A 57671-nucleotide genomic window follows, 5' to 3' on the forward strand; every position below is an offset into this window, starting at 1 on the left:
TGTTCTCAACCAATTTATCCTTATTTTTGAAAAAAGGCTCAGATTATAAAATCCAAGCCTAACTTTTTAACTTACACACTTTGTGGGATAGTGTCGTATCACTTTTTAAGGGCATTTTTATGGAAATCAAAATACAATTTATAAGCTTTAAATCACATTTCAAAATGTTATGATGGGAATATCTTGATCAGGATAATTGTTAAACTTATTAATTATTTTGTTTAAATAATCATTCGTCTCTATATAATTTTTATCTCTAACCCCACTGAATTCATAACTGAAGCTATCACCCAAATCATTTTTGAAGTTGATAGGATGAGCGGCTGGATCTTTAATAAAATCACTGATGTTTTTAATCAGTTTTTCTTTTTTAATGTTTTCTTTGTTTTCTTTGATGGGGAGTAAATTATCTAACTTTTTAATTTCGATCATTTCAAACTTATAATCACCATCCAATGATTCTGCTTTAATGACCAGACCCGGCAAACCTGCAAAAACATAAGGACCATCATGTATAGGAATATCGGCGGTGTATAGAATATTCCATTTTCTCTTTCCAAATTCTGTAAAAGCTTCTGTAGCAGCATAACCTTTATAAATGCCATACTTTTTAAGCTGACTATATTTAGTTTTTTTCTCTTTATACCAGTAATTTAATTGGTTAAAATTTCCCCCTATCTTATAGTGATCTTTTGAAAAATCTTTGAATACTTTAATTCTTAAAAAAGAGCTTTTAATCGAAGATACTCCCTTGTAATCCAATTTACTTACTAAGGAGTCAACTTTTTCTTTGTTCAGATTATAAAAAATGCTTTTATGACTAATTATTCTTAAAGCCATGTACTCTTTTACTATTGAATCTTTTTCTTTTGTAGGTTTAAATTGAACCTCATATATAATCTGATAATCTTGAGCAGTTAAATAGGGACATAATGATAAAAAAAGAAATAAGAAAAATATAACCTTTCGTATTATATATTTATTGATCATTGAATTTTTCATTTAAAACTTTTTCGTAATAATCTTTCTTAGGATCATTAATATGATTAAGATACCGATATTTCTCAAGAAAATAAAACTTTTGACAGCTTCTTGGAAGATATTGATTGATGCTATCTGAATCAGTAGGTTCGACAATAGGATATATTGGAAATTGAGCAGGTACTGCATCTTTATTTTTTACTAATATCACCATGACATTATATGGAAAAACCCCATTACAGCTATATTGCGTAATATCTGAGTCAATATATTTTTTATAATAGTAAGTGATAACTTGACTGGTGAAATTTTTATCCTTTAGGCTAATAATGGCAGAAAATACGGTATAAAGCCAATTGTACTTTATATGATTTTTAATTTTCTTTGTTAAATCACTGTCTTCAGAAGAAGAAACGATACTTGATAAATTCACTTTCTTTAAAACGTCTGCAAGAAATAATTCTGAAGTGATTTTTAGCGACCCCAAATTTTTCTTTTCACTTGCCTTTAAATAATCCTTCATTTTCCCAAAGGTGTCAACATTCAATTTTTCATTGAGATATTCATTGACGTTCGCCTGATCTCCTGTATAAGTAATTTTATTATCCTTTTGTACAGTGATGATTAATTTTTCATTAGGCTCAAGGTATAGAGTCAATAATCTATCAAGATCTTGTGTTCCATTAATTGAAACTCTGTTTACTACGTTTGAAAATTCTCTTTTATTTCCTCCTTTTATAATCACTTCTTCTTTACTATTTTTTATCGTAATCGATTCAGTTTGATTATTAATAATAGTGAGTTTTTGGGATGATAAGGCTGAATAATAGAGTAAGAGGATAAAAACTATCCTCTTACCTAAAAATGACTGTTTCATTTTGTGGGGTGTAAATTAAGAAATCTTAATTGTTTCTATATTCATCGCATTTATTAAAGCAATCAACAGCGTTATCAGCGATTATATCTATTGCTGGTTTTCCAGATCCAGATGGACTACAATGGCAGTTAGCCTGAGGACCTGACCCTCCAAAAATGCTTTTTAATTGATCTTTTGAAATTTCTTTTAAATTTTTCATGAGTATAATAGTTTAAATTAAGGCGTAAATATATAAATATAATTCATACAGTTGGGATTTTTATTTAAAAATTAAAAATTATTTACTTTTTGCCTCTACTATTTAAAAAATAATCAATTTTATCAATCAAAAGTTGATCATTCGGAGATTTATCCCAATCCAGATGCCCTCCATTGAATTCATAACTTTCATGGTTTACTTTATTTTGGGTGAAAACAGAATCCAGTTTTCGCTTTTGGGATAAAGGTATAATCTGGTCTCTGTTTCCATAATACGAAAGTGTAGGAGCGGAAGCAGAATCTACCCAACTGACCGGACTCGCAAATGAGGTTTTAGATCTACCGGAAACGATAGCCTTGGGATCCACCAGATAGTTTTTGACAAAGGAGTAATCCATATACTTTTCAAAACCGGGATCAGACAGATCAGAAGGTCCCACAATATTCACCACAGCTTTTACCCTTTTTTGAGCATCAGAATGATAAGCATACAGCATCGATAAATGACCGCCGGCACTATTGCCCAAGAGAATAAACCTGGGATTGTATCGAAGTTTTTTGTCTAAATAATTAACAACATTTTGAATGTCATCTGTCTGATTCGGAATACCCGGGCGGGTCGATGTTGCCAGTCTGTAATTGATATTTGCAAAAATATAATCCGGAAATCTCTGCATCATCGAAAGCGTAAAGAAAGTAAGCTGGGATTTATCTCCACCACGCCAGCCTCCACCATGAATAATAATAAAAGCGTCTCTCTTGTCTGATTGTTCCTGATGAGGTACATAAAGATCCATCACCTGTTCGGGATCATTTCCGTAATGAATATTCTCTTCTTTCTGAAAACTGATGTCTTTACCCAACGTAACTTTTTTTTCCTTGCAACCCGTCCAAAGAAAGCATAAAGAAAGACAGAAGATGATGATCGAAAGACTTTTATTCATGATTCTAAAGATAGAAAAACCCACCGGAAATACCGGCGGGTTTACCACAAAAATAATTGAATATGAAGAATGATAATCTCTTTATCTTGTTCTGCTTTTGATGGCATCTGATGCCCCTTCGATGTCTCTTACTTTTTTCACTTTCTGATTTCCGAAGTTATAGACCATACTGAACGTCATCCCACGTCTGAACTGATCGTTTTTCACGTAATTATAGTTTCCTGACGACTGATAATCTTCAATTTCTACAATATTGGTTTTCAAAACGTCTGTTACATTAAGAGAAAAAGTCCAGTCGTTCCAGTTTTTTTTGATGCTCAGATCCAGGCTCATCAGATTTTTCAGCATTCCCAGCTCGATCTGTTGTTTGTCCACATAGAAATAATTAACGCCCAGGAACCATGTTTTCTTTTTGTCTAAACGGATGGTGTTGTTCGTTTGAATCACCATACTCGTCGATTTTGTCTTATTGATATACGTGTCAAAAACCTGTCCTGTAGTTGGGTCCGTATTCAATGTTCCGTTATTGATATTGTGCTGAACCCCAATATTAAAATTCGTGGTTAAATACTGCTTGAAAAATGTCTTTTGCATTCCAAGCATCGCAGACATTTCCTGCTTGTCCCCAAAATTGGTTCTGATATAAGCCAGCTGTCTGTAGGCTACGCCATCTCTGATAATCTCCCTCTGCAAAGGAACCTGCGTAATGATATCTTTAAAATAAGAGTGATTTAAAATTAAGAAGTATGAGCTTTTAAGCATATACGTCAATTCCTGGTTGTATGTAGAGGATGACTTTACAAATGGATTGTTCTGAGTATAATTATCCTGAGTAAGGATATTTTTTACCGGATTTAATTCCCAGAAGCTTGGTCTTCGCATTCTGCTTGAAAAAGCGTATGAAATATTATTCTTATCATTAATCGAATAATTAAAGCTCAGATAAGGCAATAGATTGTTATAGTTTCTTTCAATTTCCTGGTACTGTGCTACCGTATTCTGAGGATTGTCAGAAGTTCCTAAACTCTTTGTGATTTCATATCTTGCGCCTACTTTTCCTGAAAGTTGATCGGAAAATTTCTTTTCAAGCGTTAAATACACCCCATAAATACTTTCATCATAGATAAAGTGATTGAAATCGGTTTTTGTAGCGATAAGTACTCCGCTTCCGTTATAGGAATAACTGTAATTTTTGGTGTCATTATCTGTTTTCGTTTTATTGAAGTTCCCACCCAGAGAAACGGTAAAATCATTTTTAAACTTCTGAATATAATCTACTGTCCCTGAAAAGTTATTGATGACCTGCGGAATGTCCTGGGTAATTTGTTGACGTAATAATGAAAAATCAGTGAAAGTTTCCGGAACTACAGAAACTAAAGTTCTGTTATCGGAAAACTGAAACCTTCTGTAGTTCAGATAAGCCGCATTCACATTTAATTTACTTCCCAGAGAGTCTGTTTTTAATTCATAGTTTAAATTCAGGGAATTGTTGTAATAGTGCGCGTCTTCTCTATTTTGAGATTTGTTTTGTTCAGTTGATTTTAAACTTCCGTCCGTATTGTAATTTCTTAATGTATTCAGTAAGTCTACCGTTGAATCATTACTTTTATTATACCATGAATTCCAGGTAAGTGCTAAATTGCTGTTATCCGTTAACTGATAATCGAAATTCAAATACCCTCCAAGATTTTTATTCGGGTCATTAATGTCACCTACAGATTCATTGGAAATTAAATTGGTTCCGTTTCGCAAAACATAAGATTGAGCCTGGATGTTTTCTCCTGCAAAAATATTACCGCTGATTCCCAGTTTATCCTTTCTGTAGTTCAGAGAAAGTGAAGCACTTGATCCATTGTATTTGTTCTGCATATTACTCATCCTCATGTTGCCGTTCAGTCCGTCACTCATCTTTTTCTTCATCACGATATTGATGATTCCGTCTGAAGACTCCACCTGATATTCACTACCCGGAATAGTGATGACTTCAATTTTCTGAATATTTTCTGCTGGTGTACTTTTTAAAAGCTGTACCAAAGATTCCGCATCCATATTGGTTTTTCTTCCATTGATGTAGATCAGGGCATTGTTCTTTCCTGCAATCTTTAGTGTTTTGTCATCCGTTGAAGAAAGAAGCGGAGTCTGTTTCAAAAGATCAAAAGTGGTATTTCCTTTGGCAACCGGAGAGGCGGCAACATCATAGACAAAACGGTCGCTTTTTTTTTTGAAAACCTGCTTCGTAAGCGTGATTCCCTCGATGGCATTTGCTTTTACCGTATCGGATTTTTTTTCCTGGGCAAAAACTGCGATTCCTGATATAGCTGCTGCTAGTATAATTATCTTTTTCATGATTATTCTTATTTAAGTGTCGTTGTGAAACGGAAGGAGTTGTGGGTGTTTTTATTTTTTTATGGTAGACTTAAGTCCTTGATTTTATTGCATCGTTGGCAGATTTAATTTCTCTTGCCTTTTTCAGTTTCTGGTTTCCGAAATTGTAGGTGACCCCGATATTCAGAAGTCTTGGATATTCGAAGTTGACTATATTATTGTAGCTTCCGTTAGGCTGTACTCCTTGTATGCTGTTGTAATTCTGATTGAATACATCATATATTTCTGCTATAAAAGTCCAGTTACCCATGATTTTCTTTAAGCTCACATCAAAGCTCTGTCTTACGCCCAATGTTCCGCTTTCAATTTTTACTTTACTGCCATAATAGTAATTCACTCCCAGGAACCAGTCTTTATTGGAAGAAAGACGGATATTATTATTAAGATTACCGGAAATATTAAAGTTTTTGAAATTGATTACATAAGGGTCAATAACTTCTGTTTGTCCCGGAACCGAAACCGAAGTAGGATCTTCCGATACTGTTCCGCTGTAGATGTTGTATCCCAAATTCACAGAATAGTTCGTGGTCCAGATTTCTTTAAACCATGACTTGTTCATTCCTAAGGTAAGACCAAACTGCTTGTTGTTGCCATAATTGGTTCTGATATATCTTAAGAATTTTGTAGTGGCAATTACCGTATTTCCGTTTTCATCCTTCTTAGGCCCGGTTACACTTCCCTGAAGGGGGATCTGGTTTGAAGCATCTTCTACATAATTGAAACTCAGATTAGCAAAAAATGCATTCTTATACATATAACTGATTTCCTGATTGTAAAATTTGGATGCCAGTACAAAAGGATTATTCTGTGTGTAATTGTTCGGCGTGAAGTAAGTTCTTGATGGATTCAGTTCCCAGAATCTCGGTCTTCTGATTCTGCTGGAGAAACTGTAGGTAAGATTGTGATCTGAATTAATAGCGTAATTTAAATTAAGATACGGAAGGAGATTGTTATAGTTTCTGTCAAAACTTGTCTTTCCAAGAATCTCACCGCTGCTTTTGGTAATCTCATAACGAGTTCCCACTTTTCCTGAAAATTTGTCACTTAGTTTTCTTTCATACGTAATATACGCACCCAGAATTCTTTCTTTATAAATGAAGTGATTGGTCTGATTGACGTCATTTACAATTGTACCGTTCTCAATTTTATCCTGTCGGGTATCATTATCCGTATTCGTATGGTTGTAGCTTACTCCCATCAGCCAGGTGTTACCTTTAGCGGTCTTCTTCAGATAGTCGATATTTGCAGCATAATTGTTAATGATTTGTGGAACCGACTGTTGCAAGGCGCTGTACTTATTCTTAGGATCAGTATTTAAAGGGAAACTTTCATTCGTGCTCATTTTATCCCTGTTGAACCATAAATAAGAAACATTAGAGGTAAGTTTACTTCCGATGGAGTCCGTTTTTATTTCATAATTTAAATTGAAAGAATGATTTCGCGTTTGGGCATTCTCATTGTTTACCGTTCTGTTGATAAGCGCTCCATTTTCCCAGTTTGTCACATCCAAAATTGAGTTGAAGCTTTTATTGTATCTCATGTTATAGGTCAATCCTAAACTTTGATTCTTATTAATCTCATAATCAATATTCACGCTTCCTCCCACATTTTTGTTTGGATCAGAATTGTATCCGAAAGACTCATTTCTGAAAGTAGCATCTCCGTTGGATAAAGTATATCTTTCTCTGTCTGTCCAGCTTCCGGTATTGAAATTGGAGTTCACAGACCACTTGTGTTTTCTGAAATTGAATGAAGCTCCCGCAGAAGGATTATTGTAGTAAGCCTGTTCATTGTTCATTTTAAGGGTTCCGTTGTACCCGTCATTTTTCTTCTTTTTCATCACAATATTGATCACTCCTTCATTGGACTCTACCTGGAATTCACTTCCCGGCGTTGTGATCACTTCAATTTTCTGGATATCTTCTGATGGAGTTCCCTTCAGCATTTCAATCAATGCTTCCGCATCCATATTTGTTTTTTTGTTGTTGATGTAGATGACCACGTCAGATTTTCCCATGATCTTCAAGGATTTTCCATCGATGCTGGAGATCATCGGGGTCTGTTTCAAAAGATTGAACGTATTCGTTCCCTTGGCAATAGGAGAAGAAGCTACGTCATAGATGAAACGGTCACTTTGCTTTTTGAAAACCTGCTTTCTGATATTGACAGCTTCAATGTTTTTTATTTTCAGACTGTCTTTTGTCTGCTGGGCAGCTGCCAGTCCGCTGAAAAATAAGGAGGCAATTAGAATCTGAGTTTTCATGATCATTATTTTTTAGTTGTTAATAGCTTGTATGGATGATTATTTAACATTGCAAAGATATATAATAAAAACAGTATCATGCAATACAAAGTACTTAAAATATTTTTAACATGAATTTAACTAATTGATTTTCAGGTATTAAAATTTTGAATTAAAAATTTAATCTCTTTTGACTTTCTACCTATTTAGACAATTGAACAAACTTAAATATTACATTCAACGAAGAAATTTCTGAAACTATTAAAAAAAGACTAACTTTATTTAAACTACAAATCATGAAATTGCTACTCAAATTCTGCGTTGTCATCGCATTCCTTTGCTTCGCAAAAATGAGTTCACAAAATATGGGCAACTATTCTGTGACCAGGATTACTCAGGATGAAGGACTCTCACAGGGCTCTAATTATTTCTGGTTTGAAGACCGTAAAGGTTTTGTATGGCTTACCTGCAATGATGCCCTCAACCGATACGACGGCTCTTCCGTTAAAGTATATAATCTCAAATATTTTTTCAAAAACTGCCCGGCACTACAACAGGGTTATGGTTTTGCAGAAGATGGAAATCACTTGTACATCGGAAGTACAAGAGGTTTGTATAGCTATAATTATCAGTTGGATGAGTTTACCTTAATTGACGTTTATAAACCCTTTTCCAAAAATAAAACAGCTATTCCAATTGGTTTTACAGAGGGTAAGATCTGGATCTTTAATGAAGCCTATCAATTGGTAAGTTTTGATGTCACGACTAAAAAGGTCAGACTCGAAGCCCAAATTCCGATCCCTCACTTAAAGTCAGTGCACATCTACGACAGCGACGGAAATGTATTTTATTTCAGAATGCCTTTTTTGGATAAAAACCGCAACCTGTGCTTTATTGGAACAAAAGAAGTAGTCACCTACAATCTGGATTCTAAACAAATATCTTTTCCTTGTCGTCAATTCTCCTTAGATCCTTCCATGACCCTTCAGTCTGCAGCCTACGATAAAAAAAATGATGCTCTTTATCTTGGAACGACGGATCATGGAATAGTAATTTTCAAAGACCATTATCAGCATATAGAGCATCATCAGAAATCCTTTAAAAGAATTGGCGGAATTACCGTTAATGATCATAAAGTCGTTTTTAAAAGTGGCAGTTCACTTTTTATTTTTGACAAACAGTTCCGGAAAAACACTGTTTTTCTTACAGGTTATGAGAGAGTTTTCAATTTTCAGTTCGATAAAATTGGAAGGCTTTGGATCTGTGATGATGGACAGGGAGAGGTTGTTATGGATTTTCGGGGAGCAATGCTCAAAAATACTACAGATAGCACAGATCCTTTGATGCAGACTTTTAAACAACAGGGGGTTTCGGATTTTGCCGAACTGCCCGACAAGAAAATCCTGATCAATTCATCTTCTGTTTTTGATCCTGTCCACTTTTCTGTTACCAAATTTGCAGCAGAAAGAAACAGCTATTATACCAATTCAAGAGGAAAAAGTTACAGCAATCCATATACTGGCGAAGTTTGGATGTTTGAGAATGGAGTAAGAGGCAATCAATCAAAAATTACAGTTTTTAATCAAAATTTAAAATTTAAAACCAGTTATTCTTTTAATCATATCGTGATGGGCAGGCTCCAGCATATGGTTGATTTTCCAGATTTACCGTCCTTATTTTCTTTTTCCACAGGTCTGTATCTTTTAAATAGAACAACTGGGAAATTTGAAAAAATCAAGAGCATTCCTGACCAGAATCCTTTTTATATAAATGTTTTGAGTGATAACAGAATTGCAGTAAGTTATCTGAACCGGGACATGATGCTGATACAAATGGAAGGGGAGAAGAAATATAAAACGATCGAAAAAATTCTTCCGAAAGTACAGAGTTTCTATGTACAGGAGGATGTGAAAAAAAAACAGTATTGGGTAGGAACCAATCAGGGAGTTTATCTTTTGGATCAGGATTTTAAGCCCATAAAAATATTTGACAGCAATAACAACCTGGCCGGAACCTACATCTATGGAATTCTGCTGGATGACTTTGGAAAACTCTGGTGCAGCCATCAAAGAGGTTTGTCAAGTATCGATACAGAAACCCATCTGATCTCCAATTATGATAAAGAAGACGGAATTCAGTACTGGGATTTCAATAACCGTAGTTTTCTTAAAACGTCAGACGGAATGCTGTATTTCGGAGGCGTAAAAGGATTTAATTATTTCAAACCGCCTTTGAAACTCAGTTCATTCTATAAACCTGAGATCTATTTCGATGAAATTCTGATTAATAATAAAAGATATGCCGCCCAAAAAGGAATTAATTTTTTGAACGAAGTTCATCTTAAATATGATGAAAACAACATTTCCATCAAAGCATTGATCAAAGATCTGGAACATGGATCGCAGAGAAATATGATGTACAGGATCAAAAATATTGATCAGGGCTGGAAGAAGCTCTCAAAAAAAGCGCCGCTTAACCTGAACAGCTTAGGCCCTGGAAAATATGAAATAGAATTCGGGATCACGGATAAATTTACAGGTAAAGTTTTCTCTCAAAAATTGATAACGCTCCATGTTGCCAAGGTTTTTTACCAGACTTTTGTGTTTTGGATTATTCTGGGAAGCTTATTTTCCGGTGGCCTCATTGTAGTGGTAAGCCGGTGGGAATTCATCAAGCAGAAAAATGAATTTAAGGGAAAAATGGCCCTGGAATCCCAGAGAAATAAAATTACGGCGGATTTGCATGACGATATTGGTTCCACCTTAAGCAGCCTGCAGATCAATTCTATGGTTGCCGGACAACTGATTGAGAAACAAAGAATGGAAGAAGCCCAGAAAGTCCTAAGAAATATTGAAGATCAATCCCGGAAACTTTCCGAAAATATGAGTGATATCGTCTGGAGCCTTCAACCCAATAATGATTCTCTGATGACACTCTCTACCCGAATAAGAAATATTGTCAGTGAAATTCTCGGAAATACAACTGTTAATTATACAATAGATATTGATGAAACCATTGATGCCGAAATTCTGGACTTCAGTATCAAGAAAAATATTATTCTCATTGCCAAAGAAGCCCTGAATAATATGGTAAAATACAGCAATGCTGCTGAAGTTTTTATTAATCTTAAAAAAAATGTACACCATTATATTCTTGAGATCAAAGATGACGGGATTGGTTTTGATCAATTAAACCTGAAAGGGAATGGCATCGGAAATATGAAAAAAAGAACCCTGGAGATGAATGGTATTTTTGAATTGGAATCACAAAACGGAACCACCATCAAAATTCTTATCCCTAAATTTAGGGATTGATGAAAGCTTAGCAAGACGATAACTTTGAATACCTCTAGCAGTACCCACCATGATTAAGATATTTGCCTACGACGACAGTCAGGAACGCCTGAACAGTATGAGAATTCTGATTGAACTTTCAGAGAATATGAAATATATCGGAGAAGCCCTGAATTGCGAACATGTAGAAGCAGAAATGGAAGCCTATCAGCCGGATGTGGTTCTGATGGATATCAATATGCCGGTGGTAGATGGAATTGCGGGTTTAAAAATCATTAAATCCAAATTTCCACAGATTAATGTTTTGGTGCAAACCGCTTTTGACGATAGTGAGAAGGTATTTCGTTCTATTTCCAGTGGGGCAAGCGGTTATATTTTAAAAAGTGATAATCCCAGAAGAATTCTTCAGGCGATCGAAGAGATCTACGAAGGAGGGGCCTTTATGAATCCTGCAATCGCTAAACGCGTCCTGGAATATTTTCAGCCCACAGCAGAGCAAAAACTTTTAACACAAAAAGAACAGGAAGTCCTGAAGTTGCTTTCAAACGGACTGAGTTACAAAATGATTGCAGACAAACTAGAGATAAGCTATTCTACAGTCAATACCCATATCAAGCATATTTATAATAAACTTCATGTTTCATCTTTAGGAGAGGCCGTCTCATGGTATTTTAAAAATATAAGGGAGTAAAACCCGGTATTCATCTTTTTCTATGTCCCTATAATTAGGGATTTTTTTATGTTTTGTTTTAAATGAATTTTGAGAAATAATTCTAAAAACAAAATATTATGAAAACAAATTTTACTTTGATGAGAAGAGCAACAGTCTTTGTATGGCTCTTGTTTTTTATCGCAGCTGGCGCGCAGGAAGCCAGACCGGGACAGCCTATCAAAGGGGTCATCGTGAAAGGGGGCAAAAACCCAGGCGGAAATCTTTTGATCTCAGCTGGTGGGGGAGGACTGTTTCCCGGAAATACATATGGTCTGGACAGCCACGTTGGAAACGGATTCAATGGAAATATTAATCTTTACATTCCTCTTTTTACGCTGAATTCTTCAGAAACCAATTATGCTTCACTTGGGCTGAATGGGGGTGCCGGATTTTTCGGAATGAAAAAAGACTATAATCCAGAAGGTCCTGTTTATAATATTGCTGGACAACCTGCGCCACCATCACTGAAAACAGAGATAGGGAATGGAAGTAGACAAAATGGCTTTATAGGGGAGGCCGGAATTCAGTCTAATTTTTCCTTCAGTAAATTCACCGTATCACCCATTGTTAATTTAGCGTATATCAGCTCCAAGGAAAGTCAGTTTACCGCTGTTCAGACTTCAAGTGTTAATGGACAGACCCGCAGTTTTGAAACCTCCAAAAGAGTCATTTCCAAGACAGATGGTTTGGGCATTATTCCAAAATTGAGACTTTCTTATTTTCCCGGAAGAATCGGTTTTTTTGTGGAAGGAAGCTATTGGGCAGGCCCAAATGTAAAAAGCGCCACAACGATCTTTAAACCCAGCGGTACTCCGAATAGTGAAGGATTTTACAGCATTGATCAAGTGATGGCGGGGAAATATGAAACCGTAGAAACAAAAAATAAATTGAATGCTTTGGGGTTCAATGTCGGGGTGGTTTTCAGTATTCTTTCGAAAAAAGAATATGCTCCTAAAAATACCGACATTGTCAATGAGTCTCAAGCCAAAACAAATAACAGTTGTGTGTGTCTGAGTTCACCCACTGCCTCTGTACAGTTTCCTAATGTAAGCGGTCCGTCAATTAATCCAGGAGGTACTTTGACGATCCCATACAATCCTGCAAATTCCACTAAATTTTTAAGAGTTGAAGCATCACCGCATCCATATAATTCATTGAATACAGGTACCTGGGCTTCTATCATAACCATTCTTACCAATGGAGTTCTGAGTACGTTAAGTCCAGCAGGAAATCCATTTACCCATACCGGCGGTCAGAATCCTTCCGGAAGGTTAATTCCATTTTCAAGTCTGAATGTAGGAATAAATACGATTTGTATTAATGTGAAATGCCCATATTCAGGGACTACCTGTTCCATAGGCTGTTTTACTGTGATGGTAGAAGGTCCTCCTGCAACATCTTCAGGAAATATTACCACAACGCCAGTCTGCTGTACCAAGTTTGTTGTTGTGCCGGGTAATCCTCATAAAGAAGTTCTCACCGGGCAGGTGAAATTTAAAATGACAGGAACGGTAGTCAATGCAAAATTAAAAATAGTATCAGCAGGAGTGGTGAGTTATGAGAATTTTGTACAGAATGGCTTTACAGCTTGTTATACAATGCCGGTTGATATTTCAATAGTCAGCAATACCAATCTTCCGGTTACTTCATCCACTGTTAATGGTTTGCCGGTTTATAGGTACTCAGTCAAATTCGGTTGTAGAGAATTAGGCCCCAAATTACCAGTTCAAGTAATACCAGGCATCAAAATACCACAATAATTTACTAAAATCATGATGGAAAAAGTGAGACCGTAGTGTCTCGCTTTTTTTATTGCTCACGGTCTTTTCTAGCTAAAGACTTATCGATCCAGATCGTTGCAAAAGGGAAAAATGCGGAGATTAAAGCGAAGACGCTGTCTTCATCATCCCATGTGTATATTTTTCTTATAGAAGGTAGAAACAGCAGGTAAAGCGTAAAAAAGAATCCGTGAATACTGCCAATAGTACTGATGTAGACGATCGGAAAAACACCTTCAGGATCAATGCGTATCCAGGTCATCGCTGTGAATAGAAAAAACCATGAGATCGCTTCAGCTAAACAGATTTGCTTAAACCATTTAATCATTTTTTCCTCCGGATATTTTGAGAAATATTTTTCGATAAATTCCATGTCGTCAGGTATAGGGTAAGAGTTAAAGTCGAGAACTGATATCAACTTCTGATATCTAACATCTAGCTTCTTATTGGCAAAATTACTTATAAAAACTACTTCCGTCCAAATATTCAAAAACTTCCGGTGGAAGCATGGGACGTACATTTTTTCCTTCTTTGATCATTTTTCTGATCTCTGTAGCAGAAAGCTCAATAACCGGAGCTTTGACCATGGAAATATTTTCATGCTGCAGGTATTCCGAATCTTTCTTTTCTCCTTCAAAAACCCTCGGATAGACAATGATATGGTGGTTTTTGATCAGAAGTTCAGCGTTTTTCCATTTATGAAGACTGTTCAGGTTATCTTCACCCATAATCAGACTGAAAGAGTAATCAGGGTATTTTTCATGAAGGTAGGTGAGGGTATCGATCGTATAACTGGGCTTAGGAAGAGAAAACTCTACATTCGAGGCTCTCATTTTAGGATAGCCGGTGATGGCAAGCTGCACCATGTCCAGTCTGTTATGATCTTTCAGAAGTGATTTTTTATCTTTAAAAGGGTTCTGCGGGCTTACGACAAACCATAATTCATCCATGTCAGAATGTTCCAGAATGTAATTAGCAAGAATTAAATGTCCGATATGTATCGGATTGAAAGAACCGAAAAATAAGCCGATTTTTTTCATTGATTAGTAGGGCTTAGGTTTAAGGGATTAGTAATTAGGGCTGGATTGCAAGTTTGTCATAATAGCATTCAGCATATTTTATATTTCAGATGTTTTTCTGATTGACTTTTCAAATTCCTCAGGAGATCAATAATTTAAATTTTTTGCAATCATGTGTTGAGATTCCATTTTGGCGCAACTTCCTCTTGCAAACTTTAAAAACTGTAGATCATCTAAGGTGGATCTTCTTGAATTCCCTTCAGCAATATTGGATGAAATAGATATTGAAGAACGGCGAATCTGGCTGGTAAGTGAATAAAGCTCTTCTTTTGGGAAACTCTTAGTACAGGTATATATTTCAGTAACAAAATCTACTGATTTTTGCCAGACTAATAATTCCTTATAATTTTCCATAGCATTTATCCCTGTTACCTAATCCCTGAACTTTACATCCTTGATATTAAGATAATGAGTTACGTTTCCTTTCCAGTGGTTTTCCTCTAACGTGAAAGCAAGATCAAATTTTTTATTCTTAAAATCTTCTGCATGCTGTCCCAATTTGAAACCTACACATTCTATGTTTCTGCCAGTAGATTCCTGTTTGATATAAAACTTCAGGTGATTGTTGTCTTTCCCCATCGTTTTTACATAACCCGACAGTTTCTGATCAGTCAGAGTAAGGATGGGCTTCATATTATGAGGTCCGAAGGGTGCCAGTTTTCTGTGGAAATTAATAAATTCCCTGTTGATCTCATCGACTTTAATCTCAGAGTCAATCGTGACAGAAGGTTCCTGCTGATGTTCCTGAATCTTTTCGGAAACTATTTTTTCAAATTTAATCTTAAAGGCTTCAAATTTATCTTTTTCCATGGAAAGTCCCGCAGCAGCGTGATGCCCTCCGAACTTCAGGAAATACTCAGAACACATATCAAGCGCTTCATGTACGTCAAAATCAGAGACAGATCTGGCAGAAGCCACCATTTCTCCATTATTACCGTCTGTAAAGACCAACGTGGGTTTATAATACGTTTCGATAAGCCTGGAAGCTACAATTCCAATCACTCCTTTATTCCATTCAGGATGATAAACAATAGTAGAATGTTTGGATTGCTGTTGGGATTCGATGATCTGATTCAAAGCAGATAGGGTGGAATTCATATCCAGCTCACGCCTTTCATCATTAAGATCCATAATGTCACTTACGATCTGGTTAGCGTGTTTCAGGTTATCAGAAACCATAAGTTCTACAGCTGCTTTTCCCTGGGAAATTCTTCCTGCAGCATTGATCTTTGGAGCAATTTCAAAAACAATATTTGAAATTTCAAAGTGAGACAGCTTATCCTCAGGAATCAGTAATCTTAATCCCAGATTTCTTGTTTTTCTGAGAACTTTTAATCCCATTTTAGCAAATACCCTGTTCTCACCAGTCATAGAAACAATATCCGCTGCAATAGAAATCGCCAGAAGGTCGGTAAGCTCAAATAATTCAGCTTCCGGAATTTTATAGATCGTATTCAGGCCCTGACAAAGCTTAAAGCCTACACCACATCCTGAAAGTTCTTTAAATGGATATCTGCAGTCTACTCTTTTCGGATCCAAAACAGCGGCTGCATTAGGAATCTCTTCACCCGGAAGGTGGTGATCACAGATGATAAAATCAATACCCTTATCCTGTGCATATTGTACCATGTCAATAGCTTTGATACCACAATCTAAAGCGATGATCAGTGAAAAACCATTTTCTTTGGCAAAATCAATTCCTTCGGTAGAAATTCCATATCCTTCAGAATTCCTGTCAGGGATATAATAATCTAAATATTTTTTCTCAACAATTTTGCTGAGGTAAAGGTACATCAGAGCTACAGCTGTAGTTCCGTCTACATCGTAATCTCCGTATACCAGTATTTTTTCACCATTTTCAATTGCAGTGGCAATACGCTCTACAGCTTTCTGCATATCTGCCATTAAAAATGGACTGTGAATATCGTTAAGGTTGGGTTTGAAGAATTCTCTGGCCTTTTGATAATTGTCAATTCCCCTTAAAACGAGGAGTTTAGATTCAAAAGTACCAAAACCAAGTGACGAACTTAATCTGTCCACAACTTCCTCATCGGGTTCGGGCTTGTAAATCCATTTCTGACTCATTTCACAAAAATAAGGAAAAAAAACAGCATTTTGAAATAGTTAAGGATGAACTTGACTCCGTGAATGTTAAAAAAAAATATCTATCTTCGCGGTCCAAATTAAAAATGATTATGAAAAAAATAACGATTTGCCTTTTATTCTTAGGGGCAATGAATGCTGTAACGGCACAGAAAATCAATCTTGGAAAAGCGGTTGGTGTTGTTTCGAAAGGAGCAAAAGCCTTTACTTTTACCAATGAAGATGCAGTGAAGCTTTCAAAAGAATCTGTTGACTGGATGGACAAAAACAATCAGGTGGCAGGTCCCAAAGATCCTTATACTGTCAGATTGAACAAACTTTTTGCAAAACACAAATCTCAGGACGGACTTGCTTTAAACTATAAAGTCTACAAAGTAAAAGATATCAATGCTTTTGCTTGCGCAGACGGAAGTGTTCGTGTATTTTCTTCATTAATGGATATCATGACGGACGATGAGCTATTGGCAGTAATCGGACATGAGATCGGTCACGTGAAAAATCAGGATACTAAAGATGCGATTAAATCTGCTTACTTAAAAGCAGCGGCGCTGGATGCGGCATCATCTGCATCAGGTACCGTAGCGGCGTTAAATGATAGTCAGGTAGGAAAAATGGCCAATGAATTTCTGGATGCTTCCCACAGCAAAAAGCAGGAGTCTGAAGCGGATACTTATTCCTACGACTTTATGAAAGCTAATAATTATAATGTAGTAGGAGCTTATTCTGCATTCAAAAAATTGGCATTGCTTTCGGAAGGAAGTACACAGACAGGTTTTCAAAAAATGTTCAACTCTCACCCTGACAGTGAAAAAAGAGCACAGGCTATTAAGAAAAGAGCTGAAAAAGATGGTTTATGGAAAGATCCGGGAACGATTGCTATTCCAACGACTAAGCTTACAAAATAAATTGAATCTTATTTAAAACAAAAATTCCTCAAAGTTAACTTTGAGGAATTTTTTTATCGTGAATTATAATGATATCTCAGTCAATTAAGAATACATTTTTTCTCTCAGTTCTTTAACTTTTTTATCGGCAAGATATTCATCGTAAGTCATTTCTCTGTCAATAATTCCTGAAGGAGTAAGCTCGATGATTCTGTTACAGACCGTCTGAAGCATTTCGTGGTCATGAGACGAAAGCAAAAGATTTCCTTTGAAGTTTGACAATGAGTTGTTCAAAGTCGTGATACTTTCAAGATCCAGGTGGTTGGTTGGCTCATCTAATAATAGAATGTTTGCTTTCTGAAGCATCATTCTGCTGAACATACATCTCATTTTTTCACCTCCCGAAAGCACTTTACAAGATTTTAAAGCTTCATCACCGGAGAAAAGCATTCTTCCCAAGAATCCTCTTACAAATTCCTCGTGGCGCTCTTCATCGTTTTTAGTGAATTGTCTCAACCAGTCTACGAGGCTTAAATCTTCCTGGAAGAAACTGGTGTTATCCAAAGGCATGTGAGATTGGTTGGTGGTAACTCCCCAAGCCACTGTTCCCTTATCTGCCTGAACATTTCCTGCAAGAATTTCGAAAAATTCAGTGATAGCCAATGAGTTTTTAGAAAGAACAGCAACTTTATCTCCTTTCTTAAGGTTTAAGTCAATGTTTGAGAATAATAGTTCTCCGTCTTTGGTTTTTTCAAGACCTTTTACATCTAAGATCTGGTCTCCAGCTTCTCTTTCCATTTCGAAAATGATAGCAGGGTATCTTCTTGACGAAGGCTTGATGTCATCGATGTTCAATTTATCGATCATTTTCTTTCTCGCAGTAGCCTGTTTTGCTTTGGCAACGTTGGAGCTGAATCTAGCGATGAAGTCCTGAAGTTCTTTCTTCTTTTCTTCTGCTTTTTTATTAGCCTGAGCTCTTTGTCTTGTGGCCAGCTGAGAAGCCTGATACCAGAAAGTATAGTTACCTGTATAAAGGTTAAGTTTCGCATAATCCAAATCTCCGATGTGTGTACAAACGGTATCCAGGAAGTGACGGTCGTGAGAAACTACAATGACTGTATTTTCATAATCTGCAAGGAAGTTTTCCAGCCAGGCAATCGTATCGATGTCAAGGTCATTCGTAGGCTCATCCAGAATCAATACATCAGGATTTCCAAATAAAGCCTGTGCCAATAGAACTTTTACTTTGTCCTGGTTTTCAAGCTCACTCATCATCTGCCAGTGCATACCATCTTTGATACCAACGTTAGAAAGCATCGTTTGTGCATCAGATTCTGAGTTCCATCCTCCCATTTCGTCATAAATAACACCCAGTTCCCCTGCTTTTATACCATCTTCATCAGAGAAATCTTCTTTCGCATAAAGCGCATCCATTTCCTCCTTTATTTCAAATAATTTTTTATTTCCTCTCAATACAGTTTCAAGAACAGTAAATTGATCATACGCAAAGTGATCCTGCTCCAAAACTGACATCCTTTTTCCTGGTTCCAAAGATACATGCCCTGTAGTCGGATCCTGCTTTCCCGTTAGTATTTTAAGGAATGTAGATTTCCCCGCACCGTTTGCTCCGATAATCCCGTAGCAGTTTCCTTTGGTAAACATAATATTTACCTCGTCAAAAAGAACTCTTTTCCCGAATTGTAAAGATAAGTTAGATACTGTTAACATATAGTTTTGTAAATTTGGCGCAAAATTACGAAAAGAATTTGGGTATTTCGTAATAATGTAAAAGTCAAGTTTTTAAATATGAGGTATTTTTTCTATATTTCATTGATGAAATAAATAGATGGAGTCCTGAATGGACAACTCAATGAAGGATTGGTTGAGCCCAATTAAATATAATCACACGCATTTTTAAAATGAAAATCGAAAAAACAGTCAGTATATTAAATAGAAAAGCCCGTTTTGAATATGAAATCCTTGAAGAATTTGAAGCGGGGATGGTTTTAACGGGAACTGAAATAAAATCTTTACGGTCATCTAAAGCCTCCATCACAGAATCCTTCTGTCAGTTTATTGATGGGGAGTTATACATTATTAATATGATGATTGATGAGTATAAATTAGGAACTTTTTACAATCACAAAACAAAAAGGGAACGGAAATTGCTGTTGCACAAAAAAGAATTAGTAAAACTTGAAAAAAAGTTAAAGGATGCTGGTAACACAATTATACCTCTTAAATTATATATCACAGACAAGGGTAAAGCAAAAGTGCTGATATCCCTTGCCAGAGGGAAAAAACTCTTTGATAAAAGGGAAGCGATAAAAGATAGAGAAAATAAACGTAACCTGGATAGAATATTAAAGAAAAGTTAAAAATCATTCAAAAAACTTTGTTTTTAAAGAAAAATTATATTTATTTTGCATTATCAATTATTTAATCATTTAATTCTATGAAAAATCTAAAATTAGGAATTTCAGCATTGGCGCTTACGGTTGCTTCTACTGTGTTCGCTCAGACTACCAACAATCCGTGGTTAATCGGGGTTGGTGCTCACGCGGAAAACCACAAGGCACAGAGTAACAACTTTAGTAATACGTTCTCTGCTAATAATTTAACGAAGACAATGTTCAATGTGAACAACTTCTCTATTACACCTCCATTATCTAAATTAACAGTTGCTAGAAACATCGGTAAAGGTTTAGTTATCGACTGGCAGACTTCCGTAGGTAATGTTGACAATCAGAGATTTAACATGGGGAAAGAATTTTTCCTAATGACAGGTCTTGGTTTCCAAGCTAAAGCAGCTGGTCTTTTATGGAATGAAGAATCTTGGTTCGATCCATATTTAAGAGTTGGTGCTAACTACTTGAGACATGATTATACTGCACTTACTTTCCCAAGAACTGATTTCAGAGGAGATACAGTTTATAACGGAGACGGTGGTAATGAAAATGGTAAAGCTAATCACTTTACAGTTTCTACAGGTGCTGGTGCTAACTTCTGGGTAACTAAGAACTTCGGTCTTGGTGTTCAGGGTGACTATGTATCAACTCCAGGTGATAAATCAAATGTTGCTAACTTCTGGCAAGCTTCTGCATCGATCTTATTCAGATTCGGTAACAGAGATAGAGATAAGGATGGTATCCTAGATAAAGATGACCTTTGTCCAGATACTCCAGGTCTACCAGAATTCCAGGGATGTCCTGATACTGACGGTGACGGAGTTCCAGATAAAGACGATCAATGTCCAGAAGTAGCTGGTCCAGTTGAAAACAACGGTTGTCCTTGGCCAGATACAGATGGTGATGGTGTTATCGATAAAGATGATGCTTGTCCTACAGTTGCAGGTCCTGCAGAAAACAACGGTTGTCCTTGGCCAGATACAGACGGTGACGGAATCTTAGATAAAGATGACGCTTGTCCTACAGTTCCAGGTCTTCCAGAATACAACGGATGTCCTAAGCCAAAAGAAGTAATCGGTGTTGAAGCTACTGGTGCTCTTAAAGGTATCTTGTTTGACTTTAACAAAGCTACAATCAGACCTGAATCTAGCACTAAGTTAGATGAAGCTGCTAAAATTATTAAGCAATCTTCTGATGGTACTTTCTTAGTAACTGGTCACACAGATAAGAAAGGTGCTGATGCTTACAACTTGAAACTTTCTAGACAAAGAGCTGCTTCAGTAGTAGGTGCTCTAGAAGCTAGAGGTGTTAATGCAAACCAATTGAAATCTGTAGGAGTTGGAGAAAGAGATGCTACTATCTCTGAGAAAGCTTCTGATGCAGAAAGAATGGTTGACAGAAAAGTAGTTGTTGAAGCTGTTAATGGTGCTGCTTGGGATGCACTTCAGAAATCTGATCTAGACGTTGTAGAGAAGAAAACTGTAGTGAAGAAAGCTAAAAAAGCTCCAGCTAAGAAAAAAGCTGCTGCTAAAAAGAAAAAATAATTAATTTTTCTAAATAATAAATACCTCCAATTTTTTGGGGGTATTTTTTTTTTGTTGACTTTTAGTTAATTTTGTTGAAAATTTAAAAATCTAAAATGGGAAGAGCATTTGAATATAGAAAAGCTTCTAAAATGGCCAGATGGGATAAAATGGCCAAAACTTTCTCTAAAATCGGTAAAGACATTGCACTGGCAGTAAAAGCCGGAGGAACAGATCCTGAAGCCAACCCGGCTTTAAGAAGATGCATCCAGAATGCTAAGGGTGCCAATATGCCTAAGGATAATGTAGAAAGAGCCATCAAAAAAGCAGGTGGAGCTGATGCAGAAAACTATGAAGAAATTACCTATGAAGGATATGGCCAGGGCGGAGTAGCATTCTTCGTAGAATGTACAACCAATAACCCAACAAGAACTGTAGCTAACGTAAGAGCGATCTTCAATAAATTTGACGGTAACTTGGGTAAAAATGGAGAACTTGCATTTATCTTCGACAGAAAAGGAATTTTTACCTTAGATTTATCTCAAATAAAAATGGATTGGGATGATTTTGAAATGGAAATGATTGACGGAGGTGCAGAAGATGTGGAAAAAGATGAAGAAGAAGTAATGATTACAACTGCTTTCGAAGATTTCGGTTCACTATCGCATAAATTAGATGAATTAGGAATTGAAGCAAAAAGCGCAGAACTTCAGAGAATTCCAAATAATATCAAAGAAGTAAATGGCGACCAGTTCAAAGCTAATATGAAAATGCTGGAACGTTTTGAAGATGACGATGATGTACAGAACGTTTATCATAATATGGAGATCACAGAAGAATTGATGAACTCGCTGTAAAAATAATATAGCATTCATATACAGTTAACTTTCAATTAGTTTCTTTGTATAAAACTATGAAAAGAAACGTTGAGTTAGTTGTCATATCGGATGTTCATCTGGGAACTTATGGATGTAAGGCTAAAGAGCTGTTACGGTATCTCAATTCTATCCAGCCAAAAACATTAGTTTTGAACGGTGATATTATTGATATCTGGCAGTTTAAAAAGTCTTACTTCCCTAAACCTCATTTGAAAGTGATCAAAAAGATCCTTTCATTAGCCACCAAAAATACACAGGTTTACTATATTACTGGAAACCATGATGAAATGTTCCGTAAGTTTACAGATTTTGAATTAGGAAAACTTAAAGTTTGCAATAAAATCTGTCTTGATATCGATCAAAAGAAAACATGGATATTTCACGGAGATGTTTTCGATGCCTCTGTTCAGCATTCAAAATGGATCGCTAAGTTGGGCGGAAAAGGATATGATCTTTTGATTGTCATCAATAACGTTGTCAATTGGTTTCTGGAGAAAATGGGAAAAGAAAAATATTCATTTTCTAAGAAGATCAAAAACAATGTAAAGAAAGCAGTGAAGTATATCGGGGATTTTGAACTGACTGCTTCTGAACTAGCGATAGATAATCATTATGATTACGTAGTTTGCGGCCATATCCACCAGCCTCAGATCCGTGAGGTCATTACCAAAAAAGGCGCCTGTACTTATCTGAATTCCGGAGACTGGATTGAAAACCTTTCAGCGTTGGAATATCATGATGAAGAATGGAAAATATTCTATTATGACGATCACAAAGATTTGCTTAAAGACGACGAAGTAGAAGAGATCCAGGACATGGACAATTCTGAACTTCTGAAAATAGTCACTAATTTTTCTTAAATGAAAGTTTTGTATGCATTTCAAGGAACAGGAAACGGACATGTGGCCAGAGCACAGGAGATTATTCCTATTCTCAAAAAATATGCTTCAGTTGATACCTTGATCAGTGGTCATCAGTCACAATTGAAGGCTGATTTTGACATTAATTTCCAACATAGAGGCATTTCTCTTCTTTACAACAAAACGGGCGGTTTATCCTACCGAAAAACGTTTACTGAAAATAAATTTCTGGAAGCTGTAAAAACAGTAAGAGAACTCGAACTTTCAAAATACGATCTCATCATTAATGATTATGAACCTTTAACTGGATGGGCTGGTAAGTTGAAAAAACTTCCCATGATCGAGCTGAGCCATCAGGCTTCCATGAGTTTTGCTGAAACCCCCAAACCGGAAAAGAAAGACTTTTTAGGGGAACTGATTCTTAAATACTATGTTCCCAGCGAAAGAAAGATTGGTTTTCACTTTGAAAATTATCATCCGCAGATTAAGAAACCCGTGATCAGAAGGAAAATCAGAAACCTTAATCCGAATAAAAAGGGATATTATCTCGTTTATCTTCCAAGTTTTGCAGATGAGAATATCCTCAAAGTCTTGAAACAGATACCTGTTCAATGGAAAGTATTTTCGAAGTACAGTAAAGTACAGCTTAAAATAAAAAATGTAGAAGTTTTTCCAATCGATGAGATTCAATACCTGAAGTACTTTGAAAGTTGTGACGGTATATTATGCAATGCAGGTTTTGAAACACCGGCAGAAGCATTGTTTATGGATAAAAAGCTATTTGTCATTCCCATTCACAATCAATATGAACAGGAATGCAATGCGTGTGCTTTAGATCTCATGGGGATTCCAAATTCTAAAGTATTAAAACCTCAGGAAATTATGGAATGGGTAGCTTCAGATCATCACTTAAAAGTAGATTATCCGGACGATATTGAAGAAATTCTGGTGAATGAAGTCTTAGTTCTTTAGAAATACATCATCTACATCACTCATTCTGGTCATAACAGCTCGTGCGTAAGAACAGTGAGGATATACTTTCCAGTTATTTTCTCTGGCAAATTTTATGGCTTCCTCAACCAAATATTTCCCCATTCCCCGGCCTTCAAATTCAGGATGAACCAGTACAAAAGAAATAATAAATTTATCTTCTTCAGGAAAAATGGTATAGGTTAATCTTCCCACCTCTTTTATTTCATTGTTCAGTGTAATGAAACCACCGTTTCCTGATTTGTTGTTTTCAAATTTCATAATTCAAAGATTTGCGATTAAACATACAAAAATTGCACCGATGAGTAATTGTATGAGCGTAATAAGTGAATAGTGAATTTTCTTCATATTCAACTTTAAAAATATTAATTGTGGAATGATTATCCTTTATTGGATAAATTGATCATTCCCTTGCGAAGCAAAATTGACCATTCACATTAATTATCCTTCCCCGTATAATAGTTATAGTCCTTAATCACCACATTGATAAACTGTCTCTCCGTCATTTTCTTTGGATCAATATCCAGTTTTAAAATACTTTTAATCTTATCGGAAAGTTTGCTGATGATCTGTCTGTCGTCTACTTTAAGGGCTTTGGTGTAATTATCTTTGATGATCCTCATATCATTATCGCTTAAAGCAATGACCTGTGGAAAGGAGGGAACGTAGTCATTATTGATATTTTCCAGAATGGTGTGAGAGATATTGATATTATTTTTTAGAGAAATTACGGCTGTACCCGAAGCCATATCTCCCAAACGCTGATTATTTTTAGACACAATCATAGAAATAATACCTACGACGCCGGCTGCCGAAGTGTCAATGAGCCTGAACATCCATCGGATCAGATAATCTCCGAAACTGGCTTGGTAACCGTCAATTTTTACAACCCGGATTTTCATGAGCTTTTTCCCGGGAGTCTGTCCTTCCATCAAACTTTCCAGAACTACGGGATAAATATAAACAGGGAATGTAAGAACAATGTAAACAGCCATAATAGACCATTGATCAAGTCCGGTCAATAAATACCCAAGATCAAAAATGTTAAAGAAAAGATAGAAAACAATGAGAACATAAGCGACCTTTATCAGAAGATCGATAATGAAGGCAAGCATTCTTTCCCCGACACTCGCAATATTAAAGTTAATATTTACATTTTGTGAGGTATTTATCGCAATTTGAGACATAATTTTTATTATTTTAGCCTTACAATTATGAGAGAAGTTTATTTCATTAAACAAAATAAAGAAAAATGGTTGGGAATTGAACAGGTTATTCAAGGGAAAGTAAAAAAAAATCCTGATGACCTGTCTTCGTTGTATATCAACCTGATCAATGACCTTTCATTTGCGCAGACCTATTATCCCAAAAGCAATACCACGGTATACCTGAATCATTTGTCTTCGCAGATATTTCAGAAGATTTATAAGACCAAAAGAGTAGAGGAGAACAGGCTGATCTACTTCTTTAAAACGGAAGTTCCCCTGCTGGTCTATCAGTACAGGAGATATCTTATGTATGCGTTTCTGTTTTTCATCCTTTTTACTTCAATAGGAGTGCTATCGGGAGCTTATGATAAAGACTTTGCGAATATCATTCTGGGAGAAAATTATGTTAATGAAACGATAGAAAATATTAAAAAAGGAAATGCAGTTGGTGTTTACCAGAGTGGATCTACCTGGGGCAGTACCATAGGGATCATTTTTAATAATATCGGAGTAGGAGCCAAACTGTATATTTATGGAATTACGGCAGGGGTGGGGACTTTATTTGCCCTTCTTTCCAACAGCGTTATGCTGGGTTCTTTCCAATATTTTTTCTATGATTATGGAGCCTTGAAAGACAGTGCAAGAGGAATCTGGCTTCATGGTGTTTTTGAGATCTTTGCAATGGTTGTGGAGGCTATGTGTGGACTTATTCTGGGAGCGAGTATTCTGTTTCCGAGAACATTTTCAAGATTTAATTCTTTTAAAACCGGTTTTAAAGATTCTTTTAAAATCTTTCTCAGCACCATTCCTTTTACCATTTGTGCCGGAATTATTGAAGGTTATGTAACAAGACATGCTTTGAGAATGCCACTGGTAGTCAACTTAGCGATAATCATCAGTTCACTGACCATTATAGGATTTTATTATTTCATTTATCCTTCAGTGGTTCATAAAAAAACGAATAATCACAACCATGATGCAGTTTTATAAAAAAAGAGAATTTGGAGCTTTCATCACTGATAGTTTTAATTTCTTTAAACTTTACGGGAAAAACTATTTTAAAAATTATATTCTGATCAACGGATTACTGTTAATCTTAACAATTGCCGTTGTGATCTTTGGATTTAAAGAGATCTTCGGACAGCTTGTCGGCTCCAATATGAGCGGGGAAAGCTACTATTTTGAAAGATATTTTGAAGATAACTCAGGAATGCTCATTGTAGCGGGAATTTTGGTTTTTGTCCTTTTTATCCTTCTGGCAATCGTCAATTATCTGTATCCTGTTTTTTATATGAAAAGGATCGCTGAAGGTGCTCAAAAGATCAAGACAGATGAAATCTTAGGAGATTTTAAAAGAAATGCTGGAAGAATTTTTAAGATGGGTATCGGAATGCTGTTTATTGTATTTCCGGTGACCATGATCATCGTAGGATTTTCTTATGTGCTGCTGCTGATCATTATCGGTTTTTTCCTGATACTGCTTGTATACCCTACAGCATTTAATGTTTCTGCATTTTTGATGTACGATTATTTTAATACCAAAAGAGGCTTTATGGAAAGCCTGAGTTATTCCATAAGATCCCAGTTTTCTTACCCGAACGGAAATGAGAAATCTCCGTACTGGAAATACTGGGGAGCATCCATCATCATGTTTGTTATTTTGTATGTGGTGAGTTTGGTATTTACAATGGTTCCAATGGTTTTTGTGTACGGATCGGTCCTTACTTCAACGCCTGACGGAAATTTTGAAGAGAATCCTTTTGCCGGAACTGCAGGAATTATTTTCTTTGTATTCTATGGGATTTCAATGCTAGCGTCGTTATTCCTTTCCAATCTTATGTTTATCAATGCAGGTCTGATGTATTACGACAGCAGAACAGATCTTCATCAGAAAGCTGAATTTGAAGAAATAGAAACTATCGGTATCAATGAATAAATTACTTCTTTTTCTGTTGATCTTTTTCTCCATTGGTCCTGTTCGTGCACAGGATAACGATGGAGATGGTACAGTAGAAGATTATATTGTAGATTCTTTGGGGACCGGACATTACCGGAATATGCTCCGTGCAGATTCTGTACTGATTCTGCAACCTGTTTCAGAAAATACAGCCTATCCTAAAAAGTTCAAAGAAAATATTAAGTCCAGGTATAAAGGAAACGAATTTGATTATTCGGTATCCAAGCCGAGAGAATCTTTCCTGCAGAAATTAATGAGGAGAATAGACAAGATCCTTCAGAGTATTTTTGGGGAAACAGTCTTTACCAATTCGGCCAAAATTACAACGATCCTTATCCGCTTGTTTGCCATTATTCTTGTAGGATTTCTTCTTTATTTTATTATTAAATATCTAATGGGCAAAGACGGAAATCTCTTCTTCGGAAAGAAAAATAAAAAAATAAATATCAATGCGGAAGAGCTTCATGAAAATATCCATGAGATCAATTTTCCTGAAAGCATTGCGAAATTTGAGCGAGAAGGAGATTACCGTTCAGCCGTGCGCTACCAGTTCCTCTTTATCCTTAAAAAACTAAGTGATAAAAAACAGATCAACTGGAATCCTGAGAAAACAAATAAAGACTATGCTGCAGAATTGAAAGACTTAGGCCTTAAGGAAGAATTTGCGCGACTTTCCTATATTTTCGACTATGTTTGGTACGGCGAGTTCAGTATTGACGAACAGGGTTATCAGAAATTTAAAAATCAGTATCAGTCATTTAAACTGTAATTAAACCATTTACCATGAAAAAAACCTTCAAAATATATGCTGTGATATTCATCGTTGTGATGGTTATTCTGGCGTTGCTTGAAGTCAATAAAAAAGAAACAACAAACTGGCGGAAGAATTTTAATATTCATGAAAAATCTCCTTTCGGTCTGTTTGTGTTTAATAATGAAGCGAAAGATCTGTTTAAAAATAATCTGAAAAAAATAGAACAGACCCCTTACGACTATTACGCTCAGCACAAAAAGGGAGTACACAATATCATCGTCATTGAAAAAGAGCTGGACAAAGAATCCTGGAAGAAAATTCTGGATGAGGTGTCAAACGGTTCAGATGCCATGATTTTGGTAAGCCATGCTCCTAAAGATATTTCAGACAGTATCGGATACCATAGCTCGGATATTTCTTTTGAAGAGGAAAATGTGCTAAAACTGACGGATAAAAAATATCAGAATGATTTTATTAAATTAGATAAATTTCCTTCTGGCAGAGGATTTTCATACATTAAGCCTAAAGTGGAAGTACTGGGAAAAACAGTAGAGAAAAATAATTCAGATCAGGCTAATTTTATCAAAATTCGGTTTGGAAAAGGGAAGATCTATGCCCATAGTGAACCTCTTTTTCTTACCAACTATTACCTCCTAAAACCGGGCAATATCAAATATGCACAGGATGTTTTTTCCTATCTTCAGGATAGAGAAACAATCTGGTTTGTAGAAAATGACACCAAAGTTTCGCGCTTCTTTATGAGATTTGTCCTCTCCAATCCGGCACTGAAATATGCCTGGTGGTTGTTTTTAGGAGGTCTTATATTGTTTATTTTTTTTAATGCTAAAAGAAAACAGCGTATAGTTCCTGTTTTAGAGCCACTGAGAAATACCTCGGTAGATTTTGTGAAAAGTATAGGAAATCTTTATCTTCAGGAAGGAGACTTTCATGATATGATGGCCAAAAAAGCCCAATATTTCCTGAATAAAGTAAGAATGGATCTTTTAATCGATACTCAAAATCTCGATGCTGAATTTGCTAAAAAACTTCAGCTAAAGACAGGAAAAAATATTGAAATGATCAATGAAGCTATAGTTCTGATCATAAAAGGACAGGATCCCTATGCCCACGTGATGAAAGAAGACCTCACAAGATTGAATAAGCTTCTTGATGAGATTTTGAAATAATTGAGTAGGGTAAAAATGTAAAAATGTAACAATGTAACAATGTAACAATGTAACAATGTAACAATGTAACAATGTAACAATGTAACAATGTAACAATGTAACAATGTAACAATGGTTATTGGTAAACTGCTAGACTGTTTTATTGTTACATTATTAAAAATAAGTTAGAGTCCCGAAAGGACGATTTACCAAAAATCGGATAAAGTACGATTGACTAAAACCACAGATAGAAAAGTATGGAAAACCATGAAAATCAAAATGTAGAACCTCAAAGTTCTATCAATCTCAATAAAAGTGAAGATCAGTTTCAGTCCAGGATTGATATGATCGAGCTCCGTACCAGTTTAGAAAAAGTAAAAACTGAAATAGCCAAAGTAATTGTGGGACAGGAAAGCATGATAGAACATCTTATTGCAGCCCTTCTGTCAAACGGGCATGTCCTGATCGAGGGTGTTCCGGGGGTGGCTAAAACCATCACGGCTAAACTTTTGGCAAAGACCATTGATGTTGGTTTCAGCAGGATTCAGTTTACACCGGACCTTATGCCTTCAGATATTTTGGGAACCTCTGTTTTCAATGTGAAAAACTCTGAATTTGAATTTAAAAAAGGACCTATATTTTCAAGCTTTATATTAATTGATGAGATCAACAGATCTCCTGCCAAAACTCAGGCGGCTTTGTTTGAGGTGATGGAAGAAAGGCAGATCACCATGGATGGCGTCCGTTATATTATGGACGAACCCTTCCTGGTTGTAGCTACCCAAAACCCGATAGAGCATGAAGGAACCTACAGACTGCCTGAAGCACAGCTGGACCGTTTTCTATTCAAAATCAATGTAGGGTATCCTAATCTTGAACAGGAAATTGCCATTATCAGAAACCAGCACGAAAGCCGGAAAGAAGATAAGACAGAAGGCGTAAATCGTGTTATTACGGCTGGACAATTGAAAAGTTATCAGAATCTGGTAAAAGAAATTGTTGTAGAGGCTCAGCTCATGGAATATATCGCCAAAATTATAGTCAATACCAGAGAAAACCAATTCTTATATCTCGGAGCTTCTCCAAGAGCATCATTGGCACTTCTTACAGCGTCTAAAGCATTTGCGGCGATGAGGGGAAGAGACTTTGTAACACCCGAAGATATTAAAGAAGCGAGCTACGCTGTATTAAGACACAGAGTAATCGTTTCTCCCGAAAGAGAAATGGAAGGCTTGACTGCCGATGAAATTATACGTCAGATCTTAGAGGGAATAGAGATTCCTAGATAGGTTGCAGATATTAGATATCAGGTTGCAGTTGATAGTTGTTTGTCGTACCATTTTCTTCAGTTAGTTTAACTAAAGTGTATCTATATGGCAAATTTTAAGGAACTTCTGGTTTGGCCGAAATCGGTAGATTTTGTTACAGATATTTATAAAAGTACAGGATCTTTTCCGAAAGATGAAAATGAGGACAATTATCAAAAATTAAATAATGCAATCATAGAAATTTCAAAAATGCTGAATGGTTTAATAAACTCCCTACAATAAGTTTAACATAGCACCTGCAAACTGCTGCCGTCAATTTATTACCTAAAAAAATGAAAAACCTATACATCAATACACGATTTTTCTTTTCGCTCATAGGAGTGGGGATTGTGTACGTCCTTGCATTTTTCTTTCCGGTTCTGATGTGGGCGGCTCACCTGCTTTTGCTGATCTGTTTTCTTGCTGCCATGGTAGATTATCTTTTATTGTTTAATCAAAAGAATGCACTGCTTGCCCAAAGAATACTGCCGGAAAAACTGTCCAATGGAGATGAAAATTTTGTAAAAATTGACCTTAAAAACAATTATAGTTTTAAGATCAGGACCAGGATTATTGATGAAATTCCGTTCCAGTTCCAAAAGAGAGATTTTTTAATTACAAAAGATATTGAATCCGGTAGAAATACCTATTTCCAATACAGCCTTGAGCCCAAAGAAAGAGGAGAGTACAGCTTTGGAAACCTTAATGTATATGCATCCTCACCACTGGGATTTGTATCCAGAAGATTTAATTTCCAGAAAGACGTTATGCTGCCCGCGTATCCATCCTTCGTACATCTCAGAAAATATGAATTGATGGCACTGCAGAGTGAATTTATGCTCGGTGGAATCAAAAAAATCAGAAAACTGGGACATACCATGGAATTTGAACAAATCAAAGAATATGTTCCCGGAGATGATATCAGAACCATCAACTGGAAAGCTACCTCTAAAACCAACCGATTAATGGTGAATCAGTTTCAGGATGAGAAATCACAACGTATCTTTATTCTGATCGATAAAGGAAGGACCATGAAAATGCCTTTCAATGGGTTGAGTCTGCTTGATTATTCCATCAATGCCGCAATGGCCCTGTCCCATATTATCCTGAAGAAAGGGGATCGTGCAGGAATGATGACTTTTTCTAAAAAGACTGAAAATAAAATCGCTGCTGAAAATAAATCAGGACAGCTGAGAAAGATCTCGGAAGCTCTCTATAATATTAAAACAGACTTTTTTGAAAGTGATTTTAACCGCCTTTATCAGGATGTGAAATATTCTCTGAACCAAAGGAGTCTTGTCTTGCTTTTTACCAATTTTGAAACATTGGACGGTTTAAACCGGCAGCTGAAATATCTTCGGGGGATTGCCAAAAATCATCTTTTAGTCGTTATCTTTTTCAAAAACTCAGAACTGCAGACCCTGATTCATAAAAACCCGGAGAATATGCAGGAAATTTATGATGAAATTGTTGCAGAAAAATTTGAGTTTGAAAAGAAGCTCATTATCCAGGAACTTAGAAAGTATGGGATCTACACGGTGTATACTTTGCCTGAGAATTTAAATATTGACGTTATCAATAAATATCTTGAGATAAAAGCGAGAGGAATTTTATAATTTTGCATTCATAATAAATCCAATGGCTTCTGAAATTCTGAACGGAGCCCAAAAATCTTACAATAAAATTTGAAATGAAAATAACCCTAAACAGAATCAACGACGATTTTTTATTTGAATGTACCAATTCCCAGGGAAATTCAATCCTTTTGGATAATACTTCACAGCCGGGAGCTAAAGGCGTTTCTCCAATGGAAAGTGTACTGATGGCCGTTGCAGGTTGCAGTGGGATAGATGTAGTCGCTATCCTGAAAAAACAGCGTCAGGAAATTACAGGTTTTAAAGCTGAAGTAGAAGGAGAAAGAGTTCCTGTAGACGATGCAAAACCTTTTAAATCCATTAAAGTAAGATTTCTTCTCGAAGGAAATATAGATCCTAAAAAAGCACTGAAAGCAGCAGAGCTGTCTTTTGAAAAATACTGTTCCGTATCAAAAACTTTAGAGCCGAATGTAGAGATTGGATATGAAGTTCTTGTCAACGGCGAGAAAATTTAATCTTTTGAATTGATAATAAGAGGCCGGCCCATTTGGGCCGGCCTCTGTATTTTATACCGTTAATCTGGGTTTCATAAGCTTGGCTACCGTTGCTGTCCATCCGGTCTGATGGGAAGCTCCTACACCGCGGCCATTATCCCCGTGAAAATATTCAAAAAACGTAATGTAATCCTTAAAATGTTCATCATAATTGAACTTGGCATTTCCGCCGTTGAAAGGTCGCTGTCCGTCTTCATCCTTTAAAAATAAAGAGCAGAGTCTTTTGCTGATATTCTGTGCCACTTCATCCAGATTTTTCTTTTCACCACTTCCCGTTGGGAATTCCACTTTTAAACTGTTGCCATAGTAAAAATGAAAACGCTGTAAACTTTCCACAATCAGGAAATTGATAGGGAACCAGATCGGGCCACGCCAGTTGCTGTTTCCTCCAAACATACGGCTGTCGCTTTCGGCAGGAGTATAGTAGACCACATTTTCTGTACCGTGAACTGAAAATACAAACGGATTTTCCTCGTAGACTTTTGACATCGCACGGATTCCATAGGAACTTAAAAATTCTTTCTCGTCCAGCATTCTCCTTAAAACCTTGGTCAATCTGTTCTTACGCAGGATACTCATCAGGTGTTTTCTGCCCTGTCCTTCCTCATCCCAGTGCGAAACCAGCTTTGTAAGCTCAGGTTTATTTTTTAATACCCATTCCATTCTTGCCTGGAAATTTGGCATCTTATCCAATAATTTATGATCGATGATTTCTACGGCAAACATCGGGATCAGCCCTACAATACTTCTTAATTTTAAAGAAACACTTTCACCGTTCCCTAATTGCAGCACATCATAGAAAAAGCCGTCTTCCTCGTTCCATAGGCCTTCTTTGCCATCCCCTAAATTTTCCATTGCTTCCGCGATATACAGATAATGCTCAAAGAACTTAATAGCCATATCTTCATACACCTGATAATATTGCGCAAGTTCCATCGCTATCCGCATCATATTAAGCGCATACATCGCCATCCAGCTTGTTCCGTCCGCCTGTTCCAGATGCTGTCCGTCCTTCAGTTCCATATTACGGTCAAAAGCCCCGATATTATCCAGTCCCAGGAAACCACCACCGAAAATATTATTTCCGCTCTGGTCCTTCCTGTTGACCCACCAGGTAAAATTCAGGAGAAGTTTCTGGAAAACTTTTTCCAGAAATAAAAGATCGGGTTTACCGTTTTGTTTTTCATCGATCTTAAAAACCCTGAAGCAGGACCAGGCATGTACAGGTGGATTCACATCGCTCAGATTCCATTCATAAGCAGGAAGCTGTCCATTCGGATGCATATACCATTCCTTGGTCAAAAGAAGAAGCTGTCCTTTAGCAAATTCAGCATCAATGATAGAAAAAGGAACGCAGTGAAATGCGAGATCCCAGGTGGCGTACCATGGATACTCCCATTTATCAGGCATCGAAATAATATCCTTATTGTGAAGGTGATTCCATTCCGTATTTCTTACATAGTCGTTGAAATTTCTCGGAGCATTATGATTTGGATCGCCTTTCAGCCATTTTCCTACATTGTAATGATAGAACTGTTTATTCCACAAAAGTCCTGCAAAAGCCTGTCTTTGGACATTCGTTTCATCTTCGTTCGTCGTTTCACTCTGAATCTCCTGATAAAACTCGTTCGTCTCAGCAATTCTTCTGGCAAAGATCTCGTCAAACTGATCAAAAGGACCGTCAATTTCCTCAGGACATAGCCTGAAATCAAAAGTTTTCGATTGTCCAGCTTCAATACAATCATCAATGATAAAAGAACCTTTACTTCCTCGTTTTTCAGGATTTACCGTATTACTTCCATAAACGATATGATCATTAATTCCGTCCTTGAAGTACGTATTTCCGGTATAAGGCGCTCCATACAATTTAGGGGCATTGGTTTCGTTTTCACAAAACGCACTTTTCGCTGCCAGATTTCTCGAATAGATTTTTTTGATCGAGATGCTGTCATGGTTAATATCAATGCATCCGTCGAACGAAGCATTCATTTGTCCTTTATATGTATTGTAGCCCCATTTCCAGTTATTTCTGAACCACGCAGTCGGTGCTATTACAATGGGAGCATCTTGTTTGCTTCTGTTATGAACCGTTACTCTTGCCAGAATATCATTGTGATCCGCTTTACAGTATTCAATGAAAATATCAAAATATTCATCATTGTCAAAAATTCCCGTATCAAAAATCTCGTATTCAGGTTCCTTTTTGCTTCGTCTTCCGTTTTCAGCCACCAGATCATCATAGGGAAATGCATTGATCGGATATTTGTATACCATTTTCATATAACTATGAGTAGGCGTATTATCCAGGTAATAAAAGATCTCTTTAATATCCTCCCCGTGGTTTCCCTGAGGATTACTCAGTCCGAAGAAACGTTCCTTGACTATTTTATCTTTTTTGTTCCAGAATGAAAATGCAAAACAGAAAATCTGTTTCACATCAGAGATTCCGGCGATGCCTTCTTCTCCCCATCTGTAGGCGTAGCTTTCTGCATTATTATGGTTGGCGTAATGCCATGCATTTCCGTTCGGGCTGTAGTCTTCACGTACATTTCCCCACTGCCGGTTGCTTACGTACGGACCCCAGTTTTTCCATTTGGAATCTTGTAATCTTTCTTTTTCAACAATCATATTTCATCACTTTTTTCAATACGAAGGTAGTTTTTTTGAAAAATAATTCCAATTCCTTTCATCTGAAGAATTCTTAACATAGCCTTGAAACACTTATTATTACAGGCTTTTTTAATATTAAATATTTTTTTTGAAAAATTAAAAAGAAAAGACTTATCTTTGCAGAGCGTTCATTCAAATATTGAAAATGTTATCAAGAAAGGTTGAGGGATTAGACCCTATGAAACCTTAGCAACCCTTTGTGCAAGCAAAGAAGGTGCTACGTTCTACCAATTTATTTTGGACAGATAACTTACTGAAGTTCTTTTCAGCCATTTCCTGTGGCATTTTCAATTGTATTAAAATAATAATAGAATTGAAAACAGAACTAAACTATATACATCTTTCGTATCAGAATTATTCCCAAAAGGAATACCATATCCCGTTGACTTATCAGATCTTCGGGAAAGACCTGTTTACCGCACCTCTTATATTGGTTAATCATGCTTTAACAGGAAATTCAAATGTTTCCGGAGAAAAAGGATGGTGGAAACAATTGATTGGTGCAAATCAGGTGATCGATACGAATAAATACACCGTTCTCTGTTTCAATATCCCCGGAAACGGATATGATCATTTTTTAATTGACGAATACGAAGACTTCACCCTTTCAGATATTGCTCAAATATTTTTGAAAGGGCTCGAAGCTTTACATATCAAAAACATATATGCCATTATTGGAGGCTCTCTCGGAGGAGGAATTGCCTGGGAAATGCTTTCCAGACAGCCACACCTCGCAGAGATATTCATCCCCATTGCCTGCGATTTTAAAACGCATGACTGGCTTCACGCACAGTGTCTGGTTCAGAAATTTTTGCTGAACGGAAATGACGAACCTCTGCAGAAAGCAAGGATTCACGCTATGCTGTGTTACAGAACTCCCCAGTCTTTAAATGACAGATTTCAAAACAGATATCATCAGGGAAATCAGCGGCTAGAGTCAGAAGACTGGCTTGTCTATCACGGTAATTCATTAAACGATAGATTTAGTTTAGAGTCTTATAAGCTGATGAATCATTTGCTGATGAATATTAATACCCACGAAGATCAACTGGAAAAAATCGGAGCACGAATGCACCTGATCGCTGTAGATACAGATTTATTCTTTCCTGCCTCAGAAATTCGAATGTGCTTTGAAAAGCTGAAGGCGAAAAAGAAAGATGTTTTCTATCATGAGATACAGTCTATTCATGGCCATGATGCCTTCTTAATGGAATACGAACAATTAAATAATATCATAAATAATATTTTGTAGAATGAAATGGCGCGGAAGCGAAGTTTTATCTGACAAATGACAAACAAAAAATTAGAAACAGATGAAAAATGCGAAAGAGATTAAGTTTTTAAAAAACAGATCAATCATCAAATTTGAAGGAGAAGATTTCTTAGGTGAAATCGGGATCGACGGAAGGATTTTTAAGGCGCTTACCTTAGCGCGAATCAGTGTAGGGGTAATTTCCCAGCAGGCTATTGAAAACGGACTTTCTATTCTGGTCAATGAGGCAGATGCAGAAAAAGCGGTTGCCTGTCTGATTGATGAATTTGAAGCAGAAAGAAAATCAGGAAAGGTTTCACAGATCTATAGCATTAATAATGTTTCCGTACTTGGATTTGTAGCGGAAGATTTCAATAAAGTTTTGGCAGAACTGGCCAGAAATAATGTTTTCCCTCTTCTTTTAAACCAGGTTGCAGGAGAAAACAGAGTCAATATTGTAGTGACCTCCTCACAGGATGAAAAAACGAAGAATGTTATTGAATCTGAAATTTTCAATAAGCCTAAAACCGTTCATTTGGCAATTATCGGTCATGGAAACGTGGGAAAAACTTTAATAGAACAGGTATTGCGGTCTTCAGAAGAAATCAGAAGACGTAAAAAAATAGACCTTAAGGTAGTGGCAGTAGCCAATTCAAGAAAAATTGCTTTCAATAAAAAAGGCTTTAATGCAGATTGGAATGATGAGGTTTTAACAGCGCAACATCCATCCAATGTTGAAGAGCTGATCAGCTTCTCAAAAGAAAATCAGCTGGAAAACCTTATCGTTGTTGACAATACTGCGAGTAAAGATTTTGTGAAAAACTATCACGCCCTTGCTGAAAACGGTTTTGATCTGGTTTCTTCCAATAAAATTTTTAATACACTTCCCATCGAGGAATACCGTAAACTAAGATATACGTTGAGTAAAAATAACAGACGCTATCTTTATGAAACTAATGTAGGAGCAGGTCTTCCATTAATCGATACCATAAAACTATTGCACCTTTCAGGTGAAAACATCACCCGGATCAAAGGAGTATTCTCCGGTTCATTGAGCTATATCTTTAATAATTTCTCTGTGAGAAACGATAAGTTTTCAACCATCATCGGAGAAGCCATGGAAAAAGGATATACGGAACCTGATCCTCGTGAAGACCTGTCAGGAAATGATGTCGCCAGAAAGCTTCTGATCCTTGCTAGAGAGTTAGACCTGATCAATGAATTCCAGGATATTGATATCCAGAATTTAATACCGGAAAATCTTCTCTCTGTAGATAAAAATGAATTTATCTCAAGACTTGATGAACTGGATGAAGAATACCAGAAAATAAAAGAAGGGCAGGAGCCGGGACATGTACTTCGCTATGTAGGAGATCTTCATGGAGACCTTCAGAAAGACAAAGGACAGCTTGACGTAAAATTGGTTTCTGTACCGGGAAGTTCTGCTTTAGGCCAGCTTAAAGGTTCGGATTCCATTTTTGAGATTTATACAGAAAGTTATGGAGAAAACCCGATTGTGATCATGGGAGCCGGTGCCGGCGCTCAGGTGACCGCAAGAGGTGTTTTCGGTGATATTTTAAGAGTAAGTGAAACTAAATAAAAGATAATTTAACAATGTATCAATGTAACAGTTTACCAATAAATAGTACTACAACGGTCATTCTAAACTCATAGAGAATCTCATTGGTAGATTGGTATACTGATATATTGGTACATTTTATATAAACTATATGGAAAATTTTGAAACCTCCGCCATAAGAACCCAAACTGAAAGAACCCAGTTTGATGAACATTCTACACCGCTATATCTTACGTCCAGTTTTATTTTTCAGGATGCAGAAGATATGAGAGCGAGCTTTGCTGAAGAAAAATCTAAAAACCTTTACAGCCGTTTTTCCAATCCCAATGTGACTGAATTCACAGATAAGATCGTTACAATGGAAGGGGCAGAAGCAGGATATGCATTTGCAACAGGAATGGCAGCTATTTATTCCACATTTGCCACTTTACTGGATGCGGGAGATCATATCGTAAGCTGTCAGTCAGTTTTCGGATCTACCCATACTTTATTTACGAAGTATTTCCCGAAATGGAATATTGAAACGACCTATTTCAAAGCGGAAGATGCTAACAATGTTGAACAATACATTAAACCCAATACCAAGATCTTATACCTTGAAACGCCTACCAATCCGGCTATTGAAATTCTGGATCTTGAATTTTTTGGAAAAATTGCAAAAAAACATAATCTTATTTTTATTGTAGATAACTGTTTTGCAACGCCTTATCTTCAACAGCCTATTAAATATGGTGCAGATGTTGTTGTTCATTCTGCAACGAAACTTATTGATGGACAGGGCAGAGTATTGGGTGGTGTAGCCGTAGGAAAAGCTGATCTGATCAGGGAGATTTATCTTTTTGCAAGAAATACCGGACCTGCAATGTCACCTTTCAATGCCTGGGTATTGTCGAAAAGTCTGGAGACATTGGCTATCCGTGTAGAAAAGCATTGTGAGAATGCATTAAAGGTCGCAGAGTTTTTAGAGAGCCATCCCAATGTAGAATTCACTAAATATCCATTTTTAAAATCTCACCCAAGTTATGAAGTAGCGAAAAAGCAGATGAAATTGGGAGGTAATATTGTCGCATTTGAAATCAAAGGAGGAATAGAAGGCGGAAGAAATTTCCTGGATAAAATAAAAATGTGTTCGCTTTCTGCCAATTTGGGAGATACAAGGACTATCGTAACACATCCTGCATCAACCACGCATTCAAAACTGACTGAAGAAGAAAGAAATGAAGTCGGAATTACGGCAGGGCTTGTGCGTTGTTCGGTAGGTCTGGAACATATAGATGATATTATTGCTGACCTGAAGCAGGCTTTAGATTAGTTGAGAATTAATCGTTGAAAGTTGATACATATGAGCAGAGATTATACACAGTTGGAGGTTTGGAATGAAGGAAGGAAATTGGTTGTACTACTAGACAGTTTCACCAAAAAGAATCTTAGGAAAGAATTATCTGATTTTACCAGCCTGATCAGAAGAGCAGTGACTTCAGTTCCATTGAATATGGCCGAAGGATGCGGAACCCGGATTTCAAAAGATCCGCTCCAGTTTCTGCATATTGCCGGAGGATCTTTGTACGAACTTGAAACACAGCTTTGTTTGTCCTTAGGTCAGAACGAAATCTCTAAAAAGGATTTTGAGAAAGTAACCTCAAAAATACTTTTATGTAAAAAGCTTATCAGCGGATTTATCAATCATTATAAGAAAATAGAACATGAAAAATAGCAGACAAGACGCTCAACTTTTATCTCTTAATGCTCAGCTGGAAAAGAGAATTCTCGTTCTGGACGGCGCTATGGGAACTATGCTTCAGAGATATAAGTTCGAGGAGGAAGATTATCGCGGAGAACGTTTCAAAGACTGGGAACATTCCGTAAAAGGAAATAATGACCTGCTTTCTCTGACCCAGCCTCAGGCCATTGAAGAAGTGCATAGAAAGTACCTCGAAGCCGGGGCAGACATTATTGAAACCAATACGTTTTCAGGAACTACCATTGCCATGGCAGATTACCACATGGAAGAGCTGGTCTATGAACTGAATTATGAATCAGCGAAAATTGCCAGAAAAGTCTGTGATGAATTTACCGCCCAAAATCCTGATAAACCAAGATTTGTAGCAGGTTCCATTGGACCCACCAACAGAACAGCAAGCTTAAGTCCCGACGTTAATGATCCGGGATACAGAGCCATCACCTTTGAAGAATTAAGAGTAGCATACAAACAACAGTGTGAAGCTTTGCTGGATGGAGGTTCAGATATCCTTTTGGTAGAAACTATTTTTGACACCCTGAATGCTAAGGCAGCATTGTTTGCCATTGATGAGCTTCAGGAAGAAAGGAATATAAAAATTCCGATCATGGTTTCCGGAACAATTACTGATGCTTCAGGAAGAACATTGAGCGGGCAGACCGCAGAAGCTTTCCTGATATCAGTTTCACACCTTAACTTATTGAGTGTAGGATTTAACTGTGCTTTAGGTGCAGATCAGCTTACCCCTTATCTGGAAACTTTGGCTCATAATTCTGACTTTTATATTTCTGCTTATCCGAATGCCGGACTTCCGAATGCTTTCGGGAAATATGATGAGACACCGGAAGATATGGCAAGACAGATTAAGGAATATGTTGAGAAAAAACTGATCAATATTATTGGCGGATGCTGTGGTACGACGCCGGATCATATAAAAGCAATTTCAGATTTGGTGGCGCAATATCCGCCAAGAAAAGCAAAAGAATTTGTTTGATCAGGCCGTTTTTAAATTAAAACAAGAATAGAAGCTGGCTTATAAAAAGTTTCCGCTGTTTACCACTTTAGGCAGAGCTAGAGATCTGCAGAGACCGAATGCGGACAGTGCCTATTATAATTTAGCAGAATAAAAAATTAATGAAATATTTAAGATTATCAGGCCTTGAGCCTCTTATCATAACACCGGAAAGTAATTTCATCAACGTTGGTGAAAGGACTAATGTTGCCGGGTCCAAAAAGTTTTTAAGACTGATAAAAGAGGAAAAATTCTCTGAAGCACTTGATATTGCCAGAAATCAGGTAGATGGAGGTGCACAGATCCTTGATGTCAATTTTGATGACGGACTGATCGACGGAAAAGCGTCGATGATCAAATTCCTGAATTTAATAGCCTCAGAACCGGATATTGCAAGAATTCCGGTGATGATAGACTCTTCCAAATGGGAGATCCTGGAAGCAGGACTGCAGGTCGCACAAGGTAAATGTGTGGTGAATTCTATCAGTTTAAAAGGCGGTGAAGAAGAATTCATCAAACAGGCTAAAGCGGTCAAAAGATATGGAGCCGCAGTGATCGTAATGGCTTTCGATGAAGAAGGTCAGGCAGACAATTATGATCGAAGACTTGAAATTTCAAAACGGTCGTATGATATTTTGGTTAACCAGGTGGGTTTTCCGGCAGAAGATATCATTTTTGACCTGAATATTTTCCCGGTGGCAACGGGAATGGATGAGCACAGAAGAAATGCCATCGACTTCATTGAAGCAACAAGATGGGTTAGACAGAATCTTCCTTACGCTTCCGTAAGTGGTGGTGTAAGTAATGTCTCGTTCTCGTTCCGTGGAAATGATACCGTGAGAGAAGCAATGCACTCGGTATTTCTTTATCATGCCATTCAGGCAGGAATGAACATTGGAATCGTGAATCCTGCAATGCTGGAAGTTTATGACGAAATTAATAAAGAATTATTAGAGCTTGTAGAAGATGTCATTCTCGATAAAAGAGAAGATGCTACAGAAAGACTTTTGGATTATTCTGAAAAGAATAAATCGGTTAAAAAAGAGATCGTAGAAGAACTTGAATGGCGAACCAGGCCTCTGCAGGAAAGAATTACCCATTCTCTGGTAAAAGGGATCGACCGTTTTATAGAAGAAGATGTAGAAGAAGCCAGACAGATTGCTGAAAAACCTTTACATGTTATTGAAATTAACCTGATGACCGGAATGGGGGTTGTGGGAGACCTCTTCGGAAGCGGAAAAATGTTCCTTCCACAGGTGGTAAAATCTGCAAGGGTAATGAAAAAAGCAGTAGCCTATCTTCAACCTTTTATTGAGGCTCAGAAAGACGGTTCAAGACCAGCCAACGGAAAAATTCTGATGGCGACGGTAAAAGGTGATGTTCATGACATTGGTAAAAATATTGTGAGTGTTGTTTTGGGTTGTAATAATTATGAAATCGTTGACCTTGGAGTAATGGTTCCAGCTGAAAAAATTATTCAGGCTGCTATAGATCATAAGGTTGATGTGATCGGATTAAGCGGACTGATCACACCAAGTCTCGATGAAATGGTATACATCGCTTCCGAATTGGAAAGACAAAATCTCAATTTTCCTTTATTAATCGGTGGTGCTACAACTTCAAAAGCACATACCGCTGTGAAAATCGATTTAAAATATAAAAATGCGGTTGTTCATGTGAATGACGCTTCCAGAGCAGTGAATGTAGTGAGCTCATTGCTTGGAGACCGAAACAAAGAATATGTATCAGAGCTGAAAGATGAATACTCTGATTTCCGTGAGAAGTTCCTGAACAGACAGGTAGATAAAGATTATGTTTCCATTGAAGAAGCCAGAAAAAGTCATTTCAGTATCGACTGGGAAAATGAGGAGATCTTTACACCGAATAATTTAGGAGTAACCGTACTGGAAGATCAGGATTTGAATGAATTGCTTCCTTTTATCGACTGGTCTCCGTTTTTCAGAAGCTGGGATCTTCATGGTAAATATCCGGATATTCTCGAAGATGAGGTGGTGGGCGTTCAGGCTAAAGAATTGTTTAAAGATGCACAGGTTATTTTAAAGAGAATTCTTGATGAAAAATTACTCAAGGCAAAAGCCATCTTCGGGATTTTCAAAGCCAATTCAAATGAGACCGATGATATCTTAATCTTTAATGAAAATAATGAAGAGCAGGCTAGGTTTCTAACCTTAAGACAACAGGCACAACGCTCTAAAGGGAAAGAATATCTGGCATTAAGTGATTTTATAGCACCACAGAGTTCAGGGAAAACGGATTATGTTGGGGCTTTTTGTGTCTGTACCGGATTTGGAACCGATGAACTTTCGGATGAATATGAAAAAGCCAACGACGACTATAATGCCATCATGGTAAAAGCTCTTGCAGACAGATTCGCAGAAGCCTACGCGGAATTTTTACATAAAAAAGTAAGAACAGAATATTGGGGCTATGCCAATCAGGAAAGCCTGAGCAATGAAGATTTGATCGCAGAAAAATATAAAGGAGTTCGTCCTGCGCCTGGTTATCCTGCCTGTCCGGATCATCTGGAAAAGAAAACCATCTGGGATCTTTTAAAAGTAGAAGAAAATACAGGAGTTTTCCTCACCGAAAGTCTTGCCATGTTTCCTACAGCAGCCGTTTCCGGATATTATTTCGGAAGTCCGCATGCCAAATATTTTGGTCTTGGAAAAATTACCGAAGATCAGCTTCAGGATTATGCGAAAAGAAGAGGATGTTCCATAGACGAAGCAAGAAGGTGGTTATCTCCGAATCTAGCTTAAAAGTTGACGACAGATTGGTTCAGGTCATTCTACCGGGAACCAACAGCTCGTCAGCTGGCAACCATCAACAAAAAATAACTAAACTATAAAATGAAGATCACTGAACACATTAAGAACGCAAACGGGAAGACCTTATTCTCCCTGGAAGTGGTTCCGCCCCAGAAGGGAATTGGAATCGAAGATCTGTACACCAACATCGATCCGCTGATGGAGTTTAAACCTCCATTTATTGATGTTACCACTTCCAGAGAAGAGTATATTTACCTTGATAAAGGCAATGGCCTCATGGAGCGCCGTATCACAAGAATGCGTCCCGGAACCTTGGGGATTTGTGCTGCGATCCAGCATAAATATAACGTAGATACCGTTCCCCATCTTCTGTGCGGAGGTTTTACCAAAGAAGAAACAGAATACCTTCTCGTAGACTGTATGTATCTGGGAATAGATAACATCATGGCTTTGAGAGGTGATGCCATGAAAGGGCATCAATATTTCGAGCCTACACCGGGAGGCCATGCCAGCGCCATGGATCTTGTCCATCAGATCAATGATTTAGGAAGAGGGAAATACCTTCACAATGATGAGAAAGCCTGTGATGAACTCAATAAGTTTTGTGTAGGAGTGGCAGGTTACCCTGAAAAACATATGGAAGCCCCCTCTATGAATTATGATCTGAAATGGTTGAAACAAAAAGTAGATGCCGGAGCAGATTATATCGTTACCCAGATGTTTTTTGACAATAAAAGATTTATTGAATTTGTGACCAAAGCCAGAGAAATGGGAATTACCGTACCGATTATCCCGGGAATTAAACCTATTGCTACAAAAAAACATTTAAAAATTCTGCCACAGATATTCAAGATCGATCTTCCTGAAGAACTGATCAATGAAGTGGAAAAAGCCAAAAACAATGAAGCGGTAAAACAGATCGGAATAGAATGGGCCATTACCCAATGCAGAGAACTGCTTGATTTCGGAGTTCCTGTACTGCACTTTTACTCCATGGGGAAAAGCGATAATATTAAAAAAGTAGCCGGAGAGCTATTCTAATAGAGTATTTAATGAAAGGAGCCCTGCTGTTCAACGGCAGGGTTTTTTATTTAAAGAATAGGATGTCTTTCAAATTCTTGATCGCGGTCAAATAAATACCGGTAGGTAGCAAGTTTTCTGGTAACAGTAGTATCAAGACTCTCTGCTATTTTTATCATTTTAGGATTGAAATCTCCGATCCACTGGAGTTCCGTTGTTTTGAAATCTGTATGTTTTCTAAGATGTTGAGTCCCTTCCCAGATCATGTACCCATCAATCCCTTTCTTTTGCCATTCCGGAACCACCCCAAAAACAAGCCCTACCATTTTTTCATTCTTGGTGAATTGTTTGATCCACAAAAATTTGAGCTTTTCCACAATTCCAAACCGGCCGTTCAGGTATTTGAACCATTGGTTCACATCTGGAAGATTCATCCACATGGCAATAGGTTTTTCATTTTCATACACGAACCAGGAAATATGCTCATTGATAATAGGTTTCATGGTTTTAAACATTTTCAGAACCTTTGCTTCCTCCAGCCGCTTGCCTTCGCCATGGGCAGCCCAGGCCTGATTATAAATTTCGGTAAAATCTTTCGCGAATTTTGGAAGATCATTCTTTTTCATCGGTCTTGCTGAAATCGCGGGATTTCGGCTGTGTTTGGTATGCATGAGCGTAAAAATCCGGGAAACATCAGCGAAAATAGGCCGTGAAAAACAAAGTTGCTCAAAATACATCCTGAAGCCATAGTTCTCAAAAAGCTCTTTGTAGTAAGGGAAATTGTAGTTCATTCCAAACAGCGGTTCCGCAAAACCTTCCGTTAAGAGTCCCCAGAATTTATCCCGTTCCCCAAAATTGATCGGGCCGTCCATTGCTTCCATTCCTCTTTGCTGAAGCCACATTTTACAATGGTCGAAAATAAAATCGGCGGTTTGCTGATCATTAATGCAGTCAAAGAATCCAATTCCTCCGGTAGGCTGTTTCTGTTCATAAAGACCAGAGATAAAAACAGCCACTTTTCCTACCGTCTCATTCTGTTTGTTTTTAAATAAAAACCGTGTACATTCTCCATCCTCGAAAGATTTATTTTTTTCAGGATCAAAGATTTCTTCAATGTCCTGATTTCGGGGTCTGATATAGTTTTTGTCGCGCTGGTAAAGTTGGGCGGGAAATTCTAAAAATTTCTCTTTCTGGGTTTCTTTCTGTACTTCTTCGACAATAATCATAGGCTAAGTTGAGAATGGACAATGTTTTTCGTTCAAATAGAAATCGATGAACAGATTTTATCCGTATTTTTGTTGCAAATTAAATAAAAATGGTTGATTTTACCGATAACGACGATGATATTTTCACTGGAAAAGAACATACGCCTATTAGGAAAGATGCATTTGATAAATCGCCACAGGAAAAAATAGAAAAAATCACCGAACTTTTTGGTGAGATTATGGAAACACTGGGGATGGATATGACGGATGATTCTTTGAAGGATTCACCGAAGCGTGTTGCCAAAATGTATGTGAATGAAATTTTTGGAGGACTTCTTCCTGAAAACAAACCGGGAATTTCTACGTTTTCCAATAAATACAAATACCGCCAGATGTTGGTGGAAAAAGATATTACTGTATATTCATTCTGTGAACACCACTTTCTGCCGATTATCGGAAGAGCCCACGTAGCCTATATTTCAAACGGCGAAGTGATTGGCCTTTCCAAGATCAACAGGATTGTGGATTACTATGCAAAAAGACCGCAGGTTCAGGAAAGACTGACCATGCAGATCGTAGATGCTTTGAAAGAAGCATTGGGTACAAAAGATGTGGCCTGTATTATTGATGCAAAACATTTATGCGTCAACTGCAGAGGGATAAAAGATACCGCAAGTTCTACCATCACGGCAGAATTGAGTGGTATTTTCAGAACCAATCCTATTACCAGACAGGAATTCCTGCATTATGTGGGAAGTCATGCTAAACTGGATTATTAAGATACATGATTAATCAGATCATAAAGAAGAATATCAGATTACTTTCTGAAAGATATCATCATGACATATTGTATTACGAAGGTGTAATTACGATAAAAAATGAAAAAAATATCATTGAAATTTTCTCTCAGATAAAGGATCATGTTTCCATTACCTATAATTTTGAAGATGAAATTGAGAAGGTTGAAATCCGGGATATTGAAATTTATGATTTATTAATTAAAATTTTTCGGAGAAAAAACTTAGAAAAAGTAAATTTGAGTCCAGGTTATCCATTAAATTTAGCGGATCTTGAAGAAGAATTTGGAAATTTACATAGATTTGAAAAAGAATTAATAGCTCTTATCAATACTAAAACTGATTATTCTTTTATTGGAGGAAATCGGGTACTGACAGAGTTTTATAAAAATATCTTAATTTTAAGGGATGACATTGGAAGTTCAAAATCTAATGTGTTAAATATAAGTAATGATAAAATTTAAAAAAGTTTCGGATAAGATTTTTGTAACAACCATTATTTGTTGCTGCTGTCAATGCTTTCGTTAAACGGCTTCAGCCCTTTAATAAATTCTAAAACTAAACTTAAAATCATTACATCAAAAAAACAAAACGATGCTATTAAAAATATACAATTCGCTTACAGCAGAAAAAGAAATATTTAAACCCATTTTAGAAGGAAATATCGGAATGTATGTCTGCGGACCTACCGTGTACAGCAATGTGCATTTGGGAAATGTAAGAACCTTTCTTTCCTTTGATTTTATCTACCGTTCCCTGATTCATTTAGGGTATAAAGTAAGATATGTGAGAAACATTACCGATGCGGGCCACCTTACAGACGATGGAAATGTTGAGAACGACAGATTCGTTAAACAAACCCGTCTGGAGAAGCTTGAACCTATGGAAATTGTACAGAAATATACGGTGGATTTTCATAAAGTATTGGAAATGTTCAACCTCCTTCCTCCCAATATTGAACCTACAGCCACTGGTCATATTGTAGAGCAGATCGAGTTAACACAAAAGCTTATCGAAAGAGGTTTCGCTTATGAAAGCAATGGTTCTGTGTATTTCGATGTTCTGGAATACAATAGGAGAGGTCTGAATTATGGTGAGCTTTCAAAACGTAATATCGAAGAGCTTTTTGCCAATACCCGTGATCTTGACGGACAGGGTGAAAAGAAAAATCCACAGGATTTTGCCTTATGGAAAAAAGCATCGCCTGCTCACATTATGAGATGGAACTCCCCTTGGGGCGAAGGTTTTCCGGGATGGCACCTGGAGTGTACTGCCATGAGTACGAAATATTTAGGTGAGAAATTTGATATCCACGGTGGCGGAATGGATTTGAAATTCCCACACCATGAATGTGAAATTGCCCAGGGAAAAGCTTGCAATGATACGGCTCCGGTTAATTACTGGATGCACGCCAATATGTTGACGATGAACTCCCAGCGTATGAGTAAATCTACAGGGAACTACATTCTTCCGATGCAGTTAGTGACTGGAGAAAACGACTTCTTTGAGAAACCTTTCCATCCTACGATCGTGCGTTTCTGCTTCCTTCAGGCACATTACAGAAGTGTGCTGGATATCTCCAATGACGCGATGATTGCCAGTGAAAAAGGATTTATCAGATTAATGGAAGCGATCAAAGTATTGAACTCTATTGCTCCTGATAACGAAAAACAGTCTGGATTTGATCTTAAAGAGTGGAAAAACAAATGTTACGATGCCTTGACAGATGATTTCAACTCTCCGGTTCTGATTGCCCATTTATTTGAAGCCGTAAAATATATTTTCGCTTTAAAAGACGAGAAAGAGACCATTTCTTCTGAAAATCTTGAAGATTTAAAATCGACATTGAATGCATTGGTATTTGATGTTTTAGGACTTCAGAATATAGAAGAGAATAATAATGAGAAACTTGATCAGACTTTAAAGGTTTTGATTGAGCTTAGAAATCAGGCGAGAAAATCAAAAAACTTTGACCTTTCAGATCAGATCAGAGATAAACTGCTTGCTGAAGGTATTGAATTAAAAGATGGAAGAGACGGAACAAGTTACGTTCTGAATTAACCTAAAAATAAATAATACAGCTCCCGCAGCTCACTTCGATTCTCCAGATAATATCATATCAATCTGTTGTAATCTGTGTGATCTGCGGGAGTTTTTTTATGCTCATATTTTAGTGATTTCCTATCATCTTGTCCGTCTCTCGCAGATAGAGCATATCTAATACGGAAAACTTACTCACGGTGGTGGAGCCGGCAATCTTTACTTCATTGAATATACAGTTGAATTAATCAACCTTTGCGTTTAAACACACGAATTCCAGAAATTCTTTCACGGTTAGTACGAATAGTATAGTCTTTCAATAGTGGAATTTGTGAAAAAAATTGTGCTATTTATGTTTTAGAAAAAATAAAATATCATAATACCAATGTTTACATTAAATGAGTGTAAATATTATGTGAATGCTGCAGTTTTTTTATGATTCAATAGAGAAATTATGTAACTTAGTCATACTAAAATCATTACGAATCTAAATTCTATATACTATGAAAAAACATTTATTCCCTCTTTTTTTGCTTGCGATAAGCGCCAATGCTCAGGCACAGCAGGATTTATTTGCGATTGCAGGAAAAGATACTTCCAGCATTATTTTCAGTGATTTCCGTGTGATGGATGCGGCGAACGGTACTTCAGGAGAAAAGATATTCTCTGCTGATACTGCGGTAAAGGTGTTCTCTCAGGAAAGAAAAGGGAGTATTGTGGAAGATAAAAACTCCTATAGCCATTCGCAGGCGGTTACAATGGCAGCTCTGGCTTATGATCCATTGAACAACAACCTCGTCTATATGCCTATGTTTTCGTCCAATATTTATATTTTAAATGCGAAGACAAAAGAGATTACATTGGTGGACAATGCCGTATCAAAAGTAACGTCCTGTGATGTCAACTCGCATATCACGAGAATGACGGCAGGATATGACGGTAATATTTATGCTCTTAACAATGCGGGTACGCAACTTTTGCAAATCAGTAAAAAAGGAGGCCAGTATATGGTGAGCGATCTCGGAATTATTAAAGATGATGCTTCGAACGGAAAGAATTCATTTACAGCTATGGAAACAGGCTTCGGAGGTGATATGATTGGAGATGCAGAAAATAATTTTTATGTCTTTTCGGCCTCAGGAAATGTTTTTAAAATCATTGCAAAAGATTTAAAAGCAAAATTTGTAGGTAAGATTTCCGGTATTCCTGAGAATTATTCAGTCAATGGTTCAGCAGTCAATGCCAAAGGAAAAGTAGTCATTACCAGTGCCAAAGGGGACAACCTGTATGAAGTTGATTTGGCTACACTTCAGGCAAAATCTCTTCCAGGTAATGAAAAACCTCATATCTATGATTTGGCCAGTAAGTATTTTGCTAACGAAAGAACTGCTTCAGTCAATACATCATCTGCAATAGATATCTATCCTACAAGAGTAGATGAGCATTTAATCAACATTAGTGTCAATGATAAAGCAGTAAAAGGAAATCTCAGCCTTACTGTTTTTGATATTTCCGGCAAAAATGTATTGAAACAGAGTCTGTCTGTAAAAGGCGGTTCACTTAACCAGCAAGTTGATCTGAAAAATCTTGTGAGCGGAGCATATATTGTGAGCGTTGTAGAGGAATCAGGTAAGATTCTTTTAAACAAGAAAATTTTAGTTACAGAATAAAACGTTTCAGTTCTGGATCGGAATTTATTTCGAATCCATGAAAATAAAAAACCTTTTCAACCTATTTTGGAAAGGTTTTTTAATGATTATTTGATCTTGAATAAGTTTTATTTTTCGATATTAAAATGTATTTTTATAAAAAAATATAGATGAAATTATACTTTAATGTAGGATATAATGCAAAGGCCGGACAAAATCTGCAGCTATTGATTGTAGATGATAAAGGTACTGCGGTCCAGACTCATACCCTATTTTATGCAGAAAACGGCATTTGGAAATGTGAGGTAGATTATTTCTCAAAATCAATTTCATACAAATATCAGCTTACGGACGAAAAAGGAAACGTTCAGAGAGAAGAGTTTGTCCTGCATCATCTTAATTTTCCTCATAACTATAAGGAGTTTATTATTTTCGATGAATGGAATAATAAGAATTTTCCCGAGAATTATTTAAACAATAAGATTCTTTATAACAAGCTCAATCAGTTTGTTCCAGAAAAGGCAGTAGTTTTAAAAAAGCATACCCATTTATTCAGGATTGAAGCGCCAGTTTACAATCCGGACTGGACAATTGTATTGTTTGGAAGTACAGCTTCTTTAGGAAACTGGAATTATAAAAAAGCGATTCATCTTTCTCATACTGATTTTGGAATCTGGGAAGCATCTGTTGAGATTCCTGAGAACGAATTTATTCAATATAAGTATTGTATCTACGATAAAAAAGAAGGACGTGTGATTGACGTAGAGACGGGTGAAAACAGATTTACGCTCGCTAATCCACATGCAGATGTTCTGCAAATTGTTTCCGATCATTATTTTAAATTCAGGTCCTATCAAATGTACCATGATGCCGGAGTAGCGGTTCCTGTATTTTCGTTGAGAAGCGAGAATGGTTTTGGAGTCGGAGAGTTTTCAGATCTTAAAAAGCTTGCTGACTGGACGAATGAAACGAATCTGGGAATTATTCAAATCCTGCCAATTAATGATACAACGGCTAATTATTCATGGACGGATTCATATCCTTATGCAGCAGTTTCTGTGTATGCATTGCATCCCCAATATATTTCACTGGAAAATCTTGATTTCTCTTTACCGAAAGAATTAGTTTCTGAGTATCATACTGAGAAAGAGGCATTAAATACTCTGGATCTGATTGATTATGAAAAAGTAATTGCCGGGAAATGGAAGTTTTTAAAAGCGGTTTTCAATGCAGAAAAGGAGAAAATTTATAAAGACCGTAACTTCAAGAAGTTTATAAAGGATAATGAATACTGGCTGGTTCCCTATGCTGCTTTTTGTGTGCTTCGTGACAAATATAAAACGCCCAACTTCAACGACTGGAAAACTCATAAAAAATATATAGCCGGAAAAATTTCACAGTTTTTTACCGTAAAAAGCAAAGACTATGATGCTTCCATGCTGCATGCATGGGTACAATATCAGCTTCATCTGCAACTGAAAGATGCTGTAGAATACATCCACAGTTTAGGGGTTTCATTGAAAGGTGATCTTCCGATTGGTATTTACAGGTATTCTGTGGAAGCATGGACAGAACCTGAGCTGTTCGGAATGGATTTCCAGGCGGGCGCACCACCGGATCAGTTTACAGAACTGGGACAAAACTGGGAATTTCCTACGTATAATTGGGAAGCGATGAAGGAAGACGATTACCGCTGGTGGAAAAACAGATTTAAAGCACTCGAGCAGTATTTTGATGCAATGCGTATTGATCATATTTTAGGCTTTTTCAGAATCTGGAGAATGCCTGTATCTGCTACACAGGGAATCTTAGGGTATTTTTATCCTGCAGTTCCTGTCATGCTGGAAGAATTCAAAGCGAGACATATTCCCTTTGATTTTAACCGCTACTGTAAACCCTATATAAATGAAAGGATTCTTTGGGAGTATTTTGGTGAAAACAGCCATCAGGCCCTTGAATTTATTAACAGGAATAATGACGGAACATATTCATTCAAAGAAGAATTTGATACCCAAAGAAAGCTGACTGATTTCTTCAAAAAGAATCCGAAAAGGGCTCTGGAAGAAAAGCTTGTTTCTTTATGTGCGAATGTTTTGTTCCTTACTGAAGAAAGAAACGGTGAAACAGTATATCATCCAAGATTTAATGTTTACCGCACCGATTCCTATCAATATTTGCCAGAATGGGAACAAAAAGCAATCTACGACCTGTACCACGACTATTTCTTCAGAAGGCAGGATCATTTGTGGTACGAAAAAGCGATGGAAAAACTTCCGGTTATTCTGAATGCCACAAAAATGCTGATCTGTGGTGAAGACCTGGGAATGGTTCCTGCATGTGTACCGGTTGCGATGGACGAACTGGCAATTATAGCTCTGAAAGTACAACGTATGCCATCAGATAATATTCCGTTTTATAATCCCAAAAATGCTGATTATATGAATGTGGTGACAGCTTCTTCCCATGACAGCTCTACACTGAGACAGTGGTGGAAAGAAGATCCGGCTTTGACACAGAAATACTTTAACCAGCAGCTTGTTCAGTATGGAAAAGCTCCTGACGAAATGGATTCTCATCTGGCTGAAATTATCATGAAACAACATCTTTATAATGATGCGATGCTGGCCATTTTTCCGATCCAGGAATTTATGGCTACTGATCCTGAACTTACCAATCCGAATACGGATAATGAAAGGATTAATAATCCTGCGGTTTTCCCTCATTACTGGCGATACAGGATGCATCTGAAGCTTGAGGACCTGAAAGGAAAGAAGACTTTCAATCAAAAGATTTCCTACTGGATAAAAGATAGTGGAAGAGCATAAATTTAACAATTGATTATCAATTGGTTAACTATAATTTAAAAGAAGTTTGATCTTAGGATTTAACTTCTTTTTTTTATTGATATCCAAAAGATAGAATAAAGATATTCTACTATATATTAACCAATTAACGACTATAGAGATGAAAAAAATATTTTTGGGATTAGCTCTGGTGCTGGCAGCTTTGTCTTCCGCCCAGCAGTATCCAAATAACGGATGGGGAGATGACGGATATTATCAGAACGGAGGAAGTTATACCGATGAGGACGATAGAAACTATTTCCCGGACGATTATTATTACAACTATCCTCAGGACTATTATCCTAGCGATTATTATCAGGGATATTATAATGACTACAGAAACAGTATTACCAATATCAACTGGAATGTCTTTTTCAGAGAAAACAGGCTGAACCGCTGGCAGATGGATCAGATCATGAGTCTGAATAATTTATATGTAAGTTTCTCCACCTGGGATAATTTTTATAGATATAATCCGGATAGATGGTATTATGACCGATTCTACGCACTGGAAAGAATTTTAGGACCAAGGGTATTTGTCGTTTTCCAAAACAATTATTACCGGGGAGCAAGCCCGATCGCTTACTTCCAGAATTACAGAAGAACCTATTATGCGCCCAGATATGCGGTAATGCCGAGATACCGAAATGTTAATATCAATATATACAGAGTAGACAGATCAAGATTTCGAAGAATGGACAATCCAACCTTTAATGTGATCCGAACCAACGATAGAGCAAATAATGGTTTCAGAGGACCGGTAAGAGACGGCAGTAATTCGGGAGGTTTCAGAAATCAGGCTGGTAATGACCGAAGATCTGAAAATACAGGAGGTTTCCGTAGCGAAAACAATGGAGGAAGAAATAACGGTGGTTTCAGAGGAAGCTCTGAAAATAGCGGAACCAGAGGTGGATTTGGAAATAATGGAGGTTTCAGAGGAAGCGGTGAGGTAAAAAGAGAAAGTGCTCCAAGAAGAGAAAATAACAACGGAGGTTTTAGAGGAAGCAATGGTGGTTTCCGATCTGAAAATTCAACTTCCAGTCCTCAGAATAATAATGGAGGAGGTTTCAGAAACAGATTAGTAAGCAAATAAATAATTTTCATATATTATATTTAAGTGGTGTGAAGGGCAGATTTTAGGATCTGTCCTTTTTTGTTTTCTATTTTGTGATTTTGGTATTGAAATTTAACATTTTTTATGAATATCCTGATTTAACTTATCTTTTAACTATGAATCAAAAAGGTATATAACAATTAATTAAATATTTTTTAAGATGAAAAAATTAGTTTTAGCAATAGCATTTATTGGAATAGGAGGTTTTGCAATGGCTCAACAGACCACGACAACTCCACAGGACAAGCAGGCAAAAAGAGCAGAGATGCATCAAAAAATGGAGCAAAAGCATCAGGAGCATATGGATCAGATGCAGAAAGATCTTAACCTGAACCCGTCTCAGGTAGCTCAGATCAAAGCGCTTCATGAAAAGAGAAAATCTGAAATGAAAGCTGACTTTGATAAGAACAAGGACGCCAGACAGGCCAAAATGGAGGATATGAAAGCTAAGAGAGCTCAGATGGATGCGGATATGAAGAAGATTCTGACTCCGGATCAGTATGATAAATGGCAGGCCGATAGAAAAGCGAAGATGGAGCAGAGAAAGACAGCGATGAAGGATAGAAAGATGATGAAGAAGCCTATGAATACTGCAGCTCCTGCAGCCAATTAAGTGTTCATAATTTTTATTTTTTAATGTGGGAAGGACGGGGAAATACCCGTCCTTTTTGTATTAATTTTCATTAAAACTTTTGATTTCGGGCTTTTATTCCTTATTTTTGACTACAAATTTATACTTATGATCAGCGAAAAAATTGCAACGTTAATTAACGAACAGATAGCTCACGAACAATATGCAGCACAATATTACCTTTCTATGTCAGCCTGGTTTTCAGGAAAAGACCTTGATGGTATTGCAAATTATTTCAGAGTTCAGAGCAAAGAAGAATTGATGCATGCGGATAAAATGTTTGATTTTTTAAATGATGTAGGCGGAGAGATCATCATCGGAGAAATTGCAAAACCTCCACACGAGTTTGAAAATGCTACTGATATTTTTGAAAAAGCATTGGAGCATGAAAAAAAGGTAACAAGAAGTATCTTTAATATTGTAAAAAACGCTAATGATGAAGGTGATTTTGCAACAACATCTTTTATGCAGTGGTTCATCAACGAACAGGTAGAAGAAGAGGCTAGCGCTTCACAGTATGTGACAAAAATCAAGATGGTTTGCGATAATCCATCTGCACTCTATCTTTTTGATCAGGAATTATCTCAAAGAGTATTTGTACCGGCAACAAAAGCTTAAGCAAAATATATTGGTAAAAGCGCCCGGCCGTTCGAAGAACGGCCGGGCGCTTTTGTTTTTACTGATATCATATTGGGGAGAATGTGGATAAAATCCAAACTTATCCACAATGATTTTTAAGCTTTTCTTATAGTTATGGGGAATGTATTTTCTTTTTACTAAATGTATTTAATTGATAATCAGCATTTTGTTTTGTTATGTGGAAGTTATCAACAATGAATTGTGGAAAACTTTGTGGAAAACTTTGTGGAAAACCTTTTCTAGAGATAAATAAGCTGCGTCTTTAAAACCTTTCTTCCCAGACCTTCCAGAATATTTTTATACCTTTCAATCTGGAGTTCATTTTTTTCTGTCTGTTCACCGGTTTTAAAATCAACAATAATATAGCCTTCTTCTCCTTTCAGAATACGGTCTGGTCTGAAAATATGACTCTGTCCTCTCTCGGAGATCATAATATCTTTTTCATTGATCACTTCCCATTTTTCATCAAAGAATTCGGCATATTTCTGAATAATCTGAACCAGAGTTTCCTGAATCTCAGTTTTTTCCTCCCAGGTGATCTGCCCATCCAGAACATAGCTTTCCAGAACCTTGGCTGTATCTTTTTCCGTATTGATTTTTGATAACAATTCGTGGACGAAAAGCCCGATTCTTACCTTCTCATTCCGTACCTGATAGTTTTTGGAAGGCGTGGCAATTTTAATGGAAGACCTGTTTTCATTAATGTTCTTCAGGTTTTGAATATCCTTGGTTTTAAATAACGATGTTTTATCTTTAGAATGCTTTTTCAGCATCTCAGGACGCACTTCATACAGATCAAATTCATCAGCCTCTTCCTTATTTTTTTCGTTAAAGAATTCCAGCAGCTCCAGATTATTGGAGGTTTTATTCGCCTTTTGAAGATAGAAAAACAGCTGTTCTACAGGACGGGTGGTCGCGACATACTGAAGGCACAATCTGTCGATGAGGTTTTTATAGGAATTCTTTTTATTAAATGCCTCGATTTCTTCATCATAAACCTCAAGGTTTTTACTGAATTGATTGATATTAACCGATTTTAAAGCATCGTCATGATGGGTATCAAACCAGTTGGTGAACTCACTATCTCTGTTTTTATTCATCATTGGTATAAAAACAATAGGGAACTCCAGTCCTTTCGATTTGTGGATCGTCATGATCTGAACAGCATCGATGTTTTCTGAAGCCTGGATTGTGTAGCCGGACGCTTCCTCATCCCAGTATTTTAAAAATTCTTTCGTGCTGGCACCCGCATTCTGAGTGAAGTTGAAAAGCATTTCCAGAAAGTTCAGAAGGAAATCTGTTTCCTTGTTTTCTACAGCGAATTCATTGATATAATATTCCACAAAATTATACAGATTGAATCTTGGGAAATTTTCCTGTTTCAGTTGAAGCGAATATTTGTCCTGAACCAACTGAAGAATCTCCTCGTGGGTTTCCAGCTCAAGGATTGCTTTCATTTCCAGCGTAAAATCTTCCATGTGGATTCTGCCGAGTGTATTCAGATAATACATCATCATGATCAGGTTCGGTCTGTTTTTGGGATTGATTTCCCATCGTAGGAATTCGATGACCGCTTTCAAGGTATTCGAGAGTTCCAGGGTCAGACCTTTATCCGAAATCGTTTTGATATTTGTCTCTTCTCCGCGGTATTTCACCTTCAGATTTCCCAGCTTTTGAGAATAGCTGAAAATGTCAAAGTTGCCACGGCATAAAATCGTAATGTCGGAAAATTTAAAACCATTATCCAGGCTTTCCTGAATATCCTTCCTCATTTTTTCAGAAGTATCATGATAAAAATCGTCGTTGGTGAGATTTTCAATCAGACTTACTTTGACACGTCCTTCGATTTGTGATCTTGGGTTCTGTTCAGCATCTTCACCAAAAATATTCCGGTGCTCTTCCTCCAGATCCTGTGAATGATATCTGTACAGCTCATTATTGAACTGAACAATATTCTTTGCACTTCTCCAGTTGTCTTTCAAAACAAAAAGAGTAGCCTGTTTGGGAGAGAATTCCT

At 36.9% G+C, this 57671-nt stretch carries 48 protein-coding genes and 1 riboswitch (1 of these 49 running past the window's edge); of the genes, 32 read left to right on the top strand and 16 right to left on the bottom strand.

Features of this window, described 5'->3' with window-relative positions; all coding sequences use genetic code 11:
• Window positions 1-159: 159 nt before the first annotated feature.
• From BUC06_RS21345 to BUC06_RS21365, 6 genes are all read right to left on the bottom strand, one after another.
• Window positions 160-1002, bottom strand: coding sequence for a GLPGLI family protein (locus BUC06_RS21345; protein WP_073336339.1), 843 nt, complete (start codon window positions 1000-1002; stop codon window positions 160-162).
• Entirely contained in the window at window positions 980-1858 is an 879-nt protein-coding gene (locus BUC06_RS21350; RefSeq protein WP_073336341.1) for a hypothetical protein, read from the bottom strand. The genes BUC06_RS21345 and BUC06_RS21350 overlap by 23 nt, the downstream gene beginning before the upstream one ends.
• Before the next feature lie 25 nt (window positions 1859-1883).
• Window positions 1884-2057, bottom strand: a complete 174-nt coding sequence (locus tag BUC06_RS23960; protein WP_164466320.1) for a bacteriocin-like protein — start codon at window positions 2055-2057, stop codon at window positions 1884-1886.
• 82 nt (window positions 2058-2139) lie between these two features.
• On the bottom strand, window positions 2140-3000 hold the full coding sequence (locus BUC06_RS21355) for an alpha/beta hydrolase (protein WP_073336343.1): 861 nt from the start codon (window positions 2998-3000) through the stop codon (window positions 2140-2142).
• Window positions 3001-3081: 81 nt separating this feature from the next.
• Entirely contained in the window at window positions 3082-5346 is a 2265-nt protein-coding gene (locus BUC06_RS21360; RefSeq protein WP_073336345.1) for an outer membrane beta-barrel family protein, read from the bottom strand.
• 70 nt (window positions 5347-5416) lie between these two features.
• On the bottom strand, window positions 5417-7648 hold the full coding sequence (locus BUC06_RS21365; RefSeq protein ID WP_073336433.1) for an outer membrane beta-barrel family protein: 2232 nt from the start codon (window positions 7646-7648) through the stop codon (window positions 5417-5419).
• A gap of 275 nt (window positions 7649-7923) precedes the next feature.
• On the opposite strand from BUC06_RS21365, the gene BUC06_RS21370 reads away from it, so the two are divergent.
• From BUC06_RS21370 to BUC06_RS21380, 3 genes are all read left to right on the top strand, one after another.
• A complete protein-coding gene (locus BUC06_RS21370; RefSeq protein ID WP_083564155.1) occupies window positions 7924-10941 on the top strand; it encodes a sensor histidine kinase in 3018 nt (1005 codons plus the stop codon).
• A 49-nt stretch (window positions 10942-10990) separates the two neighbouring features.
• The gene (locus tag BUC06_RS21375) at window positions 10991-11611 is read left to right on the top strand and encodes a response regulator (RefSeq protein WP_073336349.1); all 621 of its coding nucleotides are present in this window, start codon (window positions 10991-10993) and stop codon (window positions 11609-11611) included.
• 98 nt (window positions 11612-11709) lie between these two features.
• Complete coding sequence (locus BUC06_RS21380) at window positions 11710-13392, top strand: hypothetical protein (protein WP_073336351.1); 1683 nt, start codon at window positions 11710-11712, stop codon at window positions 13390-13392.
• 49 nt (window positions 13393-13441) lie between these two features.
• Here the strand turns inward: BUC06_RS21380 and BUC06_RS21385 are convergent, their stop codons facing one another.
• The 4 genes from BUC06_RS21385 to recJ all read right to left on the bottom strand — a co-directional run bounded on the left by BUC06_RS21385 (window position 13442) and on the right by recJ (window position 16574).
• Window positions 13442-13783 carry a DUF3817 domain-containing protein gene (locus BUC06_RS21385; protein WP_073336353.1) on the bottom strand — a complete coding sequence of 114 codons (342 nt, stop codon included), beginning with the start codon at window positions 13781-13783 and terminating at the stop codon, window positions 13442-13444.
• A gap of 82 nt (window positions 13784-13865) precedes the next feature.
• Entirely contained in the window at window positions 13866-14450 is a 585-nt protein-coding gene (gene nadD / locus BUC06_RS21390; protein ID WP_073336355.1) for a nicotinate (nicotinamide) nucleotide adenylyltransferase, read from the bottom strand.
• A 126-nt stretch (window positions 14451-14576) separates the two neighbouring features.
• Window positions 14577-14843: a four helix bundle protein gene (locus BUC06_RS21395; RefSeq protein ID WP_228423865.1), complete on the bottom strand. Its 267-nt coding sequence runs from the start codon at window positions 14841-14843 to the stop codon at window positions 14577-14579.
• Between the two features lie 18 nt (window positions 14844-14861).
• Complete coding sequence (recJ, locus tag BUC06_RS21400) at window positions 14862-16574, bottom strand: single-stranded-DNA-specific exonuclease RecJ (RefSeq protein ID WP_073336357.1); 1713 nt, start codon at window positions 16572-16574, stop codon at window positions 14862-14864.
• A gap of 110 nt (window positions 16575-16684) precedes the next feature.
• Between recJ and BUC06_RS21405 the strand changes: the two genes are divergently transcribed.
• On the top strand, window positions 16685-17497 hold the full coding sequence (locus BUC06_RS21405) for a M48 family metallopeptidase (protein ID WP_073336359.1): 813 nt from the start codon (window positions 16685-16687) through the stop codon (window positions 17495-17497).
• An 84-nt stretch (window positions 17498-17581) separates the two neighbouring features.
• Here BUC06_RS21405 and BUC06_RS21410 read toward each other — a convergent pair whose 3' ends face one another.
• Window positions 17582-19204 (bottom strand): ABC-F family ATP-binding cassette domain-containing protein, encoded by a 1623-nt coding sequence (locus BUC06_RS21410; protein WP_073336361.1) that lies wholly within the window; start codon window positions 19202-19204, stop codon window positions 17582-17584.
• A gap of 191 nt (window positions 19205-19395) precedes the next feature.
• Here BUC06_RS21410 and smpB point away from each other — a divergent pair, with 191 nt between their 5' ends.
• From smpB to BUC06_RS21435, 5 genes are all read left to right on the top strand, one after another.
• A complete protein-coding gene (gene smpB, locus BUC06_RS21415) occupies window positions 19396-19854 on the top strand; it encodes an SsrA-binding protein SmpB (RefSeq protein WP_073336363.1) in 459 nt (152 codons plus the stop codon).
• 77 nt (window positions 19855-19931) lie between these two features.
• The gene (locus BUC06_RS21420) at window positions 19932-21428 is read left to right on the top strand and encodes an OmpA family protein (RefSeq protein WP_073336365.1); all 1497 of its coding nucleotides are present in this window, start codon (window positions 19932-19934) and stop codon (window positions 21426-21428) included.
• A gap of 95 nt (window positions 21429-21523) precedes the next feature.
• Window positions 21524-22264 carry a YebC/PmpR family DNA-binding transcriptional regulator gene (locus tag BUC06_RS21425; protein WP_073336367.1) on the top strand — a complete coding sequence of 247 codons (741 nt, stop codon included), beginning with the start codon at window positions 21524-21526 and terminating at the stop codon, window positions 22262-22264.
• A 56-nt stretch (window positions 22265-22320) separates the two neighbouring features.
• Entirely contained in the window at window positions 22321-23145 is an 825-nt protein-coding gene (locus tag BUC06_RS21430; RefSeq protein ID WP_073336369.1) for a UDP-2,3-diacylglucosamine diphosphatase, read from the top strand.
• Complete coding sequence (locus tag BUC06_RS21435; protein ID WP_073336371.1) at window positions 23146-24117, top strand: glycosyltransferase family protein; 972 nt, start codon at window positions 23146-23148, stop codon at window positions 24115-24117.
• On the opposite strand, the gene BUC06_RS21440 is transcribed toward BUC06_RS21435, so the two are convergent.
• Both BUC06_RS21440 and BUC06_RS21445 read right to left on the bottom strand, forming a co-directional pair.
• Window positions 24106-24396 carry a GNAT family N-acetyltransferase gene (locus tag BUC06_RS21440; RefSeq protein WP_073336373.1) on the bottom strand — a complete coding sequence of 97 codons (291 nt, stop codon included), beginning with the start codon at window positions 24394-24396 and terminating at the stop codon, window positions 24106-24108. The genes BUC06_RS21435 and BUC06_RS21440 overlap by 12 nt on opposite strands.
• Window positions 24397-24572: 176 nt before the next feature.
• Window positions 24573-25322: an RDD family protein gene (locus BUC06_RS21445; RefSeq protein ID WP_073336375.1), complete on the bottom strand. Its 750-nt coding sequence runs from the start codon at window positions 25320-25322 to the stop codon at window positions 24573-24575.
• 27 nt (window positions 25323-25349) lie between these two features.
• On the opposite strand from BUC06_RS21445, the gene BUC06_RS21450 reads away from it, so the two are divergent.
• The 8 genes from BUC06_RS21450 to BUC06_RS21480 all read left to right on the top strand — a co-directional run bounded on the left by BUC06_RS21450 (window position 25350) and on the right by BUC06_RS21480 (window position 32637).
• Window positions 25350-26333: a stage II sporulation protein M gene (locus BUC06_RS21450; RefSeq protein ID WP_073336377.1), complete on the top strand. Its 984-nt coding sequence runs from the start codon at window positions 25350-25352 to the stop codon at window positions 26331-26333.
• On the top strand, window positions 26317-27279 hold the full coding sequence (locus BUC06_RS21455) for a DUF4013 domain-containing protein (RefSeq protein ID WP_073336379.1): 963 nt from the start codon (window positions 26317-26319) through the stop codon (window positions 27277-27279). The genes BUC06_RS21450 and BUC06_RS21455 overlap by 17 nt, the downstream gene beginning before the upstream one ends.
• The gene (locus BUC06_RS21460; protein ID WP_073336381.1) at window positions 27272-28069 is read left to right on the top strand and encodes a DUF4129 domain-containing protein; all 798 of its coding nucleotides are present in this window, start codon (window positions 27272-27274) and stop codon (window positions 28067-28069) included. Before BUC06_RS21455 ends, BUC06_RS21460 begins: the two co-directional genes overlap by 8 nt.
• Before the next feature lie 14 nt (window positions 28070-28083).
• Window positions 28084-29241: a hypothetical protein gene (locus BUC06_RS21465; protein ID WP_073336383.1), complete on the top strand. Its 1158-nt coding sequence runs from the start codon at window positions 28084-28086 to the stop codon at window positions 29239-29241.
• Window positions 29242-29477: 236 nt separating this feature from the next.
• On the top strand, window positions 29478-30509 hold the full coding sequence (locus tag BUC06_RS21470) for an AAA family ATPase (protein ID WP_073336385.1): 1032 nt from the start codon (window positions 29478-29480) through the stop codon (window positions 30507-30509).
• Between the two features lie 84 nt (window positions 30510-30593).
• Window positions 30594-30770, top strand: coding sequence for a four helix bundle protein (locus BUC06_RS23965; protein WP_167367458.1), 177 nt, complete (start codon window positions 30594-30596; stop codon window positions 30768-30770).
• 50 nt (window positions 30771-30820) lie between these two features.
• Window positions 30821-32143, top strand: coding sequence for a DUF58 domain-containing protein (locus BUC06_RS21475; protein ID WP_073336387.1), 1323 nt, complete (start codon window positions 30821-30823; stop codon window positions 32141-32143).
• A 74-nt stretch (window positions 32144-32217) separates the two neighbouring features.
• The gene (locus BUC06_RS21480) at window positions 32218-32637 is read left to right on the top strand and encodes an OsmC family protein (RefSeq protein WP_073336389.1); all 420 of its coding nucleotides are present in this window, start codon (window positions 32218-32220) and stop codon (window positions 32635-32637) included.
• Between the two features lie 51 nt (window positions 32638-32688).
• Here the strand turns inward: BUC06_RS21480 and BUC06_RS21485 are convergent, their stop codons facing one another.
• A complete protein-coding gene (locus BUC06_RS21485; protein ID WP_073336391.1) occupies window positions 32689-35304 on the bottom strand; it encodes an MGH1-like glycoside hydrolase domain-containing protein in 2616 nt (871 codons plus the stop codon).
• 187 nt (window positions 35305-35491) lie between these two features.
• Window positions 35492-35598: riboswitch (SAM riboswitch) on the top strand.
• Window positions 35599-35659: 61 nt separating this feature from the next.
• On the opposite strand from BUC06_RS21485, the gene BUC06_RS21490 reads away from it, so the two are divergent.
• The 7 genes from BUC06_RS21490 to metF all read left to right on the top strand — a co-directional run bounded on the left by BUC06_RS21490 (window position 35660) and on the right by metF (window position 44757).
• Window positions 35660-36598 carry an alpha/beta fold hydrolase gene (locus BUC06_RS21490; protein ID WP_073336393.1) on the top strand — a complete coding sequence of 313 codons (939 nt, stop codon included), beginning with the start codon at window positions 35660-35662 and terminating at the stop codon, window positions 36596-36598.
• Between the two features lie 61 nt (window positions 36599-36659).
• Window positions 36660-38198, top strand: a complete 1539-nt coding sequence (locus BUC06_RS21495) for an ACT domain-containing protein (RefSeq protein ID WP_073336395.1) — start codon at window positions 36660-36662, stop codon at window positions 38196-38198.
• A 130-nt stretch (window positions 38199-38328) separates the two neighbouring features.
• Window positions 38329-39489, top strand: a complete 1161-nt coding sequence (locus BUC06_RS21500; protein WP_073336397.1) for an O-succinylhomoserine sulfhydrylase — start codon at window positions 38329-38331, stop codon at window positions 39487-39489.
• 30 nt (window positions 39490-39519) lie between these two features.
• Window positions 39520-39891 carry a four helix bundle protein gene (locus BUC06_RS21505; protein WP_073336399.1) on the top strand — a complete coding sequence of 124 codons (372 nt, stop codon included), beginning with the start codon at window positions 39520-39522 and terminating at the stop codon, window positions 39889-39891.
• Entirely contained in the window at window positions 39881-40909 is a 1029-nt protein-coding gene (locus tag BUC06_RS21510; protein ID WP_073336401.1) for a homocysteine S-methyltransferase family protein, read from the top strand. The genes BUC06_RS21505 and BUC06_RS21510 overlap by 11 nt, the downstream gene beginning before the upstream one ends.
• 140 nt (window positions 40910-41049) lie before the next feature.
• Entirely contained in the window at window positions 41050-43707 is a 2658-nt protein-coding gene (gene metH, locus BUC06_RS21515) for a methionine synthase (RefSeq protein ID WP_073336403.1), read from the top strand.
• A 90-nt stretch (window positions 43708-43797) separates the two neighbouring features.
• Entirely contained in the window at window positions 43798-44757 is a 960-nt protein-coding gene (metF, locus tag BUC06_RS21520; protein ID WP_073336405.1) for a methylenetetrahydrofolate reductase [NAD(P)H], read from the top strand.
• 50 nt (window positions 44758-44807) lie between these two features.
• Here the strand turns inward: metF and BUC06_RS21525 are convergent, their stop codons facing one another.
• On the bottom strand, window positions 44808-45962 hold the full coding sequence (locus BUC06_RS21525; RefSeq protein ID WP_073336407.1) for a hypothetical protein: 1155 nt from the start codon (window positions 45960-45962) through the stop codon (window positions 44808-44810).
• Window positions 45963-46051: 89 nt separating this feature from the next.
• Between BUC06_RS21525 and folE the strand changes: the two genes are divergently transcribed.
• From folE to BUC06_RS21565, 8 genes are all read left to right on the top strand, one after another.
• On the top strand, window positions 46052-46720 hold the full coding sequence (folE, locus tag BUC06_RS21530; RefSeq protein ID WP_034725871.1) for a GTP cyclohydrolase I FolE: 669 nt from the start codon (window positions 46052-46054) through the stop codon (window positions 46718-46720).
• A 5-nt stretch (window positions 46721-46725) separates the two neighbouring features.
• Window positions 46726-47202 (top strand): hypothetical protein, encoded by a 477-nt coding sequence (locus BUC06_RS21535; RefSeq protein ID WP_073336409.1) that lies wholly within the window; start codon window positions 46726-46728, stop codon window positions 47200-47202.
• A gap of 130 nt (window positions 47203-47332) precedes the next feature.
• Window positions 47333-48799: a cysteine--tRNA ligase gene (cysS, locus tag BUC06_RS21540; protein WP_073336411.1), complete on the top strand. Its 1467-nt coding sequence runs from the start codon at window positions 47333-47335 to the stop codon at window positions 48797-48799.
• 482 nt (window positions 48800-49281) lie between these two features.
• Complete coding sequence (locus BUC06_RS21545) at window positions 49282-50448, top strand: T9SS type A sorting domain-containing protein (protein ID WP_073336413.1); 1167 nt, start codon at window positions 49282-49284, stop codon at window positions 50446-50448.
• A gap of 149 nt (window positions 50449-50597) precedes the next feature.
• Window positions 50598-53252 (top strand): 4-alpha-glucanotransferase, encoded by a 2655-nt coding sequence (locus BUC06_RS21550; protein WP_073336415.1) that lies wholly within the window; start codon window positions 50598-50600, stop codon window positions 53250-53252.
• A gap of 139 nt (window positions 53253-53391) precedes the next feature.
• Window positions 53392-54363: a hypothetical protein gene (locus tag BUC06_RS21555; protein WP_073336417.1), complete on the top strand. Its 972-nt coding sequence runs from the start codon at window positions 53392-53394 to the stop codon at window positions 54361-54363.
• Between the two features lie 181 nt (window positions 54364-54544).
• Window positions 54545-54997, top strand: coding sequence for a hypothetical protein (locus BUC06_RS21560; RefSeq protein ID WP_073336419.1), 453 nt, complete (start codon window positions 54545-54547; stop codon window positions 54995-54997).
• Window positions 54998-55123: 126 nt separating this feature from the next.
• Window positions 55124-55633 (top strand): ferritin, encoded by a 510-nt coding sequence (locus tag BUC06_RS21565; protein WP_073336421.1) that lies wholly within the window; start codon window positions 55124-55126, stop codon window positions 55631-55633.
• A 260-nt stretch (window positions 55634-55893) separates the two neighbouring features.
• On the opposite strand, the gene BUC06_RS21570 is transcribed toward BUC06_RS21565, so the two are convergent.
• A protein-coding gene (locus tag BUC06_RS21570; RefSeq protein ID WP_394343278.1) for a UvrD-helicase domain-containing protein crosses the window boundary here: on the bottom strand, window positions 55894-57671 show its 3' portion. 1378 nt of this gene lie beyond the right edge of the window; the window shows 1778 of its 3156 coding nt (coding positions 1379-3156); its start codon lies beyond the right edge, outside the window — the gene reads right to left on this strand; the stop codon is at window positions 55894-55896.

The organism is Chryseobacterium carnipullorum (genome assembly GCF_900142785.1).
GTDB classification, from domain to species: Bacteria; Bacteroidota; Bacteroidia; order Flavobacteriales; family Weeksellaceae; genus Chryseobacterium; species Chryseobacterium carnipullorum.

Excerpts from the sequence above, each read along its gene's own strand:
- BUC06_RS21345 (WP_073336339.1), bottom strand. The coding sequence starts at position 1,002 with ATGAAAAATTCAATGATCAATAAATATATAATACGAAAGGTTATATTT.
- BUC06_RS21350 (WP_073336341.1), bottom strand. The coding sequence starts at position 1,858 with ATGAAACAGTCATTTTTAGGTAAGAGGATAGTTTTTATCCTCTTACTC.
- BUC06_RS23960 (WP_164466320.1), bottom strand. The coding sequence starts at position 2,057 with ATGAAAAATTTAAAAGAAATTTCAAAAGATCAATTAAAAAGCATTTTT.
- BUC06_RS21355 (WP_073336343.1), bottom strand. The coding sequence starts at position 3,000 with ATGAATAAAAGTCTTTCGATCATCATCTTCTGTCTTTCTTTATGCTTT.
- BUC06_RS21360 (WP_073336345.1), bottom strand. The coding sequence starts at position 5,346 with ATGAAAAAGATAATTATACTAGCAGCAGCTATATCAGGAATCGCAGTT.
- BUC06_RS21365 (WP_073336433.1), bottom strand. The coding sequence starts at position 7,648 with ATGAAAACTCAGATTCTAATTGCCTCCTTATTTTTCAGCGGACTGGCA.
- BUC06_RS21370 (WP_083564155.1), top strand. The coding sequence starts at position 7,924 with ATGAAATTGCTACTCAAATTCTGCGTTGTCATCGCATTCCTTTGCTTC.
- BUC06_RS21375 (WP_073336349.1), top strand. The coding sequence starts at position 10,991 with ATGATTAAGATATTTGCCTACGACGACAGTCAGGAACGCCTGAACAGT.
- BUC06_RS21380 (WP_073336351.1), top strand. The coding sequence starts at position 11,710 with ATGAAAACAAATTTTACTTTGATGAGAAGAGCAACAGTCTTTGTATGG.
- BUC06_RS21385 (WP_073336353.1), bottom strand. The coding sequence starts at position 13,783 with ATGGAATTTATCGAAAAATATTTCTCAAAATATCCGGAGGAAAAAATG.
- nadD (WP_073336355.1), bottom strand. The coding sequence starts at position 14,450 with ATGAAAAAAATCGGCTTATTTTTCGGTTCTTTCAATCCGATACATATC.
- BUC06_RS21395 (WP_228423865.1), bottom strand. The coding sequence starts at position 14,843 with ATGGAAAATTATAAGGAATTATTAGTCTGGCAAAAATCAGTAGATTTT.
- recJ (WP_073336357.1), bottom strand. The coding sequence starts at position 16,574 with ATGAGTCAGAAATGGATTTACAAGCCCGAACCCGATGAGGAAGTTGTG.
- BUC06_RS21405 (WP_073336359.1), top strand. The coding sequence starts at position 16,685 with ATGAAAAAAATAACGATTTGCCTTTTATTCTTAGGGGCAATGAATGCT.
- BUC06_RS21410 (WP_073336361.1), bottom strand. The coding sequence starts at position 19,204 with ATGTTAACAGTATCTAACTTATCTTTACAATTCGGGAAAAGAGTTCTT.
- smpB (WP_073336363.1), top strand. The coding sequence starts at position 19,396 with ATGAAAATCGAAAAAACAGTCAGTATATTAAATAGAAAAGCCCGTTTT.
- BUC06_RS21420 (WP_073336365.1), top strand. The coding sequence starts at position 19,932 with ATGAAAAATCTAAAATTAGGAATTTCAGCATTGGCGCTTACGGTTGCT.
- BUC06_RS21425 (WP_073336367.1), top strand. The coding sequence starts at position 21,524 with ATGGGAAGAGCATTTGAATATAGAAAAGCTTCTAAAATGGCCAGATGG.
- BUC06_RS21430 (WP_073336369.1), top strand. The coding sequence starts at position 22,321 with ATGAAAAGAAACGTTGAGTTAGTTGTCATATCGGATGTTCATCTGGGA.
- BUC06_RS21435 (WP_073336371.1), top strand. The coding sequence starts at position 23,146 with ATGAAAGTTTTGTATGCATTTCAAGGAACAGGAAACGGACATGTGGCC.
- BUC06_RS21440 (WP_073336373.1), bottom strand. The coding sequence starts at position 24,396 with ATGAAATTTGAAAACAACAAATCAGGAAACGGTGGTTTCATTACACTG.
- BUC06_RS21445 (WP_073336375.1), bottom strand. The coding sequence starts at position 25,322 with ATGTCTCAAATTGCGATAAATACCTCACAAAATGTAAATATTAACTTT.
- BUC06_RS21450 (WP_073336377.1), top strand. The coding sequence starts at position 25,350 with ATGAGAGAAGTTTATTTCATTAAACAAAATAAAGAAAAATGGTTGGGA.
- BUC06_RS21455 (WP_073336379.1), top strand. The coding sequence starts at position 26,317 with ATGATGCAGTTTTATAAAAAAAGAGAATTTGGAGCTTTCATCACTGAT.
- BUC06_RS21460 (WP_073336381.1), top strand. The coding sequence starts at position 27,272 with ATGAATAAATTACTTCTTTTTCTGTTGATCTTTTTCTCCATTGGTCCT.
- BUC06_RS21465 (WP_073336383.1), top strand. The coding sequence starts at position 28,084 with ATGAAAAAAACCTTCAAAATATATGCTGTGATATTCATCGTTGTGATG.
- BUC06_RS21470 (WP_073336385.1), top strand. The coding sequence starts at position 29,478 with ATGGAAAACCATGAAAATCAAAATGTAGAACCTCAAAGTTCTATCAAT.
- BUC06_RS23965 (WP_167367458.1), top strand. The coding sequence starts at position 30,594 with ATGGCAAATTTTAAGGAACTTCTGGTTTGGCCGAAATCGGTAGATTTT.
- BUC06_RS21475 (WP_073336387.1), top strand. The coding sequence starts at position 30,821 with ATGAAAAACCTATACATCAATACACGATTTTTCTTTTCGCTCATAGGA.
- BUC06_RS21480 (WP_073336389.1), top strand. The coding sequence starts at position 32,218 with ATGAAAATAACCCTAAACAGAATCAACGACGATTTTTTATTTGAATGT.
- BUC06_RS21485 (WP_073336391.1), bottom strand. The coding sequence starts at position 35,304 with ATGATTGTTGAAAAAGAAAGATTACAAGATTCCAAATGGAAAAACTGG.
- BUC06_RS21495 (WP_073336395.1), top strand. The coding sequence starts at position 36,660 with ATGAAAAATGCGAAAGAGATTAAGTTTTTAAAAAACAGATCAATCATC.
- BUC06_RS21500 (WP_073336397.1), top strand. The coding sequence starts at position 38,329 with ATGGAAAATTTTGAAACCTCCGCCATAAGAACCCAAACTGAAAGAACC.
- BUC06_RS21505 (WP_073336399.1), top strand. The coding sequence starts at position 39,520 with ATGAGCAGAGATTATACACAGTTGGAGGTTTGGAATGAAGGAAGGAAA.
- BUC06_RS21510 (WP_073336401.1), top strand. The coding sequence starts at position 39,881 with ATGAAAAATAGCAGACAAGACGCTCAACTTTTATCTCTTAATGCTCAG.
- metH (WP_073336403.1), top strand. The coding sequence starts at position 41,050 with ATGAAATATTTAAGATTATCAGGCCTTGAGCCTCTTATCATAACACCG.
- metF (WP_073336405.1), top strand. The coding sequence starts at position 43,798 with ATGAAGATCACTGAACACATTAAGAACGCAAACGGGAAGACCTTATTC.
- BUC06_RS21525 (WP_073336407.1), bottom strand. The coding sequence starts at position 45,962 with ATGATTATTGTCGAAGAAGTACAGAAAGAAACCCAGAAAGAGAAATTT.
- folE (WP_034725871.1), top strand. The coding sequence starts at position 46,052 with ATGGTTGATTTTACCGATAACGACGATGATATTTTCACTGGAAAAGAA.
- BUC06_RS21535 (WP_073336409.1), top strand. The coding sequence starts at position 46,726 with ATGATTAATCAGATCATAAAGAAGAATATCAGATTACTTTCTGAAAGA.
- cysS (WP_073336411.1), top strand. The coding sequence starts at position 47,333 with ATGCTATTAAAAATATACAATTCGCTTACAGCAGAAAAAGAAATATTT.
- BUC06_RS21545 (WP_073336413.1), top strand. The coding sequence starts at position 49,282 with ATGAAAAAACATTTATTCCCTCTTTTTTTGCTTGCGATAAGCGCCAAT.
- BUC06_RS21550 (WP_073336415.1), top strand. The coding sequence starts at position 50,598 with ATGAAATTATACTTTAATGTAGGATATAATGCAAAGGCCGGACAAAAT.
- BUC06_RS21555 (WP_073336417.1), top strand. The coding sequence starts at position 53,392 with ATGAAAAAAATATTTTTGGGATTAGCTCTGGTGCTGGCAGCTTTGTCT.
- BUC06_RS21560 (WP_073336419.1), top strand. The coding sequence starts at position 54,545 with ATGAAAAAATTAGTTTTAGCAATAGCATTTATTGGAATAGGAGGTTTT.
- BUC06_RS21565 (WP_073336421.1), top strand. The coding sequence starts at position 55,124 with ATGATCAGCGAAAAAATTGCAACGTTAATTAACGAACAGATAGCTCAC.